The 47,673-nt window shown below is 58.3% G+C and carries 40 protein-coding genes, 4 tRNA genes and 1 pseudogene; 6 read left to right on the top strand and 39 right to left on the bottom strand.

Annotated elements, in window-relative coordinates:
- Window positions 1-194: 194 nt before the first annotated feature.
- Window positions 195-923 carry a dienelactone hydrolase family protein gene (locus AO277_RS15390; protein ID WP_044318296.1) on the bottom strand — a complete coding sequence of 243 codons (729 nt, stop codon included), beginning with the start codon at window positions 921-923 and terminating at the stop codon, window positions 195-197.
- A gap of 90 nt (window positions 924-1,013) precedes the next feature.
- Entirely contained in the window at window positions 1,014-2,921 is a 1,908-nt protein-coding gene (gene htpG / locus AO277_RS15385; protein ID WP_044318295.1) for a molecular chaperone HtpG, read from the bottom strand.
- Between the two features lie 313 nt (window positions 2,922-3,234).
- On the opposite strand from htpG, the gene AO277_RS15380 reads away from it, so the two are divergent.
- Window positions 3,235-3,495 (top strand): lipoprotein, encoded by a 261-nt coding sequence (locus AO277_RS15380; protein ID WP_002552985.1) that lies wholly within the window; start codon window positions 3,235-3,237, stop codon window positions 3,493-3,495.
- Window positions 3,496-3,602: 107 nt separating this feature from the next.
- On the opposite strand, the gene brnQ is transcribed toward AO277_RS15380, so the two are convergent.
- The 10 genes from brnQ to sdhC form a co-directional block, all read right to left on the bottom strand.
- Window positions 3,603-4,916 (bottom strand): branched-chain amino acid transport system II carrier protein, encoded by a 1,314-nt coding sequence (gene brnQ / locus AO277_RS15375; RefSeq protein WP_044318294.1) that lies wholly within the window; start codon window positions 4,914-4,916, stop codon window positions 3,603-3,605.
- Between the two features lie 371 nt (window positions 4,917-5,287).
- Window positions 5,288-6,169 (bottom strand): succinate--CoA ligase subunit alpha, encoded by an 882-nt coding sequence (sucD, locus tag AO277_RS15370; RefSeq protein WP_004664700.1) that lies wholly within the window; start codon window positions 6,167-6,169, stop codon window positions 5,288-5,290.
- A complete protein-coding gene (gene sucC / locus AO277_RS15365; RefSeq protein WP_002552981.1) occupies window positions 6,169-7,335 on the bottom strand; it encodes an ADP-forming succinate--CoA ligase subunit beta in 1,167 nt (388 codons plus the stop codon). Before sucC ends, sucD begins: the two co-directional genes overlap by 1 nt.
- A gap of 208 nt (window positions 7,336-7,543) precedes the next feature.
- Entirely contained in the window at window positions 7,544-8,980 is a 1,437-nt protein-coding gene (lpdA, locus tag AO277_RS15360; RefSeq protein ID WP_002552980.1) for a dihydrolipoyl dehydrogenase, read from the bottom strand.
- Window positions 8,981-9,150: 170 nt separating this feature from the next.
- Window positions 9,151-10,401 carry a 2-oxoglutarate dehydrogenase complex dihydrolipoyllysine-residue succinyltransferase gene (gene odhB, locus AO277_RS15355; protein WP_044318293.1) on the bottom strand — a complete coding sequence of 417 codons (1,251 nt, stop codon included), beginning with the start codon at window positions 10,399-10,401 and terminating at the stop codon, window positions 9,151-9,153.
- Between the two features lie 41 nt (window positions 10,402-10,442).
- Window positions 10,443-13,274 carry a 2-oxoglutarate dehydrogenase E1 component gene (locus tag AO277_RS15350; RefSeq protein WP_044318292.1) on the bottom strand — a complete coding sequence of 944 codons (2,832 nt, stop codon included), beginning with the start codon at window positions 13,272-13,274 and terminating at the stop codon, window positions 10,443-10,445.
- Window positions 13,275-13,533: 259 nt separating this feature from the next.
- A complete protein-coding gene (locus tag AO277_RS15345; RefSeq protein ID WP_044318291.1) occupies window positions 13,534-14,238 on the bottom strand; it encodes a succinate dehydrogenase iron-sulfur subunit in 705 nt (234 codons plus the stop codon).
- A gap of 12 nt (window positions 14,239-14,250) precedes the next feature.
- Complete coding sequence (gene sdhA, locus AO277_RS15340; RefSeq protein ID WP_002552976.1) at window positions 14,251-16,023, bottom strand: succinate dehydrogenase flavoprotein subunit; 1,773 nt, start codon at window positions 16,021-16,023, stop codon at window positions 14,251-14,253.
- A gap of 3 nt (window positions 16,024-16,026) precedes the next feature.
- On the bottom strand, window positions 16,027-16,395 hold the full coding sequence (sdhD, locus tag AO277_RS15335; protein ID WP_044318290.1) for a succinate dehydrogenase, hydrophobic membrane anchor protein: 369 nt from the start codon (window positions 16,393-16,395) through the stop codon (window positions 16,027-16,029).
- Window positions 16,389-16,763, bottom strand: a complete 375-nt coding sequence (sdhC, locus tag AO277_RS15330; protein WP_044318289.1) for a succinate dehydrogenase, cytochrome b556 subunit — start codon at window positions 16,761-16,763, stop codon at window positions 16,389-16,391. Before sdhC ends, sdhD begins: the two co-directional genes overlap by 7 nt.
- A 362-nt stretch (window positions 16,764-17,125) precedes the next feature.
- On the opposite strand from sdhC, the gene gltA reads away from it, so the two are divergent.
- Window positions 17,126-18,415 (top strand): citrate synthase, encoded by a 1,290-nt coding sequence (gene gltA, locus AO277_RS15325; protein ID WP_002552974.1) that lies wholly within the window; start codon window positions 17,126-17,128, stop codon window positions 18,413-18,415.
- A 78-nt stretch (window positions 18,416-18,493) separates the two neighbouring features.
- Here gltA and AO277_RS15320 read toward each other — a convergent pair.
- The 9 genes and pseudogenes from AO277_RS15320 to AO277_RS15280 all read right to left on the bottom strand — a co-directional run.
- A pseudogene (locus AO277_RS15320) lies at window positions 18,494-18,694 on the bottom strand (START domain-containing protein); the annotation flags it as partial.
- A 57-nt stretch (window positions 18,695-18,751) separates the two neighbouring features.
- Entirely contained in the window at window positions 18,752-19,009 is a 258-nt protein-coding gene (locus tag AO277_RS15315; RefSeq protein ID WP_004664678.1) for a YkgJ family cysteine cluster protein, read from the bottom strand.
- Window positions 19,010-19,103: 94 nt separating this feature from the next.
- Window positions 19,104-19,745 (bottom strand): translation initiation factor 2, encoded by a 642-nt coding sequence (locus tag AO277_RS15310; protein ID WP_080544340.1) that lies wholly within the window; start codon window positions 19,743-19,745, stop codon window positions 19,104-19,106.
- Window positions 19,746-19,861: 116 nt separating this feature from the next.
- Entirely contained in the window at window positions 19,862-21,301 is a 1,440-nt protein-coding gene (locus AO277_RS15305; RefSeq protein ID WP_002552970.1) for an aminotransferase-like domain-containing protein, read from the bottom strand.
- 217 nt (window positions 21,302-21,518) lie between these two features.
- A complete protein-coding gene (locus AO277_RS15300; RefSeq protein ID WP_044318288.1) occupies window positions 21,519-22,334 on the bottom strand; it encodes an OmpA family protein in 816 nt (271 codons plus the stop codon).
- Window positions 22,331-22,684: a DUF4398 domain-containing protein gene (locus AO277_RS15295; RefSeq protein ID WP_004658957.1), complete on the bottom strand. Its 354-nt coding sequence runs from the start codon at window positions 22,682-22,684 to the stop codon at window positions 22,331-22,333. Before AO277_RS15295 ends, AO277_RS15300 begins: the two co-directional genes overlap by 4 nt.
- 10 nt (window positions 22,685-22,694) lie before the next feature.
- Window positions 22,695-23,522, bottom strand: coding sequence for a substrate-binding periplasmic protein (locus AO277_RS15290; RefSeq protein ID WP_031594912.1), 828 nt, complete (start codon window positions 23,520-23,522; stop codon window positions 22,695-22,697).
- A gap of 119 nt (window positions 23,523-23,641) precedes the next feature.
- On the bottom strand, window positions 23,642-24,571 hold the full coding sequence (locus tag AO277_RS15285; RefSeq protein WP_002552967.1) for an electron transfer flavoprotein subunit alpha/FixB family protein: 930 nt from the start codon (window positions 24,569-24,571) through the stop codon (window positions 23,642-23,644).
- Window positions 24,572-25,321, bottom strand: coding sequence for an electron transfer flavoprotein subunit beta/FixA family protein (locus AO277_RS15280; protein ID WP_005617248.1), 750 nt, complete (start codon window positions 25,319-25,321; stop codon window positions 24,572-24,574).
- Between the two features lie 523 nt (window positions 25,322-25,844).
- On the opposite strand from AO277_RS15280, the gene AO277_RS15275 reads away from it, so the two are divergent.
- Window positions 25,845-27,500: an electron transfer flavoprotein-ubiquinone oxidoreductase gene (locus AO277_RS15275; RefSeq protein WP_044318287.1), complete on the top strand. Its 1,656-nt coding sequence runs from the start codon at window positions 25,845-25,847 to the stop codon at window positions 27,498-27,500.
- 47 nt (window positions 27,501-27,547) lie between these two features.
- On the opposite strand, the gene AO277_RS15270 is transcribed toward AO277_RS15275, so the two are convergent.
- On the bottom strand, window positions 27,548-28,441 hold the full coding sequence (locus AO277_RS15270) for an AraC family transcriptional regulator (protein WP_044318286.1): 894 nt from the start codon (window positions 28,439-28,441) through the stop codon (window positions 27,548-27,550).
- 179 nt (window positions 28,442-28,620) lie between these two features.
- Between AO277_RS15270 and AO277_RS15265 the strand changes: the two genes are divergently transcribed.
- Window positions 28,621-29,673 (top strand): NAD(P)-dependent alcohol dehydrogenase, encoded by a 1,053-nt coding sequence (locus AO277_RS15265; RefSeq protein WP_005732388.1) that lies wholly within the window; start codon window positions 28,621-28,623, stop codon window positions 29,671-29,673.
- Window positions 29,674-29,684: 11 nt separating this feature from the next.
- Here AO277_RS15265 and AO277_RS15260 read toward each other — a convergent pair whose 3' ends face one another.
- The 9 genes from AO277_RS15260 to leuC all read right to left on the bottom strand — a co-directional run bounded on the left by AO277_RS15260 (window position 29,685) and on the right by leuC (window position 39,697).
- On the bottom strand, window positions 29,685-30,494 hold the full coding sequence (locus AO277_RS15260) for an IclR family transcriptional regulator (protein ID WP_044318285.1): 810 nt from the start codon (window positions 30,492-30,494) through the stop codon (window positions 29,685-29,687).
- Window positions 30,495-30,570: 76 nt separating this feature from the next.
- Window positions 30,571-31,881 carry an MFS transporter gene (locus tag AO277_RS15255; protein WP_044318284.1) on the bottom strand — a complete coding sequence of 437 codons (1,311 nt, stop codon included), beginning with the start codon at window positions 31,879-31,881 and terminating at the stop codon, window positions 30,571-30,573.
- Window positions 31,882-32,184: 303 nt separating this feature from the next.
- Window positions 32,185-33,363 carry a galactonate dehydratase gene (gene dgoD / locus AO277_RS15250; RefSeq protein ID WP_257214233.1) on the bottom strand — a complete coding sequence of 393 codons (1,179 nt, stop codon included), beginning with the start codon at window positions 33,361-33,363 and terminating at the stop codon, window positions 32,185-32,187.
- Between the two features lie 23 nt (window positions 33,364-33,386).
- On the bottom strand, window positions 33,387-34,022 hold the full coding sequence (locus AO277_RS15245) for a 2-dehydro-3-deoxy-6-phosphogalactonate aldolase (protein WP_002552959.1): 636 nt from the start codon (window positions 34,020-34,022) through the stop codon (window positions 33,387-33,389).
- 1 nt (window position 34,023) lies between these two features.
- Window positions 34,024-35,028, bottom strand: a complete 1,005-nt coding sequence (locus AO277_RS15240) for a 2-dehydro-3-deoxygalactonokinase (protein ID WP_044318282.1) — start codon at window positions 35,026-35,028, stop codon at window positions 34,024-34,026.
- A 179-nt stretch (window positions 35,029-35,207) separates the two neighbouring features.
- Window positions 35,208-36,320 (bottom strand): aspartate-semialdehyde dehydrogenase, encoded by a 1,113-nt coding sequence (gene asd, locus AO277_RS15235; protein ID WP_044318281.1) that lies wholly within the window; start codon window positions 36,318-36,320, stop codon window positions 35,208-35,210.
- A gap of 70 nt (window positions 36,321-36,390) precedes the next feature.
- Window positions 36,391-37,473: a 3-isopropylmalate dehydrogenase gene (leuB, locus tag AO277_RS15230; RefSeq protein WP_004658980.1), complete on the bottom strand. Its 1,083-nt coding sequence runs from the start codon at window positions 37,471-37,473 to the stop codon at window positions 36,391-36,393.
- Window positions 37,474-37,620: 147 nt separating this feature from the next.
- On the bottom strand, window positions 37,621-38,262 hold the full coding sequence (gene leuD / locus AO277_RS15225; protein ID WP_005732380.1) for a 3-isopropylmalate dehydratase small subunit: 642 nt from the start codon (window positions 38,260-38,262) through the stop codon (window positions 37,621-37,623).
- 10 nt (window positions 38,263-38,272) lie between these two features.
- On the bottom strand, window positions 38,273-39,697 hold the full coding sequence (gene leuC, locus AO277_RS15220; protein WP_002552954.1) for a 3-isopropylmalate dehydratase large subunit: 1,425 nt from the start codon (window positions 39,695-39,697) through the stop codon (window positions 38,273-38,275).
- Between the two features lie 145 nt (window positions 39,698-39,842).
- Here leuC and AO277_RS15215 point away from each other — a divergent pair, with 145 nt between their 5' ends.
- Both AO277_RS15215 and AO277_RS15210 read left to right on the top strand, forming a co-directional pair.
- A complete protein-coding gene (locus tag AO277_RS15215) occupies window positions 39,843-40,712 on the top strand; it encodes a LysR family transcriptional regulator (protein WP_044318280.1) in 870 nt (289 codons plus the stop codon).
- A 70-nt stretch (window positions 40,713-40,782) separates the two neighbouring features.
- Entirely contained in the window at window positions 40,783-42,972 is a 2,190-nt protein-coding gene (locus tag AO277_RS15210) for a putative bifunctional diguanylate cyclase/phosphodiesterase (protein ID WP_044318279.1), read from the top strand.
- Window positions 42,973-43,017: 45 nt separating this feature from the next.
- Here the strand turns inward: AO277_RS15210 and AO277_RS15205 are convergent, their stop codons facing one another.
- The 8 genes from AO277_RS15205 to gltX all read right to left on the bottom strand — a co-directional run bounded on the left by AO277_RS15205 (window position 43,018) and on the right by gltX (window position 47,485).
- Window positions 43,018-43,461, bottom strand: coding sequence for an Hsp20 family protein (locus AO277_RS15205; protein WP_002552950.1), 444 nt, complete (start codon window positions 43,459-43,461; stop codon window positions 43,018-43,020).
- Between the two features lie 129 nt (window positions 43,462-43,590).
- The gene (locus AO277_RS15200; RefSeq protein WP_005734389.1) at window positions 43,591-44,556 is read right to left on the bottom strand and encodes a tRNA dihydrouridine synthase; all 966 of its coding nucleotides are present in this window, start codon (window positions 44,554-44,556) and stop codon (window positions 43,591-43,593) included.
- Between the two features lie 29 nt (window positions 44,557-44,585).
- A complete protein-coding gene (locus tag AO277_RS15195) occupies window positions 44,586-45,047 on the bottom strand; it encodes an acyl-CoA thioesterase (protein ID WP_004658990.1) in 462 nt (153 codons plus the stop codon).
- Between the two features lie 318 nt (window positions 45,048-45,365).
- Window positions 45,366-45,441: transfer RNA gene (locus tag AO277_RS15190), tRNA-Glu, on the bottom strand.
- 46 nt (window positions 45,442-45,487) lie between these two features.
- Window positions 45,488-45,563 (bottom strand) — tRNA-Ala (locus AO277_RS15185).
- 52 nt (window positions 45,564-45,615) lie between these two features.
- A tRNA-Glu gene (locus AO277_RS15180) sits at window positions 45,616-45,691 on the bottom strand.
- 88 nt (window positions 45,692-45,779) lie between these two features.
- Window positions 45,780-45,855: transfer RNA gene (locus tag AO277_RS15175), tRNA-Ala, on the bottom strand.
- Between the two features lie 148 nt (window positions 45,856-46,003).
- Entirely contained in the window at window positions 46,004-47,485 is a 1,482-nt protein-coding gene (gltX, locus tag AO277_RS15170; RefSeq protein ID WP_044318278.1) for a glutamate--tRNA ligase, read from the bottom strand.
- Between the last annotated feature and the right edge of the window lie 188 nt (window positions 47,486-47,673).

Below are 47,673 nucleotides of genomic sequence, written 5' to 3'. Positions count from 1 at the left end.
CAGGATGCAGGCCGCCAAGGCAGCGTAAGTGGATAATTGTCCAACCTTCGGGGGGCATACCACTCCAGCGTGGGAATGCAGTTCACGACGCTCTGCGTCGAAAGAGGACGCAGAGCGCCCAGACCGGCATGCCCACGCGGAGCATGGGCACGATAGTGTTCCCCTGCACGCCCTAGGGGACGATAGGCGTTCCTTCAGCCGAACACTTCGCTCAACAAATCATGCATCGACTTGAACGCACGGCTCGACACTTTGGCGTCGTACATCATCATGCCGGGAACATTGGCGTGCGGGTCGGTGAAGGAATGGAATGCCCCACCGTAACTGTGCAGCTGCCAGTCCACACCAGCGGCGTTCATTTCCTCTTCAAAAGCAGTTAACTGCTCTTTCGGCACCAGCGGGTCCGACGCGCCGTGGAGAACCAGCACCGAGCCCTTGACGTTCTTCGCATCAGCCGGGTTGGGCGTGTCCAGGGTACCGTGAAACGAAATGGCAGCCTTCAGCTCGGCCCCGGTACGTGCGAGCTCCAGCGAGCAGCAGCCACCGAAGCAGAAACCGAATGTTGCGATCTTGCTTGAGTCCAGAGACACATCCGCCTGGCTCAACAACTGGTCGAGGCCTGCCTGCATACGCTTGCGCAGAAGACCGCGATCATTCTTGAGCGGCGTCATGGCAGCGCCCGCCTCGTCATTGTTACTCGGGCGAATCTGCTGACCGTAAAGATCAGCCAGCAGCACTACATAACCCTTCGCAGCGACCGCTTTGGCGATGTCTTCAGCACCCTGGCTGACACCCATCCAGTTAGGCGCCATCAACAGGCCTGGCTGTGCAGCGCTAGCTTTCGGGTCGTAGGCAAGACGGCTTTCATAAGTCTGGCCATCGATCTGATAGACCACAGAACGAATTTCGATATTGCTGCTCATTACTGACTCCTGATCGTTAGGGAGATGAAAAACGTGTCGCGGGAACTGAAACAAAAAACCCGCCGAGGCGGGTTTCTTGTCAACCGGCTATCAAACCGACAGTTCTACCAACAGCTTGTTCAGACGACGCACATACGCGACTGGATCCTTGAGGCTGTCACCGGCGGCCAACGCCGCCTGATCGAACAGGATGTGCGACAGATCGCCGAAGCGCTCTTCGCTCTGCTCGGCATCCAGCTTGCCGATCAGCGGGTGGGCCGGGTTGAATTCGAAGATTGGCTTGGAGTCCGGAACCTTCTGACCGCTGGCTTCCAGAATCTGACGCATCTGCAGCCCCATGTCCTGCTCGCCAATGGCCAGAATCGCAGGCGAATCGGTCAGACGATGGGAAACACGCACCTCACTCACAGACTCACCCAGCGCAGCTTTCAGGCGCTCGATCAGGCCCTCTTTGTCCTTGGCGATCTCTTCCTGTGCCTTCTTGTCCTCTTCGGAGTCAAGATTGCCCAGATCAAGGTCGCCACGCGCCACATCCACAAAGCCCTTGCCATCGAAATCGCTCAGGTAGCTCATCAGCCACTCGTCGATACGGTCGGTCAGCAGCAGCACTTCGATGCCTTTCTTGCGGAAGACCTCAAGGTGCGGGCTGTTCTTGACCTGTGCGTAGGATTCGCCAGTGAGGTAGTAAATCTTGTCCTGACCTTCCTTGGCCCGCGCGAGGTACTCGGCCAGAGAAACGCTCTGTTCACCGCTGTCGTCGGACGTCGATGCGAAACGCAGCAGACCGGCGATTTTTTCCTTATTGGCGAAGTCTTCTGCCGGACCTTCCTTGAGGACCTGGCCGAAGTTTTTCCAGAAACCCTTGTACTGCTCGGGTTCGTTTTTCGCCAGCTTCTCCAGCATGTCCAGCACGCGCTTGGTCAACGCCGACTTCATCGAGTCGATGATCGGGTCCTTCTGCAGGATTTCGCGGGAAACGTTCAGCGACAGGTCATTGGAGTCGACCACGCCCTTGACGAAGCGCATGTACAGCGGCAGGAACGACTCGGCCTGATCCATGACGAAGACGCGCTGCACATAGAGCTTCAGGCCGCGCGGTGCTTCGCGCTGATACAAATCAAACGGAGCACGCGCAGGCACGTACAGCAGCGAAGTGTATTCCAGCTTGCCTTCAACCTTGTTATGGCTCCAGCTCAGCGGGTTCTCGTAGTCGTGCGCGACATGCTTGTAGAACTCCTGATACTCCTCATCCTTCACCTCGGTGCGCGGACGGGTCCAGAGGGCGCTGGCGCGGTTGACGGTTTCCCACTCCAGCGCCGGTGCCTGCTCGCCTTCGGCTGCCGGAGCCTGCTCTTTGGGCAGCTCGATCGGCAAGGCGATATGGTCGGAGTATTTTTTGATGATGTTACGCAGACGGTAGCCGTCAGCGAATTCCTCTTCACCGTTTTTCAGGTGCAGAACAATACGGGTGCCACGATCAGCCTTGTCGACGGTGGCAACTTCGAACTCGCCTTCGCCCTTGGAGGACCAGTGCACGCCTTCATTCGCTGGCGTGCCGGCACGACGGCTGAACACTTCGACCTGATCGGCAACGATGAATGCCGAATAGAAACCCACGCCGAACTGACCGATCAGGTGCGAGTCCTTCTTCTGGTCGCCCGACAGGTTTTTCATGAAATCAGCGGTGCTGGACTTGGCGATGGTCCCAAGATGGGTGATCACATCTTCACGGCTCATACCGATGCCGTTGTCTTCAAGGGTAACGGTCTTCGCGTCCTTGTCGAAGCTCACGCGGATCTTCAGCTCGGCGCCGCCTTCCAGCAACTCCGGCTTGGACAACGCTTCAAAACGCAATTTGTCGACCGCGTCAGACGCGTTCGAGATCAATTCGCGAAGGAAAATTTCCTTGTTGGAATACAGCGAATGGATCATGAGGTGCAGCAGTTGCTTTACCTCGGTCTGGAAGCCCAGGGTTTCCTTTTGAGTTTCCACACTCATAATCATCAAACTCCGATCTGGATGGTATAAGCCGTCACGATCAGGCATAAGCCCGTGTGACAGCGGGTAGTCATCAAGGTGGGGGCTGGGTCGGGGATTTCAAGAGCCAATGATGCGCGGAGCGTGTTTCATGCGCCGGATACCGCACGCATTGCGTTGGTGGGTGCTCGCCAGAACTGTCCGCAATCGGCACGGCGCTATCGGCCTGTAACGACCGCGAAACAACGGCCTCCGATATTGTCATCACGGGTGGAACTTAACTCATGACGGCAGGCTCTTAGCCTCGTGAACACTCAATAAGGAGAAACACCCCATGCGTAAATCTTTAGCCTATGCCTTGATGCTTTCTGCCACCCTGGGCCTTGCCGCCTGTGACAAAAAGTCCGAAAACACTCAGCAAGATGCCAACAAGGCAGCTCAGCAGTCCCAGGAGTCGATGGAAAAGGCTCAGGAAAAAGTGAATGACGCGGCCAAGGAAAGCCAGGAAGCCGCTCAGAAGAACGCTGAAGCCGCTCAGCAGCGTACCAATGAGAACGCCAACAAAGCGCCAGAAGCAGCGCCAGCCACCAAGTAAGGCTGAAACGCTTACAGAACTAAAAAAGCCCGCTTAAAGCGGGCTTTTTCATTTAACTCGTTTCACTTGGCACGTAACGTCAGTTCGACATTCATCGTGTACCGACTTCAAGCCAGCGCCTCGCTGCGCTTGCCCATGAGCCTGTCAACGGCTACAGCGCCCGCCAGCGTGATTACCGAGGGCACCAGCCATGCCAGGCCTTGATCACTCAGCGGCAGACTGGTCAGCACACCCGGCAGATAGTCAGTAAAACCGGCACCCTTCAGCGCGTCGATCAGGCCAAAGATGAGCGATACCAGCATTACCGGTGCAACAACCCGTCCCTGGCTCTGCCAAAAGCCTTTGCAGAAGCTCAGCGCCACCAGCACGATACACGGTGGATAGATAGCGGTGAGTACCGGAATCGAAAACTGGATCAGCTTGGTCAGCCCCAGATTGGATACCAGCAGCGAGAACACCGCCAGGATGATCACTAGCGTCCGGTAGGACAGCGGCAGCACCTTGGCAAAGTATTCAGCACAGGCACAGGTCAGGCCTACCGCAGTCACCAGACACGCCAATGAAATCAGCACGGCGAGAAAACCGCTGCCCAATGAACCAAAGGTGTGCTGCACGTAGGCATGCAGAACCGCCGCGCCGTTGCTTGCGCCTGCCGCGACCGCATGGCTGCCGGAACCCAGGCGAAACAGGCTGACATACACCAGCGCCAGCCCGACACCGGCAATGAGCCCGGCAATGATCGCGTAGCGCGTGATCAGACGTGGTGACTCGACACCACGAGAGCGAATGGCATTGACGATGACAATCCCAAAGACCAGCGCCCCGAGGGTGTCCATAGTCAGATAACCATTGATGAAACCCTGGGAAAACGGCGCAGCGGCATAGGCGGGCTCAGCCTCGCCTATTCCGCCTGCGGGTAATGCGAATGCCGCGACCCCCAATACTGCCAGGGCGATAATCTTGAGCGGTGCCAAAAAGCGCCCGACCGTGTCGAGCAAGCGCCCCGGATACAATGAAACCCAGAACACCACCAGAAAATACGCCAGGCTGTAGAGGAACAACGCGACTGGAGTGTCACCGGTCAGAGGTGCCAGGCCGACTTCAAACGAGACGGTCGCGGTACGCGGGGTCGCGAACAGCGGGCCGACCGCCAGATAGCAGACGGCTGCGAGCGCCCCGCCGGCAATCTTGCCGATCGGGCTGCTCAGGGCATCCATTGCCCCCCCTACCCTGGCCAGAGCAATCACCGTAACGACCGGCAGCCCGACCGCCGTGACCAGAAAGCCCAGCGCCGCCATCCAGACATGTGGTCCGGCCTGCAGGCCCACGATGGGCGGAAAGATAATGTTGCCAGCCCCGACAAACAGGGCAAATGTCATAAAACTGAGTGCCAGGATGTCCTGGCCTTTCAACACTTTCATTACGAGGGACCACACGGAATCGAAATAAGGGATGGGACGTCACCCATGAATGGGGCAGACGCAGCCCGTCGGCGTAAGACGTGGCAGTACCTTGCGAGACGCCCCTCGTGAGGGCAACGCAAAAACGGCGGACAGGGTAGCCAACTTCGACCGAAAATGCACTGTCTCAGGGCGCGCCAGCCGACGACGCACCGTTTGTTGGCGGATGTAAAGCCCCAGACAGTTGGAAATGCCGGCAATGAGAGGTCCAGGTGAACCAGACCGGGTAAGGCGAACCTTTTCAGGCGCCCAAACAAAAGCCACCCGAAGGTGGCTTTTGTCGATTGCTCGAATCAGGCAAGCGAGCTTACCTGATCAGCAAACAGTGAAGCTTACTTGGTTGGCCAGCCAGTCAGCTCGGCCAGGGCCTTACCGATGTCTGCCAGGGAGCGCACGGTTTTTACACCAGCGTCCTGCAGTGCAGCGAATTTCTCGTCTGCAGTACCTTTACCACCCGAGATGATTGCACCGGCATGGCCCATGCGCTTGCCCGGAGGAGCAGTAACACCAGCGATGTAGGAAACAACAGGCTTGGTCACGTGTGCCTTGATGTAGGCAGCCGCTTCTTCTTCAGCCGAACCGCCGATCTCGCCGATCATGACGATCGCTTCGGTCTTCGGGTCTTCCTGGAACAGCTTCAGGATGTCGATGAAGTTCGAACCAGGGATCGGGTCACCACCGATACCTACACAGGTGGACTGACCGAAACCGGCGTCAGTGGTCTGCTTCACAGCTTCGTAGGTCAGGGTGCCGGAACGCGACACGATGCCTACCTTGCCTGGCAAGTGAATATGACCTGGCATGATGCCGATCTTGCACTCGCCCGGAGTGATGACGCCTGGGCAGTTAGGACCGATCAGAATCACACCCAGCTCGTCGCACTTGACCTTGGCTTCCAGCATGTCGATGGTCGGGATGCCTTCGGTGATGCAGACGATCAGCTTGATGCCGCCGAACGCTGCTTCAAGGATGGAATCCTTGCAGAAAGGAGCCGGAACATAGATGACGCTGGCAGTAGCGCCAGTGGTGTCTACGGCTTCTTTCACAGTGTTGAACACTGGCAGGTTCAGGTGCGTGGTGCCGCCCTTGCCTGGAGTCACGCCGCCAACCATTTTGGTGCCGTAGGCAATGGCTTGCTCGGAGTGGAAGGTACCTTGCGAACCAGTGAAACCCTGGCAGATAACCTTGGTGTCTTTATTGATCAGGACGCTCATTACTTGCCCTCCGCGGCTTTGACAACTTGTTGAGCAGCGTCGGTCAGGCTGGTCGCAGCGATGATGTTCAAACCGCTTTCTGCCAGTACTTTAGCGCCCAGTTCAGCGTTGTTACCTTCAAGGCGAACAACAACCGGGATTTTCACGCCGACTTCTTTCACTGCACCGATGATGCCTTCGGCAATCATGTCGCAACGAACGATGCCGCCGAAGATGTTGACCAGTACTGCGGCGACGTTGGTGTCGGACAGGATGATCTTGAACGCTTCGGTAACGCGTTCCTTGGTGGCACCACCGCCAACGTCAAGGAAGTTTGCAGGCTTGCCGCCATGCAGGTTGACGATGTCCATGGTACCCATGGCCAGGCCAGCACCGTTGACCATGCAGCCGATGTTGCCTTCCAGCGCTACGTAGTTCAGTTCGAACTTGGCGGCGTGAGCTTCGCGAGGGTCGTCCTGCGAAGGATCGTGGAAGCCCTTCAGCTTGGGCTGACGGTACATGGCGTTGGCGTCGATGTTGATCTTCGCGTCCAGGCAGTGCAGATCGCCGTCAGCCTTGATCACCAGCGGGTTCACTTCCAGCAGGGCCAGGTCATGGTCCTGGAACAGCTTGGCCAGACCGGTGAAGATCTTGGCGAACTGAGTGACCTGCTTGCCTTCCAGACCCAGCTGGAATGCCAGATCGCGGCCCTGGAACGGCTGAGCGCCGACCAGTGGGTCGATCGTGGCCTTGAGAATCTTTTCAGGAGTGTCGTGAGCGATCTTCTCGATGTCCACGCCACCTTCGGTGGAAGCCATGAACACGATACGACGGCTGGAACGATCGACCACAGCGCCCAGATACAGCTCTTTGGCGATGTCGGTGCACGATTCGACCAGGATCTTGGTCACCGGCTGACCGTTGGCGTCAGTCTGGTAAGTCACCAGGCGCTTGCCCAACCACTGTTGAGCGAACGCTGCAGCGTCTTCCTTGCTGCGAACCAGCTTTACGCCGCCCGCTTTACCGCGACCACCTGCGTGAACCTGGGCTTTGACGACCCACTCGGTTCCGCCGATCTTGTCGCAGGCTTCTGCTGCTGCTTCCGGGGTGTCTACCGCGTAACCCTTGGATACTGGCAGGCCGTACTCAGCGAACAGCTGCTTACCCTGATACTCGTGAAGATTCATGCTTATTACCGTCTTCGTTTAGGTACTGCGCATTCGGTGCTGCACGTCAGCGTGCCGCACCACCTGTGACCGCTACTCCGGGTGGACTCCGCAAGTGCCGTGGGACACTCGTGAAGCCGCCTGAGAGGTCGAGTCCGGCGCAGATTCCGCGGTAAGCCCTGCTTGCAAGGCCAACGACGGGCACTGCGCCGTGGTTTCTCTTGTTGTCTCAGCGTTTCTTGCGATTCTGGATATGGATGGCGCCGCCATTCACAGCCAGTGCAGCTTCATGCAGCGCTTCGGACAGGGTCGGGTGCGAGAAGACCATCATGCCGATGTCTTCTGCGCTGCTGCCGAATTCCATCGCGATTGCGCCCTGCTGTACCAGCTCGGCAGCGCTTGGACCAATAACGTGAACACCCAGTACGCGGTCAGTCTTGGCGTCGGCAATGATCTTGACGAAGCCGCCGGTGTCGTTGGCTGCCATGGCACGGCCGCTGGCCGCGAACGGGAACGTACCGACATTGACTTCAACGCCTTCGGCCTTGAGCGTCTGCTCGGTCTTGCCGACCCAGGCGATTTCCGGGTGGGTGTAGATAACCGACGGGATCAGGTTGTAGTTCATCTGAGCCTTGTGGCCCTTGATGCGCTCGACAACCATGATGCCTTCTTCCGACGCCTTGTGTGCCAGCATCAGGCCACGCACCACGTCACCGATGGCGTATACGCCAGGAACGCTGGTGGTGCAGTAGTCGTCAACGTAGATGAAACCGCGCTCGTCCAGATCAACGCCGCTGTCCGATGCCAGCAGGTCAGTGGTCACGGGACGACGGCCAACGGCAACGATCAGACGATCAAAGGTAATCGACTGCTCGCCAGCGGCGTCGGTGTAGCTGACCACCACTTCTTCGCCATCGACCTTGGAACCGGTCACGCGAGCGCCCAGCTTGATGTCCAGACCTTGCTTGGTGAAGGTTTTCAGCGCTTCCTTGGAAACTGCTTCGTCGGCCGCCGGAATGAACTTGTCCAGTGCTTCCAGAACAGTGACCTGAGCGCCAAGGCGAGCCCATACAGAGCCCAGCTCCAGGCCGATCACGCCAGCGCCGATGACGCCCAGACGCTGTGGAACCTGTTGGAATTCCAGAGCGCCGGTCGAATCGACGATGACTTTCTGGTCAACCGGAGCTGGCGGGATGTCGATAGGACGCGAGCCCGAAGCCAGAATCACATGGTCAGCTTCGATGATTTCAACGGTGCCGTCGGCAGCCGTCAGCTCGACCTTCTTTCCAGCCAGCAGTTTGCCGTGGCCTTGCAGAGTGGTCACGCCATTGGCTTTGAACAGGCTGGCAACGCCGCCGGTCAGGCCTTTGACGATAGTCGACTTGCGACCGATCATGGCCGGCACATCGATGTTCACTTCAGATGTCGAGATGCCGTGCACGCTGAAGCCGTTCTTGGCTTCATAGAACTTCCAGGAGCTGTCGAGCAGCGCCTTGGAAGGAATGCAACCAACGTTGAGGCAGGTACCACCGAGGGCCAGTTTGCCCTCCTTGTCCTGGTACTTCTCGATGCAGGCAGTCTTGAGACCAAGTTGCGCAGCCTTGATGGCGGCAACATAACCGCCAGGGCCTGCGCCAATCACTACCACGTCGAATTTCTGGGACATAACAAAGAGTTCCTCTTTAGCTGCGAGCTTTTAGCTGCAAGCTGCAAGCTGCAAGTCGATCCGCGATCAGGCAAAAACGACTTGCGACCTATTAATCAGGTGAAACACACCAGCCCCGGCTGCACGCTTTATCGCTTCTGACTTGAAGCTTGCAACCACGGGCTGCCTCATCAGATATCCAGCAACAGACGAGCCGGATCTTCCAGCAGGTTCTTGATGGTCACGAGGAAGGTTACCGCTTCCTTGCCGTCAATCAAACGGTGATCGTACGACAGTGCCAGATACATCATCGGACGAATCACTACCTGACCGTTGACTGCCATCGGGCGCTGAAGAATGTTGTGCATGCCCAGAATTGCAGCCTGTGGCGGGTTGACGATCGGCGTCGACATCATCGAACCGAAAGTACCACCATTAGTGATCGTGAAGGTGCCACCGGTCATCTCGTCGATGGACAGTTTGCCATCACGGGCTTTCTTGCCGAAGGTGGCGATGCCGCCTTCGATTTCAGCCAGGCTCATGTGCTCGGCGTTACGCAGAACCGGTACAACCAGACCACGGTCGCTGGACACTGCAACACCGACGTCAGCGTAGCCGTGGTAGACGATGTCGGAGCCGTCGATCGACGCGTTGACAGCCGGGAAGCGTTTCAGCGCCTCGGTAGCAGCCTTGACGGAGAACGACATAAAGCCCAGACGCACGCCGTTGTGCGACTTCTCGAACAGGTCCTTGTACTTCGAACGCAGTGCCATGACTTCGGTCATGTCGACTTCGTTGAACGTGGTCAGCATGGCCATGTTCGACTGGGCTTCGACCAGACGCTTGGCAACGGTTGCACGTACACGAGTCATCGGCACGCGCTTCTCGGTGCGGTCGCCAGCAGCGACAACCGGAGCGGCAGCGGCAGCAGGTTTGGCAGCAGGAGCGGCGGCTGGAGCGGATTTCTTCGCCTCAACGGCAGCGACCACGTCTTCCTTGGTGATACGGCCGTCTTTACCAGTGCCTTTGACGCTGGCCAGGTTAATACCGTTTTCTTCAGCGAGTTGACGCGCAGCAGGCGCGGCAATCGGGTCTTCTTCGCCAGCGGCAGCCGGTGCAGCGGCGGGTGCCGAGGCAGGCGCAGCAGAGGCAGGCGCAGCAGAGGCAGGGGCAGCAGCAGGTGCTGGAGCAGCAGATGCCGTGGCACCATCATTCAAAGTGCCAAGCACTTCGTTGGAGAGGACGATAGCGCCCTCTTCCTTGGTGATCGAGCCCATCACGCCGTCAGCTTCGGCCAATACTTCCAGAACAACCTTGTCAGTCTCGATATCGACCAGCATCTCGTCCCGTTTTACCGCATCACCCTCTTTTTTGTACCACTTGGAAATGGTGCCATCGGCAACGGATTCCGGGAAAGAGGGGGCTTTGATCTCGATAGCCATTATCTGTAATTCCTTAATTCGGTTTCTAATGCTCGAAGGCGTTAAACAGTGAAGGCATCTTGCAACAGTTTTTCCTGCTGCTCGGCGTGCATCGAAGCGTAACCACAAGCTGGAGCGGCAGAGGCGTCACGACCGGCGTACTCAAGAACGAGTTCACGTTTGTGGTTGCCCATGCTGCGGCGCAGGTGGTGCTGACTGCTGTACCAGGCACCCTGGTTCATCGGCTCTTCCTGACACCAGACCACATGCTGCAGGTTGGTGTACGGCGCGATGGTTTCCATCAGGTCGTCTTCAGGGAACGGGTACAGCTGCTCGATACGAACGATGGCAATGTCTTCACGCCCTTCGGCACGGCGTTTTTCCAGCAGGTCGTAGTAAACCTTGCCGCTGCACAGCACCAGACGCGTGACCTTGGCCGGATCGAGGGCATCGATTTCCGGAATGACGGTCTGGAACGAGCCTTCGGCCAGATCTTCCAGGGTCGAAACAGCCAGTTTGTGACGCAGCAATGACTTGGGAGTCAGCACGATCAGCGGCTTGCGCAGCGGACGGATGACCTGACGACGCAGCAAATGGTAGATCTGCGCCGGAGTCGTTGGCACGCAAACCTGAATGTTGTGCTCGGCACACAATTGCAGGTAACGCTCAAGACGTGCCGACGAGTGCTCTGGCCCCTGCCCTTCGTAGCCGTGAGGCAACAGCATGGTCAGACCGCACAGACGGCCCCACTTGTGTTCACCGCTGGTGATGAACTGGTCGACAACCACCTGGGCACCGTTGGCGAAGTCGCCGAACTGCGCTTCCCAGATAACCAGTGCATCCGGCTGGGTGGTCGAGTAACCGTATTCGAATGCCAGCACGGCCTCTTCCGAAAGGAACGAGTCGTACAGGTCGAAACGCGGCTGACCGGAGTACAGATTCTGCAGCGGGATATAGGTCCCTGCGTCTTTCTGGTTGTGCAGTACGGCGTGGCGGTGCGAGAACGTACCGCGACCGATGTCCTGCCCTGTCATACGGATCGGGTGACCTTCAAACGCCAGCGTGGCGTATGCCATGGTTTCGGCGTAACCCCAGTTGATCGGCAAGCCACCGGCCTGCATCTTCTGACGGTCTTCGTAGATCTTCTGAACCTGACGCTGCACGACGAAGCCTTCAGGCAGTTCCATCAGCTTGGCGGACAGTTCCTGCAGGGTCTTGAGGTCGAAGCGAGTGTCGTGACGCGCAGTCCAGGCGTGGCCCAGATAAGGACGCCAGTCGACGAACAATTCCTTGTTCGGCTCCTTGACCAGGCTTTTCACTACGTGCAGACCATTGTCCAGCGCGCTGCGGTAATCATCGACCTTGGCCTGAACACGGGCCTCATCGAGAATGCCGGTCTTGATCAGATGCTCGGCATACAGCTCACGGGTGGTGCGCTGCTTGGTGATCTGCTGATACATCAGAGGCTGAGTGCCGCTAGGCTCGTCAGCTTCGTTGTGACCGCGGCGACGGTAGCAGACGAGATCGATCACGATATCGCGCTTGAACTGCATGCGGTAATCGATCGCCAGCTGGGTCACGAACATCACGGCTTCCGGATCATCACCATTCACATGGAGGATCGGCGCCTGGATCATCTTGGCAACGTCGGTGGCGTACTCGGTCGAACGCGAGTCCAGCGGGTTGCTGATGGTGAAGCCCACCTGGTTGTTGATGACGATGTGGATCGTGCCGCCCGTCTTGAAGCCGCGAGTCTGCGACATCTGGAAGGTTTCCATGACCACGCCCTGACCTGCAAAGGCCGCGTCGCCGTGGAGGGAAATCGGCAGAACCTTGTCGCCATTCGGATCGTTGCGACGATCCTGACGCGCACGCACCGACCCCTCGACCACCGGAGAAACGATCTCCAGGTGAGACGGGTTGAATGCCATGGCAAGGTGAACCTCACCGCCTGCGGTCATGACGTTGGAAGAGAAGCCCTGGTGGTATTTGACGTCACCGGAACCCAGCTCCACTTTTTTCTTGCCTTCGAACTCGTCGAACAGGTCGCGAGGGTTCTTGCCGAAGGTGTTGACCAGTACGTTCAGACGGCCGCGGTGGGCCATACCGATCACGACTTCCTTGGTGCCATAGGACCCGGAACGCTGAATCAGCTCGTCGAGCATCGGGATCAGGCTTTCGCCACCTTCCAGACCGAAGCGCTTGGTACCCGGATATTTGGTACCCAGGTACTTCTCGAGACCTTCGGCTGCGGTGACACGCTCGAGCAGATGGCTCTGGATATCAGCCGAGAACGCTGGACGACCGCGAACACTCTCAAGACGCTGCATAAACCAGTTGCGCTGCTCGGAATCCACGATGTGGGTGAACTCGGAGCCGATGGTGCGACAATATGTCTGCTGCAACGCTTCATGAATTTCGCGTAGGCTCGCTTCCTCTTTGCCGATGAACAGGTCGCCGGCACGGAAGGTCGTATCAAGATCGGCATTGGTCAAGCCGTAATGATTGATCGACAGATCCGCAGGCGCAGGGCGCTGCAAAAGGCCCAACGGATCGAGCTGAGCAGCCTGGTGGCCACGCATCCGATACGCCTGGATCAGTCGCAGCACTTCAACCTGCTTCTTCTCGTGTTCGCTGCTCACACTGCCGGCGGACACCGGTTGAGCGCGGCGCTGGTTTTTGGCCAGCAACACGAAATGATCGCGAATAGTCGAGTGCGATACATCAGTGGCAGAGCTGCCGTCTGCTGGCAACTTCTGAAAGTAGGTGCGCCATTCTTCTGGCACAGCGTTAGGGTCGTGCAGGTAAAGCTCATAGAGCTCTTCCACATAGGCAGCGTTACCACCGGATAGGTGGGCACTGTTCCACATGCGCTGCATCACGCTTTCTTGCATGCTTGGTCACCCTCGGTAAGGGGACACCACCGGCGAAGACACCAGAGCAATCCTGAAATAGTCGTGTGCAGCGACTGTATCAAGTCACCAGGGATCACGCAGATAGTCCGGGTACCAGCCCGGATGCCCCTGCTGGTCTCATTTCTTCAAAATAAGAGCGGCAGCTTTGCGAGCTACTGCTCAGGTTAAAACTACGGCGCCGGTTGAAGCCTGCGCCGCAGCCACTTCAGTGCAACGGTGTAACAGATAAAACGATGAATCAGACGCCGTTTTGCAACAACATGTTGCGCACGTGACCGATAGCCTTGGTTGGGTTAAGGCCTTTCGGGCACACATTGACGCAGTTCATGATGCCGCGGCAGCGGAATACGCTGAACGGGTCATCAAGCGAAGCCAGACGCTCACTGGTGCGGGTGTCACGGCTGTCAGCCAGAAAACGGTAGGCTTGCAGCAGCGCAGCAGGACCCAGGAACTTGTTGGGGTTCCACCAGAAGGACGGGCAGGAAGTCGAGCAGCAAGCGCACAGAATGCACTCGTACAGGCCATCAAGCTTTTCGCGCTCTTCCGGAGTTTGCAGACGTTCGATGGCCGGAGCCGGCGTGTCATTCTGCAGGAACGGCTTCACCTTCTCGTACTGCTTGTAGAAGATGCTCATATCGACGACCAGGTCACGAATGACCGGCAAACCAGGCAGCGGACGTACGATCAGCTTGTTCTTGGCAACAACGGCAGACAGCGGCGTGATGCAGGCCAGACCGTTCTTGCCATTGATGTTCATGCCATCGGAACCGCACACGCCTTCGCGGCACGAACGACGGTAAGAGAAGCCTTGATCCTGTTCTTTGACCAGGGCGAGCACGTCCAGCACCATCAGGTCCTTGCCACCGGTATCGACCTGAAACTCCTGCATGAACGGCGCAGCGTCCTGCTCAGGGTTGTAACGATAAACACTGACTTGCAACATATCGGTCACCCCTTAATAAGTCCGAATCTTAGGTTCAAAAGTCGGAACAGTCTTCGGCGAGAAGTTCACGGCACGCTTGGTCACGCGCTTGTCACCCGGGAAATACAGGGTGTGGCACAACCAGTTCTCGTCATCGCGATCTTCAAAGTCTTCACGGGCGTGAGCGCCGCGGGACTCTTTACGATGCTCTGCGGCGATCGCCGTGGCTTCGGCAACTTCCAGCAGGTTTTGCAGTTCAAGCGCTTCGATACGGGCGGTATTGAATGCCTGGCTCTTGTCATTGATCTTGACGTTGGCGATACGCACGCGCAGGTCAGCCAGCTGAGCAATACCCTTCTGCATGTATTCGCCGGTGCGGAACACACCGAAGTAGTTCTGCATGCAGCTTTGCAGCTCTTTACGCAGCGTGGCGACGTCTTCGCCGGTAGTGCGCTCGTTCAGGCCGGCAACGCGTGCCAGCGCAGCATCGATGTCGGACTCGGAAGCACGGGCGTAGTCGATACCTTCGCTCAGCGCTTTCTCCAGGTGGATACCCGCAGCGCGACCGAACACAACCAGATCGAGCAACGAGTTGCCGCCCAGACGGTTGGCACCGTGAACCGATACGCAAGCCACTTCACCTACCGCGAACAGACCCGGAATGATCTGATCGACACCGGCGGCGTCCTGAGTGATCGCCTGACCATGAATGTTGGTGGCAACGCCGCCCATCATGTAATGGCAGGTAGGAACTACCGGAATCGGCGCTGTTGCAGGGTCGACGTGAGCGAAGGTCTTGGACAATTCCATAATGCCTGGCAGACGGCTGTGCAACACTTCTTCGCCCAGGTGATCGAGCTTGAGCATTACATGGTCGCCATCCGGACCACAGCCGTTGCCGGCAATGATTTCCTTGACCATAGAGCGCGCAACCACGTCACGACCTGCAAGGTCCTTGGCGTTCGGAGCATAACGCTCCATGAAACGCTCGCCGTGCTTGTTGATCAGGTAGCCGCCTTCGCCGCGGCAGCCTTCGGTGACCAGTACACCTGCACCGGCAATGCCGGTCGGGTGGAACTGCCACATTTCGATGTCCTGAACCGGGACACCAGCACGCAGCGCCATGCCGATACCGTCACCGGTATTGATCAGGGCGTTGGTGGTGGAGGAGTAGATACGCCCTGCACCGCCGGTTGCCAGCACGGTGGCGTTGGCACGGATGTAGGAGGTTTCGCCGGTTTCAATGCAGATGGCGATGATGCCGACAAAGGCACCGTCCTGATTCTTGACCAGATCCACGCCGTAGTATTCGTTGAGGAATACAGTGCCGGCCTTGAGGTTGGCCTGATACAGGGTGTGCAGCAGTGCGTGACCGGTACGGTCGGCAGCAGCACAGGTACGTGCAGCCTGACCGCCCTTGCCGAAGTCCTTGGACTGACCGCCGAATGGACGCTGATAGATGCGGCCCTGTTCGGTACGGGAGAACGGCAGGCCCATGTGCTCGAGTTCGAAAACGGCTTCAGGACCTACGGAACACATGTATTCGATAGCGTCCTGGTCACCGATGTAGTCGGAACCCTTGACGGTATCGTACATGTGCCAGCGCCAGTCATCGTTCGGATCGGCAGAGGCGATTGCGCAGGTGATGCCACCCTGGGCAGAAACGGTGTGCGAGCGCGTCGGGAACACCTTGGTGACCACGGCAGTCTTGTGACCGCCCTGAGCGAGCTGCAGAGCAGCGCGCATGCCGGCACCGCCACCACCAATGATGATGGCGTCGAAGGAAAGCGAATTTATGTTAGCCATGAATCAGATACCCCAAAGAATCTGCACGCCCCAGACGAAGTAGGCGAACATCAGAACGCCGCATACCGCCTGAAACAGAAAACGTACTGCAGTGGCGGACTTGCCCAGCGCCATTGGCGTCAGGTAGTCGGTCGCAATGGTCCACATGCCGACCCAGGCGTGAGCGCCAAGGGCAACGAGGGCGAGCAGACTGAAGATACGCATCCCGCTGTGTGCGAACAGATCATGCCATTGGGCGTAGCTCAGACCCGGATGAAAGACCATGTATCCGATCAGGAATATGAAATAAGCCGCGAGCACGACCGCAGAAACACGCTGGGCCATCCAGTCATAGAGGCCCGAACGCGAAAGGTTGGTGACGTTGGTTACCATATCCATACTCCTGCCAGAAGAATCAGTATCACGGAAACCGCGATAACGATTTTGGAGCCCAGCTTGCCGCCTTCGAGCGTCTCGCCTACCCCGGAGTCCATGATGAGGTGACGGATACCGGCCACCATGTGATACAGCAGGGCAGACAAAAGCCCCCAGATGATCAGCTTGGCCAGCGGGCTGGTCAGACACGCCTTGACTTCACCGAACCCTTCTTCGGACGCCAGCGACTTGTCCATTGCATACAGCATGATTGCAATACCGACAAAGAGGATGACACCGGAGATGCGGTGAAGGATGGACGTGTAAGCGGTGACTGGGAGCTTGATGGTCCTTAGGTCTAGATTTACAGGTCGTTGGCTATTCACGGCTTTTTTTCACACTGAAGAGCCCCTAGCAATCAGGGCAAGTTGTTGGGAAGTGCACTGGTCAGGTACCCACCACCCAGGAAGTGACGACCCCCTTGAAACAGGCCAAAAAGCCTTTGGCGGTCGGACGCCGAGTATAGACAGTTAGGTTACTAATGACAACGCGCAGACTTACCGCCAATGGCGCATTGCGTTGCCGGGACAAAAGGCGTAAACGGCAGGAAACAGCTTGAAAAAATCCACAGCGAGCCCTTGCGGAACACGACTTTAGGCAAATTGACTTTAGAATTTATCTCACTATAGTGATGCGGGCCCTGCGTGGGGGGCCTGTCTGATGATTTGAAGCATAAATAGGAGGCCACATGGCTGACAAAAAAGCGCAGTTGATCATCGAGGGCGCTGCTCCCGTCGAGCTGCCAATTCTGACCGGTACAGTGGGTCCGGACGTGATCGACGTACGCGGCCTGACCGCCACCGGCCGCTTCACATTTGACCCTGGCTTCATGTCCACGGCCTCTTGCGATTCGAAGATCACCTACATTGATGGTGACAATGGCATTCTGCTGCACCGCGGCTACCCGATCGAACAACTGGCCGAGCAGTCCGATTACCTCGAAACCTGCTACCTGCTGCTCAACGGCGAACTGCCGACCGCCGAACAGAAAGCCCAGTTCGTGGCCGTGGTCAAGAACCACACGATGGTTCACGAGCAACTCAAGACCTTCTTCAACGGCTTTCGTCGCGACGCCCACCCGATGGCCGTCATGTGCGGCGTAGTCGGTGCCCTGTCAGCGTTCTACCACGACTCGCTGGACATCAATAACCCGCAGCACCGCGAGATTTCCGCTGTACGCCTGGTGGCCAAGATGCCGACCCTGGCAGCGATGGTCTACAAGTACTCCATGGGCCAGCCCATGATGTACCCGCGCAACGACCTCAGCTACGCCGAAAACTTCCTGCACATGATGTTCAACACCCCGTGCGAGATCAAACCGATCAGCCCGGTGCTGGCCAAGGCGATGGACAAGATCTTCATCCTTCACGCCGATCACGAGCAGAACGCCTCGACATCCACCGTCCGCATGGCAGGCTCTTCGGGCGCCAACCCGTTTGCCTGTATCGCTGCCGGCATCGCCGCGCTATGGGGCCCGGCCCACGGCGGCGCCAACGAAGCGGTACTGACCATGCTGGATGAAATCGGTGACGTGTCGAACATCGACAAGTTCATCGCCAAGGCCAAGGACAAGAACGACCCGTTCAAGCTCATGGGCTTCGGCCACCGCGTCTACAAGAACCGTGACCCGCGTGCCACCGTGATGAAGCAGACCTGCGACGAAGTGCTCAAGGAACTGGGTATCACCAACGATCCTCAGCTCGAACTGGCCATGCGCCTCGAAGAGATCGCCCTGACCGACCCGTACTTCATCGAGCGCTCGCTGTACCCGAACGTCGACTTCTACTCAGGCATCATCCTCAAGGCCATCGGCATTCCGACCAGCATGTTCACCGTAATCTTCGCTCTGGCGCGGACCGTCGGCTGGATTTCGCACTGGAAAGAAATGCTCTCCAGCCCTTACAAGATCGGTCGCCCTCGCCAGCTCTACACCGGCAACGTGCAACGCGATATCGTCGCCCTGCAAGACCGCAAGTAAGCGTTACACGCAAAAACAAAGGGCTGCCACTGGCAGCCCTTTTTTGTGCGTACTGCGTACTGCAGATTATTGCGTCTGCGCAGCCCGCTCTCTGAGCGCTTTCAGCGTATTGAACGGCGCAATGCCCTGATAGGCCTTGTAATCGGACCCAGGCACATCACTCAACGAAACCTTGATGCCATCCTCGTTCTTGACCACTTTCCAGTCGTCAGCCTGCGCCGTTCCGGCAAGCATTACAGTCAAACCACAAGCAACAGCGATGCGATACAGCGGACTCATTGTTTTATTCCTTGTTTTGAAGTTCCGACAAAGCACTAGCGCCCAAAAACCGCCCTTTCATGCAACTGCTGTAGCTTTTTCCCACCAGCCAATAAGGCGAATGGCATCCGCCTGATCGACTCCGCAGACATCTTCCGCCGCCTTGAACTGACTGCATACCGCAGGGCGCTCGGGCCTGCCGAACAAGGCGCACAGAAGCTCGACCGACAAGTGCAGGCATCGCTCACCTGCCGGTTTTCCATCGGGCATGCCGGGTATGGGAGACGTGATGGAAGGCGCTATGCAGCACGCACCACAATCGGAACGGCAGTCCATGGCCAGACACCCTTACTGAAAAATAGAAAAAGAGGAAGAATATTAACCGTCAAAACGTCTGTTTGAAAACGCCGTATCGGACGATAGGCAGGGCTTACTGCTTGAATTTGAAATCCAGCGCAGCACCTTCGACATCGCGACGGTTTTCGTTGCGCATCTGCAATTGCATTTCGTTGGTCAGCAATCGACCTTCAAGCTCAAAGGGGCCGGGGTTGGCCGAAGCCCCCTTGTCGCTGAACATCTGCGGCAATATCGGCTTGCGCTTGCTGGTAATCACATTGGCGGGCGGGTCCAGCTCCTTGACAAGCTCGGGCGGCAAACTCAGGTCGAGCTTTGGCGACTTGATGCGCACATCCTTGGCACTGGCCGTTTTGGCGTCTTTGGCGTTCTTGCGCTTGCTGACAGGCGCCTTGGCCGCCGCTACTTTCGAAGGCGACTTTTCAGAAACTGCCGCCTTGGCCACCGGAGGCGCTGATGGTTGTGATTTTTCCTTGCCCACCACTACCGGCACCACCGGGACACCTGGCATCAACTGATGCATGGTATCGGGTGCCTTTATCTGTTTTGCATCCGTCGCCACCGCCTCCACAGGAGCCTCGGTCTTCAAGTGCACTTCAGGCGAGACCGGAGCCGTAATAACCGCCTCGGTTTTAGGCTTGGGCACAGGAGGATCCTGAGCATCACAACCACTCAGAAGCACGACGACAAGCAATCCCAGACAGCGAAAAACATTCATAGGCAAAAAGTCAGGCAAGACAGTGGCAAATAGCCGGAAAAGAAACACATGCTGTGCTTTTGAGGCCAACCTGACAAGCCAAGAGTTCAAAACAATTGACAAAAAATCTTTACAACTCAGTACACATGTACCGCCTCCTGACACAACTGCTTGGCCAGAATACCCAGCGTCATCAGTGCCCGCTCAGCCTCTTTGTTCCAAGGCATCCCGCAGTTGAGGCGAATGCAATGATTGAACTGCTCGGTATTACTGAAGATCAACCCCGGCGCGATACTGATACCCTGCTCCAGCGCACGAACATGCAGCTCCTGAGTATTGACCCGGCCCGGCAGGCTAACCCACAGAATGAACCCACCCGCAGGGCGACTCATCTGAGTGCCCTCAGGAAAGAACTGCTGCACCGCCAATTGGAAGGCGCTGAGATTCTTGCGGTATTCCAGGCGAATGAAACGTAAGTGCCGATCGTAACCGCCGTTTTCGAGGTATGCGGCGACCGCCATCTGCGTAACACTGCATGCAGAATGCGTGCTGAAAGTCTGCAGACGTTGAATTTCTGCCTGGTATTTGCCAGCGATGATCCAGCCGATGCGTACACCGGGCGACAGCGTCTTGGAAAAGCTGGAACAGTAAATCACCCTCCCCAGCCGATCGAACGCCTTGAGCGCCTTGGTCCTCCCGACTTCGAACATCAACTCACCGTAGACATCGTCTTCAACCACTTGAATATCGAAGTCCGAGGCCAGACGCAGCAGGTTCTTCTGCCGCTCCTCCGGCATGGTGCCGCCCAGTGGGTTGCTCAGGCGTGAAGTCAGTACCAATGCTTTGATTGACCATTGATTGGCCGCCAGTTGCAAGGCCTCCAGACTGATGCCGGTGGCCGGGTCGCTGGGGATTTCGATGACTTTCAAGCCCAATAGGTCGGCAAGTTGCAACAACCCGTAATAAGCAGGCGACTCGGCAGCAATCAGGTCACCCGGCCGGGTCAGCACGCGAAGAGTCATCTGCAGTGCATCCACGCACCCGTGAGTGATCACCACCTCGGACGGATCGACCACCACGCCGGCGTCGCGCATACGGATGGCGACCTGCCTGCGCAGCGGCTCGAAACCCGGGCTGAACATATAGCTGAAGGCCCGCGGGCTGTGAAAACGCGTCACTTTCGCTAATTGCTGATGCAGCGCGCGCACCGGCAGGTAGTCCACATGAGGCACAGCGGCGCCCAGAGCAAACACGCCCTCGCGTCGGGATTCCTCGAGCACTTGCTGGATGATACTGCTGCGCGTGACCAGACCAGGCCGCTCGACCCGCGCGATATCCGGGGTCGAAGCCGTAAGTGCCGGGGTTTGATGAACATAGTAGCCGGACTGAGGACGCGCCCGGATCAACCCTTGATCTTCAAGGTTCGCATAAGCCTGCAATACCGTCGCATGGCTGACATTGAGCTGCGAACTCATCTTGCGAACCGAAGGCACACGCTCACCGGGTTGATACACCCCACGACGAATATCTTCGGCAAGCTGCTGGGCGATACGCTGATAGAGCAAAAGATTGGTCATGACACAGCCTCGAAAAGACCGGTGATTTATTGTTTTTAAAAATACAGATACGGAATAACCGGCACAGTCCAGAAGTGTACGGGAACAGTTTACGTTCAAGCCAGCGGTCACGACCGCTGCACGAAAATAAACGCGGCTGAAAACGCCATGTGCAAAGCCTTTAAAGCCAAAAAAGCCCGAGGCCGTTTCCGGCGTCGGGCTTTTTGAAAAGTTTTTATCAGCGCGCTGCGCCTAACTGACCTTTTTCATCGGAAAAAACAATTTCCACACGGCGATTTTGCGCGCGCCCGCGCTCGGAGGCGTTAGCGTTCACCGGGAACTGCTGACCATAGCCCTCGACATGTATACGTTTTTCATCGACACCCAGGTCCATCAGAACGTCTGCGACTGCTTGTGCACGATCCTTCGACAGCTTCAGATTCTCCTGATGATCACCTGTGCTGTCGGTGTAGCCCTCGATCCGGACCACTCGACGCGGATTGATCTGCAAAAACTGCACAACCTTGAGAATGGTGCGACTGGCCGAGCTTTTCAGCTCGGCGTGGCCGGCGTCGAACAGCACATCTCCCAACGTCATGACCAGCCCGCGATCGGTCTCGGTGGTTGCCAGACTGAGGATCTGATCTTCCAGCCAACGCCCCTGCTGCTGGGCGCTGGCCAGCTTGGCCTCACGCAGCGCCAATTGCAGACGCTGGCGCTCCATGTCCATTTTCGCCAGGCGCTCCTGGCTCAGCATCAAATTGCTGTGCTCACGCGCGATCTCGCTGTAGCGGCTGCTGAGGTAGGCATAGTGAGCGACATCGGCACCGCTCCCCAAGTAACTGGACAGACGCTCGGCGCGAGCCAGAGATTCGCCAGCGCGAATGACATCCTTGGGCGCGCTGCGCAACACATCGGTATCTTCCTTGACCTTCTGGAAGTCGGCACTGGCCTGCTGCAAGGCCTGCCCGCTGTCCTGATGACCGGCACACCCGTAAAGGCCAGCCGAACCCAGCAACAGGCACAAACTCAATACACGCGGAAGACGGTTCATTGTGCCTCTCCCAGTTGCTTGCGTAACCGGTTGAGGCGGGTATTCAACTGATTGACCTGCTCCTGACTCTTGAGGGTGAGCACTCGGGCCTCTGCCAGCCGGGCATCCAGCTCGGCCTGCTCGGCTTTCATGCGTGCGTCCTTGTAGGCGTGGGTCGCCATGGAGGCGCGAGCTTCGGCAAAGCGGGCCAGAGCGACTTCCATCTCGGGCTGATCATCACCCGCACCAACAGCTTTGGCCTGTTCCAGCGCCTGCTCGGTCAGCTTGAACTGCTCGGTCGGTAGCGGGTCGCTGGCACAGCCAGCCAGCGTGGCGATGGCCATGACGGCGATTGAAAAACGAATACTCACAAAAACATCCCTACTTGTCTGGTGCGCTGGCGCTGGCAGGTTGCAACAGTTGGGCTTTCCACAACTCCAGGTTGTGCCTGATGACATCACCCGCAAGGCCGGAGGCGGCCGATTCTGTCATCTTTTTCGCCAGTTGTCCGCGCAACCATGGTTCGTTGCAGGCCGAATTGAACGACAACGCCAGATAAAACCCGGGTGTATCGACCGGCAAGGGTTGCGCAGCCAGGTCTGCAGAAAGACCCAGCGTCTGCACCATGACCATCCCGGCGTAACGACCGGCAAGCACGTAATCCACCTCACCCAGCGCCAGCTTCTGAAAAGCCGGGGTCAGGCCTGGCAGGCGTGTCAGGCTCAAATGCTGCTTGGCCGCAGCCTCGAATGAAGGCGTCAATCGGGTCTTTTCCGACATGGCGCCAGGATGGTCGTGCAGCTCATCCAGGGTATTGAACGGTACGCTGTGATCGTGGCGCGTCCACACCATGATGTCGTTCTGCACGATCGGCGGGTGAATGTAATCAAGCGACTCAAGTTGCGCTGCATTGAACGGCGCGTCCGCCAACAGATCCATGCGTCCGGTGCGCACCTCTTCAAGTGCCTGACTGCGTTTGCCGCCGTACAGGAACTCGACCTTGATACCCAGCTCACCTGCTGCCTGTGTGAGCAGATCGGCATTGGCACCCATCAGATGGCGTGGATCCTGAGGGTCACGCCATAAATAAGGCGGCGCGTCCGGACTGCCGGTCACAATCAGACGCTCGCACTTGCCTGCCGCGAATGAAAGCGTCGGCAGCATGACCAGCCCGAGAAAAAGCGAAGACAGCAGCCGGGGATGCACCATGAAAAGTCCTTTGATACCCGATAAAAAACCCGCTCGATCCGGGGCTATGTACCGCAAACAATCTGCCGGCACACAAACCCCGAACGGAACGGGTTCTCTTTATAGTGGAAGCGCGTGGCTTAAACCAGCTTCTCCAGCTCGGGAATGGCTTCGAACAAATCAGCCACCAGCCCGTAATCGGCCACCTGGAAGATCGGAGCTTCCTCATCCTTGTTGATCGCAACGATCACCTTGGAGTCTTTCATGCCGGCCAGATGCTGAATGGCACCGGAAATACCGACAGCAATATACAGCTGAGGCGCAACGATCTTGCCGGTCTGGCCGACCTGCATGTCGTTGGGCACAAAACCGGCATCGACCGCAGCACGGGAAGCACCCACTGCAGCACCGAGTTTGTCGGCCAGCGTGTACAGGTGCTTGAAGTTGTCGCCGTTCTGCATGCCACGACCGCCGGATACGACGATCTTGGCCGCTGTCAGTTCTGGACGATCGGATTTGGCCAGTTCTTCGCCAACGAAGCTGGACTTGCCCGCATCGTGAGCAGCCGAAACCGCTTCGATAGAAGCCGAACCACCCTCGGCAGCGACCGGATCGAAACCGGTGGCACGCACGGTGATGACCTTGATCGCGGCAGTGGACTGCACGGTGGCAATGGCGTTACCGGCGTAGATCGGGCGGGTGAAGGTGTCGGCCGAGACCACCGAAACGATCTCGGATATCTGGTCGACATCCAGCTGCGCAGCAACGCGAGGCAGGACGTTCTTGCCGTTGGAGGTTGCAGCGGCCAGAACGTGACTATGGCCCGCAACCAGCTCTACGACCAGGGGCGCAACGTTTTCAGGCAATTGATGTGCATAGGCAGCGTTGTCGGCCACCAGCACTTTCGCCACGCCGGCAATTTTGGCGGCGGCGTCGGCAACGGCACTTACGCCTGAACCGGCAACCAGCAAGTGGATGTCACCGCCGATCTTCTGCGCGGCAGCCAGGGTATTGAGCGTAGCCGGGGCTACGGTCGCATTGTCGTGTTCAGCGATAACCAGGATCGTCATTTAGATTACCTTCGCTTCGTTTTTCAGTTTCTCGACCAGTTCAGCCACCGATTTGACCTTGATGCCCGCGCTGCGTGCAGCCGGTGCTTCAACCTTGAGGGTCTTGTTGGTCGATGCCGTGGAAACGCCCAGTGCATCCGGGGTCAGCACTTCAAGCGGCTTTTTCTTGGCTTTCATGATGTTGGGCAGCGAAGCGTAGCGTGGCTCGTTCAGACGCAGGTCCGTGGTCACGATGGCTGGCAGGCTCAGGGAAACAGTCTGCAGACCGCCGTCGATCTCACGGGTCACGGCAACCTTGTCACCGGAGACTTCAACCTTGGAGGCGAACGTACCTTGCGGGTAGCCGCTCAGTGCGGCCAGCATCTGGCCAGTCTGGTTGTTGTCACTGTCGATAGCCTGTTTACCAAGGATAACCAGTTGTGGCTGCTCCTTGTCGACCACTGCCTTGAGCAGCTTGGCCACGGCCAGAGAGGTCAGTTCTTCGGCAGACTCGACCAGCACGGCACGGTCTGCACCCAGCGCCAGCGCAGTACGCAGTTGCTCCTGAGCAGTGGTCGGACCAATGGTGACGACCACGATTTCCGTTGCCACGCCCTTCTCTTTCAAGCGCACCGCTTCTTCAACAGCGATTTCGCAGAACGGGTTCATGGACATTTTGACGTTGGCAAGATCGACGCCGGAGTTGTCCGCCTTGACGCGAACCTTGACGTTGTAGTCGACCACTCGTTTGACAGCTACAAGAACCTTCATGGATTCCTCACTCTCCGGTGAAAAGAAGTCGCCTGGCGATGCCAGACGATCGATATGTGTCCTCAACAAGCAATCGCAATGCGTGCAGGCCGTCCGGGCGACTTTAAAAAGCCATATAAAAGCCGGGAGTCACCCGTCAAGCAGCGGCAGGGTGTGTAAAATGCGCCGTGCGACGTTGACCTGTTGCCTGCACCGCGTCCGCCTGATGCCTTTTGAGAGACTTCCTGCAACGCAGGTGCCTCGTTTCAGCCTACGGCAAACGCAAAACCGCCCGTATATTGACCGCAACGCCTTTTCCGGTCAATACGCCAAATCGGCCAGTTCCGAGTCTGGTGTCTTTGATTTATCTGGGCTGCGGGCAATTCAAACAAACGTTTGTATTGGACCCATGCAGTGGTGTAGATATAATGCGTGCCATTAATTAAAAGACGGGTGGTGCCCAACACCTCCTGCGTCGGCCTGCAGCGACTCATAAAGCAGCGCCCATAAAAATACCGTGAGCATTGAACGTAGGAGATAGCCTGTGGAACGCGAATACATGGAATTCGACGTCGTCATCGTCGGAGCCGGCCCTTCCGGGCTTTCTGCCGCTTGCCGCCTTAAACAGAAGGCCGCTGAAGCCGGGCAGGAAATCAGCGTCTGCGTGGTGGAAAAAGGCTCCGAAGTCGGCGCACACATTCTGTCCGGTGCCGTGTTTGAACCGCGCGCACTGAACGAGCTGTTTCCAAACTGGCAGGAATTGGGCGCTCCGCTCAATACACCCGTCAAGCGTGATGACATCTACGTCCTGCGCGACGCCGAAAAGGCACAGAAAATTCCGGACTTTTTCGTCCCCAAGACCATGCACAACCAGGGCAACTACATCATATCCCTGGGCAATCTGTGCCGCTGGCTCGCCCAGCAGGCTGAAAACCTTGGTGTGGAAATCTACCCGGGCTTTGCCGCTCAGGAAGCACTGTTCGACGAAAACGGCGTGGTGCGCGGTATCGTCACCGGCGATCTGGGTGTCGACCGCGAAGGCAACCCCAAGGAAGGCCTGTACACCCCCGGCATGGAACTGCGCGCCAAGTACACGCTGTTCGCCGAAGGCTGCCGCGGTCACATCGGCAAGCAATTGCTCAAGCGCTTCAATCTCGATGACGAAGCCGATGTACAGCATTACGCCATCGGCCTGAAGGAAATCTGGGAAGTCGACCCGGCCAAACATGAACAGGGCCTGGTGGTGCACACCGCAGGCTGGCCGCTGGACGATGCCAATCCGGGCGGCTCGTTCCTGTACCACCTGGAGAACAATCAGGTGGTAGTCGGCCTGATCGTCGACCTGTCATACAGCAACCCGTACCTGTCGCCGTTCGACGAATTCCAGCGCTACAAGCACCACCCGGTCATCAAGCAGTACCTTGAAGGCGGCAAACGCATCAGCTACGGCGCACGCGCCATTGCCAAGGGCGGCCTGAACTCGCTGCCGAAGGTGGTATTCCCTGGCGGCGCGTTGATCGGTTGCGACCTGGGCACCCTGAACTTCGCCAAGATCAAGGGCAGCCACACGGCAATGAAGTCCGGCATGCTCGCAGCCGATTCGGTGGCAGATGCCCTGTTCGCCGGCAAGGAAGGCGGCGACGTGCTGACCTCCTACGTCGATGCCTTCAAGGCCAGCTGGCTGCATGCAGAGCTATTCGCCAGCCGCAACTTTGGCGTGGCGATCCACAAATACGGCGCGATCAAGGGTGGCGCCTTCAACTTCATCGATCAGAACATTTTCGGTGGCAAGCTGCCGTTCACGCTGCACGACACTACGCCGGACTACGCCTGCCTCAAGCTGGCAGCGGACTCAAAGAAAATCGATTACCCGAAACCCGACGGCAAGCTCAGCTTCGACAAGCTCAGTTCGGTATTCCTCTCCAGCACCAACCATGAAGAGGAACAACCCTGCCATCTGAAGCTGACCGACCCGAGCATCCCGATCAGCAAGAACCTGCCGCTGTACGACGAACCGGCACAGCGCTATTGCCCGGCTGGCGTGTATGAAGTCATCACTAAAGAAGATGGCGAAAAGCGCTTTCAGATCAACGCGCAGAACTGCGTGCACTGCAAGACCTGCGACATCAAGGACCCTTCGCAGAACATTACCTGGGTTGCACCGGAAGGCGCTGGCGGGCCGACATACCCGAACATGTAAGGCGGCGGCAAGCTACAGGCTCTGATCTTGCCGCTTGTAGCTTGCCGCTAAACCCTACAGCCCTCTTCTCCCGGACTGCGTTCAAAGTAGCGCTTGTATTCACGGCTGAACTGCGACGCACTTTGATAGCCGACCCTGAGCGCGACCTGCGACACATTCAGCCCGTCGGCCACCAGCAGTTGCTGAGCCTTGAGCAGCCGCAGACGTTTCAGGTACTGCACCGGTGACAAAAGGGTGCTGCGTTTGAAGTGCTCGTGAAAGGTCGAGGTACTCATGTTTGCGCAACTGGCCAGCGTGTCGACATTCAGCGCGTGATCATAGTGCTCATGCAGATAGGTCACCGCCGAGGCAATCCGTGCGAATTGCCCCTGCTGCTCGACCAGCGCACGCAATACACCTGATTGCGGTCCACGCAGCGCGGTGTATAACACCTCGCGAATCCTTGATTGCCCCATCGCCTGACACTCCAACGGATCGTGCAGGCAACGCAGCAGGCGTTCGACGCTGTCACGCATCGCAGAGTCGATGCGTACCGAGGTCATCGACTCCGGGGTCTGCTCCTGGCTTTCCTGGCCGCTGGCCGGGCCCATCGCTTGCACCAACTCGCCAAGCAGTACGCGGTCAATGGCTACCGATACGCCATACAGCGGCTTGTCCGGGGTGGCGAAGGTCTCGCATTTGAACGGCACAGAAAGCGCCTGAATCAGGTAATGCCCGGTGCCATACTCAAACGTACGCGGCCCCAGGCAGGCGACCTTGCTGCCTTGCACGACAATCATCAGGCTCGGCTCGTAAATCTGCGGGCTGCTGGCGACATAGCCGAACGCCGAAAGCACGCGAACCTCGGGCAAATGCGTCGCCACAAAGCCGGGACGCACTGCCAGCGGCTGGATCAAGGAGACAAGCGTGGCATTGCCATCAATAACAACAGGTAACGTCATGGGAACAGCCTGACAGAGAAACAGACAGCTCTATCATCGCAGATTTGCGCTTCATAGCCGACCCTGAAACGCCAGGTCGGAGGAATAGGCATGAAACACGTAGGATTCACCATAGCCGTGAGGGACGCATATCAGGACAATTGACCGCCTCTATTCCGTAACACCTTGCGAGGTCAAACATGTACAAAGCTATCGGTTATGCTGCACAGTCCGCTACCGCCCCCCTCGCCCCGATGACCTTCGAACGTCGCGCTCCGCGTGCCGACGACGTTGCCATCGAAATCCTCTACTGCGGCGTCTGCCACTCTGACATTCACCAGGCGCGCAACGAATGGGGCATCGCCGTCTACCCGCTGATGCCTGGCCATGAAATTGTCGGTCGCGTCACCGCCACTGGCACCAACGCCAGCAAATACAAGGTTGGCGATCTGGTCGGTGTTGGCTGCATGGTCGATTCGTGCCGCGAATGCTCGGCCTGTAAATCGGATCTCGAACAGTATTGCCTGGAAGGTCCGACCATGACCTACGCCACGCCTGACCGAGTGGACGGCAGCAACACCATGGGTGGCTACTCCAACAGCATCGTGGTCGCCGAGCATTTCGTTGTGCGCATTCCAGAGAAACTCGACCCGGCTGCTGCTGCGCCAATCCTTTGCGCAGGCATCACCACTTATTCGCCACTCAAGCACTACGGTGTGAAGGCTGGCGACAAGGTCGGTATTCTGGGCATGGGTGGTCTGGGCCACATGGGCATCAAGTTCGCCAAGGCAATGGGCGCTGAAGTGACCCTGTTCACTCGCTCCGCAGCCAAGGCTCAGGAAGCACGTCGTCAGGGTGCAGATCATGTGATCGTGTCCACCGACGCTGAACAGATGAAAGCCGCTGCCGGTCATTTCGACTTCCTGCTCGACACCATTCCGGTCCAGCATGACCTGAACCCCTACCTGGAAACACTGCGCTTTGACGGCGTGCACATTCTGGTCGGTCTGATCGAACCGGTCGAGCCGCCAGTCCATGCAGCCCATCTGGTGATGAGCCGTCGCGTATTGGCCGGATCGCTGATCGGCGGCATCGCTGAAACCCAGGAAGTACTGGATTTCTGCGCCGAGAACGACATCACCTGCGACATCGAAATGCTTGATATCCGCAATATCAACGAGGCCTACGAGCGCATGCTGGCCGGTGACGTGAAATACCGATTCGTGATCGACATGGCCACGCTGCAGGCCTGATTCACTACGAATCAGCCGCCGAGATCGGCCGAGAGTTCCGCTGCTATCTGCTTGATCAGCGGGACCAGCTCGGCCATCTTCTCCAGCGGCATGTAGGGCACGGTACTGGCGACACTGATGCCGGCAACGATCTGTTTGCTGGCATCACGTACCGGCGCTGCAACGCAACGGATCGACGGTTCGTTGTCCTCCAGATCGAACGCATATCCTCCCTGCACGTATTCTTCCCTTCGCGCCTGCAACTGCTCCCAGGTTTGCTGCTCATGAGCAGGCCACAGCGCACTCCTGCCAGTGCTCGGCATGCTGGCGTCATACAACCGCTGCCACTCCGGCAACCCGCTGTCCAGCAGCAACGCCTTGCCGATACCGGTTCGCACCAGCGGCATGCGATGCCCGACCCGTGAGCGCATTTCCGGGCCATTGCGACCAGGGTTCTTGTGCAGATAAAGCACGTCGTCCCCTTCCCGCACCGCCAGATGCACCGTATCGCCCGTCAGCTCCGACAGTCGATCCAGATATGGCCGGGCGAGAATTGCCAGTGGCACTTCTTCGCGCGCCTGAAACCCCAGCTCAATCAGTTTCGGCCCAAGCAGATAACCCACTTGAGGCACCACCCGAAGGTAGCGCTCCTCGACCAGACAACTGGCCAGCCGGTGCGTGGTACTGCGTGTGATGCCGATCAGCCGGGCGATTTCCTTCAGGTCGCGTGCGCCACCGGCCACCGCCTGCACAACGCCAAGCCCGCGCGACAGAGTCTGGGTCCCTGTCGTCGCCGGTTCTTTGCCGGTAATTTTTTCAGGGATGATCGAATCGTTGTGCATGACAGGCCATTTTCATAAAAGGGGCGGATCGAAAAGCTGACGGCATTATCGCCGCCAGCGTCCAGATACGTCGGCATCAGAGCTCGATACGCTCTACTTTGCCTACCAGCAGGATGTAAGACAGCGCGCCCAGCAATGCCAGCACTGAAATGTAAGTGATGGCAGGCGCAAACGAGTCACCGGTTGCCAGAAAGCCGATCACGATCGGCGTGGCGATGGCGGCGAGGTTGCCGATGAAGTTGAACGTGCCGCCAGTCAGGCCCAGCAAGCGCGCAGGGGCCAGGGTCGACACCAGCGACCAGGTGATCGACGCCAGACCGTTGCCGAAGAATGCCAGCGCCAGAAAAGTGATAACCAACGGTGTGGAGTCAACGAAGTTGGCACCGATGATCGAGGTCGAGATCAGCAGCCCGGCAATGATTGGCAACTTGCGCGCAAAGCCCACGCTATGCCCGCGACGGATCAGCCAGTCGGAGAAGAACCCTGAACACAGCACGCCGACAAATGCCGCGAGAAACGGCAACGACGCCAGTAGCCCGGACTTGATGAAATCCATGCCGCGGTATTTCACCAGATAGGTCGGGAACCAGGTCAGGAAGAACCACAGCGTGGAGTTCAGGCAGAACTGGCCCAGATAGATCCCCCACAGCTTGCGCTTGCTCAACACAATGCCCAGGTCCAGCCAGCTGAAACCCTGCTTCTGTTTTTCGACATCCTTCTGGATGTCTACCAGACCGCCGCCCTCTTTGATCAGGTCGATTTCCTGCTGATTGACGCCTTTGAAGTCACGCGGCTCGCGATACACCGTGTACCAGATCAACGCCCACAGCACACCGACACCACCTGTAGCGACAAACACCATGTGCCAGCCATAGTGCGCCTGTAACCAGGCCAGCACCGGGGTCAGAAACGCCAGACCGACGAACTGCCCCGAGGTATAGACGCCAATGGCAGTAGCCCGCTCGCGCTCGGGGAACCAGGTGGTCACGACACGGCTGTTGATCGGATAGGCAGGTGCTTCCAGCGCACCGACCGCCATGCGCAGTACGAACAGCGCAATAAAGCTGGTCGCAAAACCAAGCATGATGGTCGCAATGGACCACAGCAGCAGCGCCGCGGTGTAAAGGATACGCGGCGGCACACGGTCCACCAGCCAGCCACCTGGCAATTGCATGGCGGCATAGGTCCAGCCGAACGCGGAGAAGATCAGCCCGATGTGAACCGTATCAAGGCCCAGCTCGGCGGTCAGCGCCGGAGCGGCAATCGACAGGTTGCTGCGGTCCAGGTAGTTGATCACCACCGTAATGAACAGCAGCACCATGATGAAGAAACGTTTGCGGGACGGCGTCACCAGGGATGCCGCACCCTCAAGAGTTCGAGTGCGCATGGAATGTAGCCTCTTGTTGGATTTATTGAGGTCTGTGTTTCGATTGGCGAGCTCTCGTTCCCACGCTCCCGCGCTCAGTGCTATACAAATCCGCTTTTGATTCTGGCTGAAGGCCGTGGGAGCGAACTTGTTCGCGAAAGGGCCAGTGCATTCCCCAAAAACGCATCGGCTGAACTACCTTCTTCGCGAACAGGTTCGCTCCCACGCCCTCCGGGCAGAAGCCCGATCTACGGGCTTCTCAGGACTTATGTATAACGCTGAGTGCAGAGCGTGGGAACGATGGTTATGGGGATTTACTGTGCTCTACCACTCGGCAAAACTGCCATCGGCATGGCGCCAGATCGGGTTGCGCCAGCGGTGGCCGATGGCCGCGCGTTCGATGACATATTCTTCGTTGATCTCGATGCCCAGGCCCGGCCCGTTGGGAATCTTGACCATGCCCTTGTCGTAATCGAAGACTTCCGGGTGCTTCACGTAATCGAGCAGATCGTTGCTTTCGTTGTAGTGAATGCCCAGGCTTTGTTCCTGAATGAAGGCGTTGTAACAAACCGCGTCCAGTTGCAGGCATGCCGCTAGCGCGATAGGCCCGAGCGGACAATGCAGCGCCAGCGCGACGTCATACGCTTCGGCCATATTGGCGATCTTGCGGGTTTCAGTGATGCCACCGGCGTGGGACGCATCAGGCTGGATAATGTCGACATAACCTTCGCTCAACACGCGCTTGAAGTCCCAGCGTGAGAACAGCCGTTCACCCAGGGCAATCGGCGTGATGGTCAGCGGTGCCAGCTCCTTCAGTGCTTCATAGTTCTCGCTGAGCACCGGCTCCTCGATGAACATCAGCTTGTAGGCGTCCAGCTCCTTCATCAGCACCTTGGCCATGGGCTTGTGCACCCGGCCATGGAAATCCACACCGATGCCGACATTCGGCCCGACCGCATCGCGCACGGCAGCCACGTTGGCCAGCGCCAGGTCGACCTTGTCGAAGGTGTCGAGAAATTGCAGCTCTTCGGTGCCGTTCATTTTCACCGCAGTAAAACCACGTCCGACCGCTTCTTTCGCAGCCCGCGCCGTGTCGGCAGGACGATCACCACCGATCCACGAATAGACACGAATCTTGTCACGCACCTGACCACCGAGCAGGTCACTGACGGAAACGCCCAGAGCCTTGCCCTTGATGTCCCACAACGCCTGATCGATGCCTGCCAGAGCGCTCATGTGGATCGCCCCACCCCGGTAGAAGCCGCCGCGGTACAGCACCGTCCAGATGTCTTCGATGTTGCGCGGGTCCTTGCCGATCAGGTAATCGGAGAGTTCTTCCACAGCAGCGGCCACGGTGTGCGCGCGGCCTTCGACCACTGGCTCGCCCCAGCCGACAACGCCCTCGTCGGTCTCGACCTTGAGGAAGCACCAGCGCGGCGGAACGATGAACGTGGTGAGTTTGGTGATTTTCATGGGTGCGGTTTCTCTTGTTGATTCTCTTATTGGATAACGACTACCGGAGCCGGTCAGTCTGCAAGCGCTGCGCTGTGCTGCTTCCAGGCAGCCACATAGGCTTGGGCGCGCTCAGTAACGTCGGCGACGCTCATGCCTGGCTTGAACAGCCCGGAGCCCAGGCCGAAGCCTTTCACACCTGCGTCAAGGAACACCTTCATGTTGTCCGGCGAGATCCCCCCGACCGGCAGCAGAATCGTGCCCTTGGGCAATACCGCCAGCCACGCCTTGACCACCGCGGGCGACATCTGCTCGGCAGGAAACAGCTTCAGCACATCAGCCCCTTCGGCCAGCGCGGCAAAGGCTTCGGTCGGCGTCGCCACGCCCGGTGAGAGGAACAGCCCGGCAGCCTTGGCTGCACGCAACACCTTCGCATCGCTGTGCGGCATGACAATCACTTGGCCTCCGGCATCCTTGACCTGAGTCACCTGCTCCGGGGTCAGCACCGTTCCCGCACCGATCAGGCAATCGGCTGGCAGTTGCTGGCGCAACAAGCGGATGCTGTCGAACGGCTGTGGAGAGTTGAGCGGCACTTCAATGACCCGAAAACCGGCCTCGTACAACACATCGCCAATCGCAGGCGCTTCTTCGGGACGCAGGCCGCGCAGGATTGCGACCAGACCGTTTTCCTTCAATGCTTGCTTGAGCATGTCAAACCTCTCGAATGTGTTGGGACGAGCGGCGCGCGATCAGACCGGCTTGAACGGCGACCTGCCAGAGGCCGCGCTCGGTCGCCTGCTCGGCCAATGTCACGCCGGGAAAGCCACAAACGGCCAGCCCGCGTGCATAGCGCGTGCACAGCGAATCGCTGCCGATGAGGATCACCGCAGGCAATTGTTCGTGGTTGTGCAGATGCAGCCTGGCGATGGCGCCCAGTTCATGGCCAATCAACAGGCCGGAAAGATAGTCAGGTTGCGCACTGGCAGCCAATTGCCCGGTAAGGCCGAGCGTTCGTGTGCTGAAAATCGTCGACAGCGGCCCCGCAGAGCCCGCGTCGGACAGGGCAATCGACAAGCCGCGGTCAAACGCCTGCTCGTCGAACGCCTCCGAAGGCTGCATGGTGCGTCCCAGAATAGTGTGCGCGCAGAGCGCGGCGTAGACCTCGCCGGTCATGAAGGTGTCGAAGTGAACAATGCGACCCCGTTCTACCTGCACCCATTTGGAGTGGCTGCCGGGCAGACCGATCAGCAGCTGCTGGCTGCTCTGCCCGGCGTCGAGGCCGGCCAGCACACCCAGCACCTGGGTTTCTTCGCCACGCATGACGTTGGGCAGGGTCGAGCGCTGCAGGACGCCGGGGATGATGTGCACCGTCACGCCGCGCACGCTGCGCACCGTCTGCAACGCTGCGCTCAGCTCATTGACGCTGGCCGGCGTTTCCCGGTAGGCCGCCTCGCGCCAGCCCTGTGCGCTGCCGACCATGCCACAGGCAATCACCTGCAGGTCCGGCTGGGCATCGAGCCAGTCGCCGCACGCCTGGTCAAAGGCCAACTCGAAACCGTCACTGCAGAACTGCCCCGCGATCAGCCGCGGCGTGGTCGGCAACTGCATGATGCCCGCGCTCAATGCGCGCTGTTCCAGTACCTGGCCATGTTCGCCAAGTCGATAAGCACGAAGTGAGGTTGTCCCCCAATCGAGCGCGATCAATTGCGCCTGCATTGCGTCACCTGTTGTTTTTTTGGAAGTGAGTGCAGGACGACTATAAACCTGTTGTTACAATTATCTCAATATGTAAATTTCAATCCCATATATAGGGATGAAAGGCGATCAATCAAAAGTATCAGGCATTAAAAAACCCGCCTTCCTTTCGGAAAGCGGGTTTGCTGTAAAACCGAGCCTCAACGCTCCAGCAGGATTCTCAGCATGCGACGCAGCGGCTCTGCCGCGCCCCACAACAGCTGGTCACCCACGGTAAAGGCACCCAGGTACTGCGAACCCATGTTCAGTTTGCGCAAACGGCCTACCGGAATACTCATGGTGCCGGTTACGGCAGTCGGGCTCAGCTCGTGCATGCTGGCTTCACGGTTGTTCGGCACCAGCTTGACCCACGGGTTGTGCTGGCTGATCAAGCCTTCGATGTCCGCAATCGGCACATCCTTGTTAAGCTTGATGGTCAACGCCTGGCTGTGGCAACGCATGGCACCGATGCGTACGCAAATGCCGTCGACCGGGATCGGGCTCTTGAAGCGACCGAGAATCTTGTTGGTCTCGGCCTGGCCTTTCCACTCTTCGCGGCTCTGGCCGTTCGGCAACGCCTTGTCGATCCACGGGATCAGACTGCCTGCCAGTGGCACGCCGAAATTCTCGGTCGGGAACGACTCGCTGCGCATGGCCTCGGCCACCTTGCGGTCGATATCCAGAATGGCGCTGGCCGGGTTGGCCAGATCATCAGCCACGGAAGCGTGCACCGCACCCATCTGTTTGATCAGCTCGCGCATGTTCTGCGCGCCGGCTCCGGAGGCCGCCTGGTAGGTCATGACGTTCATCCACTCGACCAGCCCGGCGTCGAACAGACCGCCAAGGCCCATCAGCATCAGACTGACCGTGCAGTTACCGCCGATATAGTTTTTGGTGCCCGCGTCCAGCTGCTGGTCGATGACCTTGCGGTTCACAGGGTCGAGCACGATAACGGCGTCATCCTGCATGCGCAGACTGGAAGCGGCATCGATCCAGTAACCCTGCCAGCCGGCTTCGCGCAGCTTGGGGAACACCTCATTGGTGTAGTCGCCACCCTGACAGGTCAGCACTACGTCCAGGGTTTTCAGCTCGTCGATGCTGTAGGCGTCTTTCAGTGGCGCAACATCCTTGCCCACCGAAGGCGCCTGGCCACCGACATTGGAAGTAGTGAAAAACACCGGCTCAATGAGATCGAAGTCCTGCTCTTCCCGCATCCGCTGCATGAGCACGGAACCGACCATGCCGCGCCAACCGATCAGACCTACACGTTTCATCGCAACTACACCTTGAATAAAAGTGGGACCACCGCTCTGCGCATGCGCAGCAGGCGGCGGGCCAGAGAGATTACAGATTCCGCAGCGCGGCGACTACTGCATCGCCCATTTCCTGCGTACCAACTTTGACTTTGCCTTCCGACCAGATGTCGCCGGTGCGAATACCCTGATCCAGTACCACGCTGACCGCCTTCTCGATGGCGTCAGCCGCGTCGGTCAGGTTGAAGCTGTAACGCAGCATCATCGATACCGACAGAATGGTCGCCAGCGGGTTGGCAATGCCTTTGCCGGCGATGTCCGGCGCCGAACCATGACAAGGCTCGTACATGCCCTTGTTGGCGGTGTCCAGCGAAGCCGACGGCAGCATGCCGATGGAACCGGTGAGCATCGACGCCTGATCGGACAGAATGTCGCCGAACAGGTTGTCGGTTACGATTACATCGAACTGCTTGGGCGCACGAACCAGCTGCATGGCGGCGTTATCGACATACATGTGGCTGAGTTCGACTTCAGGGTAATCCTTGGCCACCTGCTCGACGATTTCGCGCCACAGCTGGCTGGACGCCAGCACGTTGGCCTTGTCTACCGAGCAGAGCTTTTTGCCACGCACCATGGCCATGTCGAAACCGACCTTGGCGATGCGGCGGATCTCGCTTTCGCTGTACGGCAGCGTGTCGTAGGCCTGACGCTCGCCATTATCCAATACGCGAGTGCCGCGTGGCGCGCCGAAGTAGATGCCACCGGTCAGTTCGCGGACGATAAGGATATCCAGACCGGCAACGATTTCCGGCTTGAGGCTCGACGCATCCGCCAGTTGTGGGTAGAGGATCGCCGGACGCAGGTTGCCGAACAGGCCCAGTTGCGAACGAATTTTCAGCAGACCGCGTTCAGGACGGATGTCGCGCTCAATGGTGTCCCATTTCGGGCCGCCGACTGCGCCCAACAGTACGGCATCGGCCGCACGGGCGCGATCCAGGGTCTCGTCTGCCAGCGGCACGCCGTGTTTGTCGATGGCTGCGCCGCCGATCACGTCGTGGGTCAATTCAAAGCCCAACTGATACTTTTCGTTGGCCAGCTCCAGCACCTTGACCGCTTCGGTCATGATTTCCGGACCAATACCATCACCTGGGAGAATCAGAATCTGCTTGCTCATAACATCCTCGATTTTGTGCATCGGCGTCGCGAACAACGCCTGTTTATAACGCTCGCAGCGGCGAAAAATTTATCACCTGTCTTAAACACTTTTGCCAGCAAGGCGCAGGGCCCCTTGCTGGCAAACAGACAGGTTGCGATGAATCAATCAGTCGCGGAACAGCCACGGCTGACTGGCGCGATGCCTGCTTTCGAAACTGGCAATGGCGTCAGCGTCCATCAGCGTCAGGCCGATGTCGTCCAGGCCGTTGAGCAGGCAATGTTTGCGGAACGCATCGATTTCAAAGCTCAGCACCTTGCCGTCGGGACGGGTCACGGTCTGCGCCTGCAGATCAATGCTCAACTGGTAGCCGGGGCTGGCCTCGACCTGCTTGAACAGCTCGTCCACCTCGGCTTCAGACAGAATGATCGGCAACAGGCCGTTCTTGAAGCTGTTGTTGAAGAAAATGTCCGCGTAGCTCGGCGCAATAATCGCGCAGAAACCATACTCTTCCAGTGCCCACGGCGCATGCTCGCGACTGGAGCCACAACCGAAGTTTTCCCGGGCCAGCAGCACGCTTGCCCCCTGATAACGCTCGTGGTTGAGCACGAAGTCATGGTTCAGCGGACGCTTGGAGTTGTCCTGATACGGCTGCCCCACATCCAGATAACGCCACTCATCGAACAGGTTCGGGCCAAAACCCGTACGCTTGATCGACTTGAGAAACTGCTTGGGGATGATCTGGTCGGTGTCGACATTGGCACGATCCAGAGGAGCAACCAGGCCATTGTGTTGGGTAAAGGCTTTCATGCTGGATTCCTCAGAGCTGGATCAAGTCGCGAACGTCAATGAAACGGCCATTGACCGCCGCCGCGGCAGCCATCGCAGGGCTTACCAGATGCGTGCGGCCGCCAGCGCCCTGACGGCCTTCGAAGTTGCGGTTGGACGTGGATGCGCAATGCTCGCCAGAACCCAGGCGGTCCGGGTTCATCGCCAGGCACATCGAACAGCCCGGCTCACGCCATTCGAAACCGGCTTCGATGAACACTTTGTCCAGCCCTTCCTTCTCGGCCTGCTCCTTGATCAGGCCCGAACCCGGCACTACGATGGCCTGCTTGATGGTCGCAGCCACCTTGCGGCCCTTGGCAACATCGGCAGCAGCGCGCAGGTCTTCGATCCGCGAGTTGGTGCAGGAACCGATGAATACTCGGTCCAGCTGGATATCGGTGATCGGCTGATTGGCTTTCAGGCCCATGTACTTCAAGGCGCGCTCGATGGAGCCACGCTTGACCAGATCCGGCTCTTGCGCTGGGTCCGGCACGTTTTGATCGACGGCAAGCACCATTTCCGGCGAAGTGCCCCAGCTGACCTGTGGCTTGATCTGCGCGGCGTCAAGCCTGACCACGGTATCGAATACAGCGTCAGCGTCGGAAACCAGATCCTTCCAGGCCTCGACTGCCAGGTCCCATTCCGCACCTTTAGGGGCAAACGGACGACCCTTGACGTACTCGACGGTCTTTTCGTCGGTGGCAACCATGCCGACCCGGGCACCGGCTTCGATGGACATGTTGCAGATGGTCATGCGGCCTTCGATCGACAGGTCACGAATTGCGCTGCCGGCGAACTCGATGGCGTAACCGTTACCGCCTGCCGTACCGATCTTGCCAATCACGGCCAGCACGATGTCTTTAGCCGTCACGCCGAACGGCAGTTGCCCTTCGACCGAGACCAGCATGTTCTTCATTTTCTTGGCAACCAGGCACTGAGTGGCAAGCACGTGCTCGACCTCGGAAGTGCCGATACCGTGCGCCAGCGCACCAAATGCGCCGTGGGTCGAGGTGTGCGAGTCGCCGCAGACCACGCTCATGCCTGGCAGGGTTGCGCCCTGCTCCGGGCCGATCACGTGAACGATGCCCTGACGAGGATCGTTCATCTTGAATTCGGTAATGCCGTACTCGTCGCAGTTGTCGTCGAGAGTCTGCACCTGCAGGCGCGACACCTGATCTTCAATGGCGTCGATACCCCCCTTGCGTTCCGACGTGGTCGGCACGTTATGGTCAGGCGTGGCGATGATCGAGTCGATCCGCCATGGCTTGCGCTTCGCCAGCCGCAGGCCTTCGAACGCTTGCGGCGAGGTCACTTCGTGGATGATATGGCGGTCAATGTAGATCAGCGCCGAACCGTCGTCGCGCTGCTTGACCAAATGCGAATCCCAGAGCTTGTCGTAGAGCGTTTTCCCGGCCATCGGACGTACTTCCTCATCAGCTTGTTTCTATGCCTTGGGCAATCGTGACGATGACCCCTTGGCTTGTGCGGTCATCGTATGGAATATGCTTAAATAACTCAAATTCATAATTTTCATACTTTGGATAACCAAATGGAATCCGACCATGGATCTCGCCAACCTTAATGCTTTTATTGCCATCGCCGAGACCGGCAGCTTTTCCGGGGCAGGCGAACGCCTCTACCTGACTCAACCGGCCATCAGCAAGCGCATTGCCGGTCTGGAGCAGCAATTGAATGTGCGCCTGTTCGACCGCCTGGGTCGGGAAGTCAGCCTCACCGAGGCCGGGCGCGCCCTGCTGCCACGTGCCTATCAGATTCTGAACGTTCTGGATGACACTCGCCGCGCGCTGACCAACCTGACCGGCGAAGTCACCGGGCGGCTGACTCTGGCGACCAGTCACCATATTGGCCTGCATCGCCTGCCCCCGGTATTACGGGCGTTTACCCGGACTTATCCAAAGGTCGCACTGGACATTCAGTTCCTGGACTCGGAAATTGCCTATGAGGAAATTCTTCACGGGCGCGCCGAACTGGCAGTCATTACACTCGCACCCGAACCGCATACGCTGATCCGCGCCGTGCCCGTGTGGGACGACCCGCTGGACTTCGTCGCGGCACCGGAACGTCCGCTGGCCAACAGCGGCCCCATGAAACTGGAGGATGTCGTGCGCTATCCGGCAGTATTTCCGGGCGGTAACACGTTTACCCATCACATTGTCAGCGGCTTGTGCGAAGCCCAGGGCCTCAAGCCCAACATCGCGATGAGTACCAACTATATGGAGACAATCAAGATGATGGTCTCCATTGGCCTTGCCTGGAGCGTTCTGCCACGCACCATGCTCGACGAACAAGTGGCGCGCATTCCATTGCCGGGCGTGCAACTCAATCGCCAGCTAGGCTACATCCTGCATACCGAACGCACGCTATCGAATGCAGCAAGAGCATTCATGAAACTGCTCGATGCGCAGACATAGTAGGTAGACCATGCTGCAAACCGCAGACTGATCGCCCTATCGGTTCTTTCGATTAAAGGCTCGTGATCAAATGTCCAACCCACCGGATAACTCCGTGCTGAAAGTCCCTGCACAGGCAGCCACCCCCAGCCTGCCGCCGACAGGCGCGGAGCGCGTCCTCCAGCAAACCCGGGACCGTCTGGAACTGGCGCTGGAACTGGCGCAGATGGGCACCTGGGATCTGGACATCACCGGCAACCGGCTGCAAGCCTCGGCGCGTGCGTCTGCGCTGCACGGCATGGCGGCACTGCCCTTCGACGAGGATGGCCGGCAGTTCTTCGGCAGCCTGCCCGCTGAAGAGCGACGGCGCATGCGCGCAGTTTATGCGGCGGCACTGGAAAACCGGCAGGATTGCCTGCAGGTGACCTACCGTTTCCAGTTGCAAGACGGCACATCGCGCCTGCTTGAAAGCCGTGCACGAATCTATCGCAATGAACATGGCCAGGCCGTGAAGCTGTCCGGAACCGTGCTGGACATCACTCAACAGTGCGTCCAGTCAGCGCTGGAGGCCAGCGAGGAGAAGTTTGCCAAGGCATTTCACTCAAGCCCGGACTCGATCACCATCACTGAAATTGAGTCCGGCCGCTATGTAGAGGTCAATGACGGCTTCTGTCGCCTGACCGGCTTCAGCGCTCAGGAAGTCCTGGGCCGCACAGCCCACGAAATCGGTATCTGGTCCGACACTGTGCAGCGCGAATACATGATTGACGAACTACGCCAGAAAGGCCGCGTGCATCATCGCGAAATGAATTGCCAGGACAAGCACGGCGCGCCCCTGGTGCTGGACATCTCGGTCGAGTTCATCACCCTGAACAATACCGCCTGCCTGCTGATGAACGCCCGAGACATCGGCCAGCTGAAAACCGCCCAGGCACAGGTTCAGCATCTGGCTTATCACGACCCGCTCACCGGGCTGCCCAACCGCGCGCTGTTGATGGACCGCCTCAGCCAGCAAGTCTCGCTGCTCCAGCACCAGAACCTGCGCGGTGCCCTGCTGTTTCTCGACCTGGACCATTTCAAGCACATCAATGACTCACTTGGCCACCCGGTGGGCGACAGCGTGCTGAGCATCATCGCCGCGCGCCTGGAGGCCAGCGTACGTCAGGAGGACACAGTGGCCCGCCTGGGCGGTGACGAGTTCGTGGTGCTGATCTGCGGGCTGGACGGCACCCGTGATGAAGTCACTCAGCAGGTCCGCGTGCTGGCAGACAACCTTCGCGAGCTGCTGGCCGAACCGATGTTCCTCGACGGTCATCGCCTGCAGGTTACGCCGAGCATCGGCATCGTTCTGATTCCGGACGATGGCCTGGCCCCTGCCGATTTGCTCAAACGGGCCGATATTGCGCTGTATCGCGCCAAGGATTCCGGACGCAATGCGTCACAGTTTTTCCATGTATCCATGCAGCAGGCCGTCAGCCAGCGCCTGCGTCTTGAAAACGACTTGCGACTGGCGCTGACCCGCAACGAATTCCAGCTGCACTTCCAGGCCCAGATCGATTGCCGGGACCAGTACATTACCGGTGCAGAGGCACTGCTGCGCTGGGAGCACCCTGAATACGGGTTGCTGTCACCTGATCAGTTTGTCCAGATACTTGAAGAAAGCGGGATGATTCTGGAGGTCGGCAGCCATATTCTGGACGAGGCCTGCAAAACCGGAGGCCTGCTTTTAAAGCAGGGGCTGATCTCGAAAAACAAATTCCTGATGGGCGTCAATATAAGTCCGCGTCAGTTCCGCCAGAACGACTTTATCGAGCGCGTGCAACACAGCCTCAAGCAGCATCAATTACCTGCCTCCATGCTCAAGCTGGAAATCACTGAAGGCATCGTCATCCAGAACCTTGACGACACCATCCTCAAAATGCTCAGCCTGAAGGAATTGGGCGTGAGTTTTGCGATGGATGACTTCGGCACCGGCTATTCCTCACTGACTTACCTCAAGCGCTTGCCGGTGGATACGCTGAAGATTGACCAGTCCTTCGTTCAGGACGCCACCAGCGACCCCAACGACGCAGAAATCATCCGCGCCATCGTGGCCATGGCTCAGAGCCTGAACCTTAACGTCATCGCTGAAGGCGTCGAAACGCCGGAGCAACTGGCGTTCCTGGAAAGAGTGGGCTGTTACAACTATCAAGGCTACCTGTTCAGCGAACCACTGCCGGGTCCGCAGTTCGAGAACCTGCTGCTAAAACGGCAGTTTCAGCAAACTGCGTCTCTGGAGTGAAGACAGAAAAGGCGCCCGAAGGCGCCTCTTCTATAGAACAACTGATTAGCTGCCCAGTACTTTCTGGGTATTGAGCGGAATGCGCTTTGGTTTTGCCTCTTCCGGCACGTTGCGCACCAGGTCGATGCTCAACAGACCGTGAGACAGGTCGGCACCCTTGACCTCGATATTGTCGGCCAGCCTGAACGACAGCTTGAATTCACGCCGGGCAATACCCTGATGCAGATAGGTCACGTTGTCGGCTTCCTGCTCGCGCTTGTTGCCGATCACGGTCAATACGCCCTTCTCGACCTGTAGCTCAAGGTCCTGCTCTTGCATGCCTGCCGCAGCGATCACGATCCGGTAATGATCATCGGTATGCCGCTCCACGTTGTAGGGAGGGTAGCCGCTGGTTGTCTCATTTCGTGCCGCCGACTCGAACAGGTCGTTGAAGCGGTCGAAACCCACTGAGTTGCGAAACAGTGGAGCCAGAGAAAATGCAGTAGCCATAACAATTCTCCTTTTTATCAGCGAGTGGTGTACGCGACCCGTTTTCGGCATCGCTTGATCAGCAAAATAGGGATACCCATTCACTTTTCAAGAGACTTTTTTCAGGTTTTTTTCGACCGTTCGTCGGGGTTAGCTTTCGGGTAAGCAGCCAGGCAGACAGCCCAGCATCACGCCGATGCGATCACAGTCGGTTTCGCGGCGTAGCGCATTGAACATCAGGGTCGCCTCAGGGTAGCTCTTGGTCAGTAGCACCAACCATTGTTTGAGACGACCCGGCGCCTGAATGAGCGTCATCTTGATCAGACAGGCCTGCCAGAAAGCGCGCAGCATGGGCTGCAACTCATCCCAGGTCATCGGCACGACCTCTTCACCCTTCTGTGCCGCAGCTATCTGCCGGGCCAGATCAGGGCGCGCCACCAGCCCGCGACCAATCATGATGTCGCGTGCGCCGCATATTTCCCGGCAACGACGCCAATCGTCAACGGTCCAGATTTCACCGTTGGCCACCACGGGGACCTTCACCACCTCCTGAATGCGTGCAATCCACTCCCAGTGCGCGGGCGGCTTGTAACCGTCGACCTTGGTGCGTGCGTGAACGACTATTTGCTCTGCTCCGCCGTCGGCCAACGCCCGCGCGCAATCCAGCGCGCCATCGGTGTTTTCGTAACCCAGACGCATCTTGGCTGTTACAGGAATATGTCTGGGCACGGCACGGCGTACCTGGCTGACGATCGAGTGCAGCAGTTCCGGCTCTTTGAGCAGGATTGCGCCACCACGGGAGCGATTGACAGTCTTGGCCGGACAACCGAAGTTCAGGTCCAATACCGGTGCGCCCAACTCACAGGCGAACGCGGCGTTCTCGGCCAGACACACTGGGTCGGAGCCCAACAGCTGGAGCCGCAAAGGCGTACCTGCGTCGGTCTTCGCGCCTTTGTGGAATTCCGAAGCGTATTTGTAAAAGTAGTGCGCAGGCATCAAACGCTCGGACACCCGGATGAATTCGGTCACGCACCAGTCGATACCACCTACTTTCGTCAGGGCATCGCGCAGGATGTCGTCGACCAGCCCCTCCATGGGCGCCAGAGCAATTTGCATGGGTCACACTCGAAAAAAAGTCCGGCAGTTTACTGTCCGGCGTGCGGATTGGGAACGGTGCCGTCAGGGATGGCTGCGCCATAGCCCTCGATGAACTCGGCGGGCATGCGCTTGGGCCGACCGCTGGACAGTTCGATGCAGACAAAGGTGGTTTGCGCGCGCAGCAACGTCAGGTTGTCGGCGGGTCGCTTGAGCTGAAAGCAACGGGTCATTTTCAGGCGGCGATCCCAATCGACGATCCAGGTCGCCAGTTGCAGTTCATCGTTCTCATAGGCACTGGCCAGGTAGTCGATCTCGTGTCTGACCACCGCCATGGCCCGGTCCAGACGCCGGTATTCGGTCAGGTCCAGGCCCAGATACTGCGAATGCCGCCAGGCACAGCGCTCCAGCCAGGAGACGTACACGGCATTATTGGCATGCCCCAGCCCGTCGATGTCTTCAGCGCCGACGTTCAGATCAATGACGAAAGGCGTTGCCCGGTCCCAGACCATGCGTGCTCCTGCTTGAGTGAATGTGATGAGCGGGAGTGTAGCGAAGTCAGGATAGTGGCGCGTCTGCTTTTGATTCTGGCCGAAGTCCGTGGGAGCGAACTTGTTCGCGAAAGGACCTGTACATTCCTCACGCTCCAGCGCTCAGTGTTATACACACGCCTGAATAAGCCCGGATAAAAGAGCTGAAACCGCAATTGCAGGCTGAACACATACCTGTGGGAATAAATAGAGGCAGGAAGGGCGATTTTTCAAACCCTGAAAAAACAAAAGTGCCATTCAATAATCGAATGACCCTTGGTCCCGCAGAGCGGGAAATCGTGGTGTCCCCTAGGGGACTCGAACCCCTGTTACCGCCGTGAAAGGGCGGTGTCCTAGGCCACTAGACGAAGGGGACGCAAAACCTTCAGTCAGGTTCATCGAACGATGAACCCTGGCGAATTTGGTGGAGCTTAGCGGGATCGAACCGCTGACCTCCTGCATGCCATGCAGGCGCTCTCCCAGCTGAGCTAAAGCCCCGGATTTATCGCCTCGCGGCGGAGATCAACGTTGAAGTATCACTCGGTGAAACTGGCGTCCCCTAGGGGACTCGAACCCCTGTTACCGCCGTGAAAGGGCGGTGTCCTAGGCCACTAGACGAAGGGGACAAAACCTTCTTACAAAACAAACGATCGCTGGATCCGCTTGTTTCACATCGTTCCAGAGCAGTGTAGCAGCGCTCTGAAACGCTAAATTTGGTAGAGCTTAGCGGGATCGAACCGCTGACCTCCTGCATGCCATGCAGGCGCTCTCCCAGCTGAGCTAAAGCCCCACATCAGTGGACGGGGCGCATATTAAGCGTGAGTGACAGGGCTGTCAAATTTATTTTTTACATTTTTCAAACTTTTTTGTCGGTAATACAACCACTTACCTTTAAACCCCCGGAAAACCGGGGGCGACTGACAGGAACAGGGAACGCCTCAGGCAATGGAGCCCAGCAGCTTTTCCCATTCCTTGTTTTCTTTCTTCGAAACGCCACCCAGCAAATCCAGGGCCTGACGCAGGCGGAAGCGGGTCAGGTCCGGACCGAGGATTTCCATCGCATCGATCACCGAGACCGAATTGGCCTGGCCGGTAATCGCCGCAAACATAAGGGGCATGGCGTCACGCAGCTTAAGCTCGAGGTGCTCAACGACGGCCTGGATGCAACCCATGATCCGGTCTTTCTCCCACTGACGCAGCGACTCCAGCTTCCACAGGATCAACTGCATCACCTGACGGACCTGCTCCGGGGACAGCTTCTTGTGCTCGAACAGCTTCACATCGGGCGTAACGCCACCGGCGAAGAAGAACCCGGCCAGCGGAGCGACCTGACTGAAGGTCTCTACCCTGCCCTGCACGTGCGGTGCGATCCTCATCATGTAGTCTGGGTTCAGTGCCCACGTTTTCAACCGGCTGGCAAACTCCTCGACCGGCAGATCACGCAGCCACTGACCATTGAGCCAGGACAGTTTTTCGATATCGAAGATCGGCCCGCCCAGCGAGACACGCGACAGGTCGAAGTTGTCGACCATTTCCCGCAACGAGAACTTCTCGCGCTCGTCCGGCATCGACCAGCCCATACGGCCCAGGTAGTTGAGCATGGCTTCAGGCATGAAGCCCATGCGCTCGTAGAAGGTCACGGAGGTCGGGTTCTTGCGCTTGGACAGCTTGCTCTTGTCAGGGTTACGCAGCAGCGGCATGTAGCACAGCTGCGGCTTGTCCCAGCCGAAGTACTCGTAAAGCAGGATCAGTTTGGGTGCCGATGGCAGCCATTCTTCGCCGCGCAGTACGTGGGTGATGCCCATCAGGTGGTCATCGACCACGTTGGCGAGAAAGTAGGTCGGCAGACCGTCGGTCTTCATCAGGACCTGCATGTCCATGCGGTCCCACGGGATTTCGACTTCGCCGCGCAGCATGTCCGGCACGACGCAGACGCCTTGGGTCGGCACTTTCATGCGAATCACATGGGGCTCGCCAGCGTCCAGACGGCGTTGTACTTCTTCCTTGGAGAGCAGCAAGGCGCGACCGTCATAGCGCGGGGTTTCACCCTTGGCCTGTTGCTCGGCGCGCATCTCGTCCAGCTCTTCGGCGGTGCAGAAACACGGGAAGGCGTGACCCAGCTCGACCAGTTGCTGCGCGTATTTCTGGTAGATATCGCCCCGCTCGCTTTGACGATACGGGCCGTGTGGACCACCGACATCCGGCCCTTCGCTCCATTCGATACCCAGCCAGCGCAGTGCGTCGAAGATCTGCTGTTCGGACTCGCGGGTCGAGCGCAGTTGATCGGTGTCTTCAATGCGCAGAATGAACTCGCCGCCATGCTGTTTGGCAAAGCAGTAGTTGAACAGCGCAATGTAGGCCGTGCCGACGTGAGGGTCGCCCGTGGGCGATGGCGCGATGCGGGTACGAACGGTGGTCATGGAAAATCCCGAAATAGGTCAATCAAGCGCGGAATGTTAACAGGCTGGGGGCATGCGGCTCCAGCGTGAAAGGTAATCGCCGGAACACCTATCGTTCCGCACGCTCTGGTATGACCCCCGAAGGTTGGACGCAACCTTTGGAGGCGTCATGGGTAAATATACAGTGCAGGCAAAACTCGCAGCCGTGA

Source organism: Pseudomonas amygdali (assembly GCF_002699855.1).
Lineage (GTDB): Bacteria > Pseudomonadota > Gammaproteobacteria > Pseudomonadales > Pseudomonadaceae > Aquipseudomonas > Aquipseudomonas amygdali.
This window is presented reverse-complemented; position numbering and strand designations above follow the sequence as displayed.

Excerpts from the sequence above, each read along its gene's own strand:
- AO277_RS15390 (WP_044318296.1), bottom strand. The coding sequence starts at position 923 with ATGAGCAGCAATATCGAAATTCGTTCTGTGGTCTATCAGATCGATGGC.
- htpG (WP_044318295.1), bottom strand. The coding sequence starts at position 2,921 with ATGAGTGTGGAAACTCAAAAGGAAACCCTGGGCTTCCAGACCGAGGTA.
- AO277_RS15380 (WP_002552985.1), top strand. The coding sequence starts at position 3,235 with ATGCGTAAATCTTTAGCCTATGCCTTGATGCTTTCTGCCACCCTGGGC.
- brnQ (WP_044318294.1), bottom strand. The coding sequence starts at position 4,916 with ATGAAAGTGTTGAAAGGCCAGGACATCCTGGCACTCAGTTTTATGACA.
- sucD (WP_004664700.1), bottom strand. The coding sequence starts at position 6,169 with ATGAGCGTCCTGATCAATAAAGACACCAAGGTTATCTGCCAGGGTTTC.
- sucC (WP_002552981.1), bottom strand. The coding sequence starts at position 7,335 with ATGAATCTTCACGAGTATCAGGGTAAGCAGCTGTTCGCTGAGTACGGC.
- lpdA (WP_002552980.1), bottom strand. The coding sequence starts at position 8,980 with ATGTCCCAGAAATTCGACGTGGTAGTGATTGGCGCAGGCCCTGGCGGT.
- odhB (WP_044318293.1), bottom strand. The coding sequence starts at position 10,401 with ATGGCTATCGAGATCAAAGCCCCCTCTTTCCCGGAATCCGTTGCCGAT.
- AO277_RS15350 (WP_044318292.1), bottom strand. The coding sequence starts at position 13,274 with ATGCAAGAAAGCGTGATGCAGCGCATGTGGAACAGTGCCCACCTATCC.
- AO277_RS15345 (WP_044318291.1), bottom strand. The coding sequence starts at position 14,238 with ATGTTGCAAGTCAGTGTTTATCGTTACAACCCTGAGCAGGACGCTGCG.
- sdhA (WP_002552976.1), bottom strand. The coding sequence starts at position 16,023 with ATGGCTAACATAAATTCGCTTTCCTTCGACGCCATCATCATTGGTGGT.
- sdhD (WP_044318290.1), bottom strand. The coding sequence starts at position 16,395 with ATGGTAACCAACGTCACCAACCTTTCGCGTTCGGGCCTCTATGACTGG.
- gltA (WP_002552974.1), top strand. The coding sequence starts at position 17,126 with ATGGCTGACAAAAAAGCGCAGTTGATCATCGAGGGCGCTGCTCCCGTC.
- AO277_RS15315 (WP_004664678.1), bottom strand. The coding sequence starts at position 19,009 with ATGGACTGCCGTTCCGATTGTGGTGCGTGCTGCATAGCGCCTTCCATC.
- AO277_RS15310 (WP_080544340.1), bottom strand. The coding sequence starts at position 19,745 with ATGAATGTTTTTCGCTGTCTGGGATTGCTTGTCGTCGTGCTTCTGAGT.
- AO277_RS15305 (WP_002552970.1), bottom strand. The coding sequence starts at position 21,301 with ATGACCAATCTTTTGCTCTATCAGCGTATCGCCCAGCAGCTTGCCGAA.
- AO277_RS15300 (WP_044318288.1), bottom strand. The coding sequence starts at position 22,334 with ATGAACCGTCTTCCGCGTGTATTGAGTTTGTGCCTGTTGCTGGGTTCG.
- AO277_RS15290 (WP_031594912.1), bottom strand. The coding sequence starts at position 23,522 with ATGGTGCATCCCCGGCTGCTGTCTTCGCTTTTTCTCGGGCTGGTCATG.
- AO277_RS15285 (WP_002552967.1), bottom strand. The coding sequence starts at position 24,571 with ATGACGATCCTGGTTATCGCTGAACACGACAATGCGACCGTAGCCCCG.
- AO277_RS15280 (WP_005617248.1), bottom strand. The coding sequence starts at position 25,321 with ATGAAGGTTCTTGTAGCTGTCAAACGAGTGGTCGACTACAACGTCAAG.
- AO277_RS15270 (WP_044318286.1), bottom strand. The coding sequence starts at position 28,441 with ATGACGTTACCTGTTGTTATTGATGGCAATGCCACGCTTGTCTCCTTG.
- AO277_RS15265 (WP_005732388.1), top strand. The coding sequence starts at position 28,621 with ATGTACAAAGCTATCGGTTATGCTGCACAGTCCGCTACCGCCCCCCTC.
- AO277_RS15260 (WP_044318285.1), bottom strand. The coding sequence starts at position 30,494 with ATGCACAACGATTCGATCATCCCTGAAAAAATTACCGGCAAAGAACCG.
- AO277_RS15255 (WP_044318284.1), bottom strand. The coding sequence starts at position 31,881 with ATGCGCACTCGAACTCTTGAGGGTGCGGCATCCCTGGTGACGCCGTCC.
- AO277_RS15245 (WP_002552959.1), bottom strand. The coding sequence starts at position 34,022 with ATGCTCAAGCAAGCATTGAAGGAAAACGGTCTGGTCGCAATCCTGCGC.
- AO277_RS15240 (WP_044318282.1), bottom strand. The coding sequence starts at position 35,028 with ATGCAGGCGCAATTGATCGCGCTCGATTGGGGGACAACCTCACTTCGT.
- asd (WP_044318281.1), bottom strand. The coding sequence starts at position 36,320 with ATGAAACGTGTAGGTCTGATCGGTTGGCGCGGCATGGTCGGTTCCGTG.
- leuB (WP_004658980.1), bottom strand. The coding sequence starts at position 37,473 with ATGAGCAAGCAGATTCTGATTCTCCCAGGTGATGGTATTGGTCCGGAA.
- leuD (WP_005732380.1), bottom strand. The coding sequence starts at position 38,262 with ATGAAAGCCTTTACCCAACACAATGGCCTGGTTGCTCCTCTGGATCGT.
- leuC (WP_002552954.1), bottom strand. The coding sequence starts at position 39,697 with ATGGCCGGGAAAACGCTCTACGACAAGCTCTGGGATTCGCATTTGGTC.
- AO277_RS15215 (WP_044318280.1), top strand. The coding sequence starts at position 39,843 with ATGGATCTCGCCAACCTTAATGCTTTTATTGCCATCGCCGAGACCGGC.
- AO277_RS15210 (WP_044318279.1), top strand. The coding sequence starts at position 40,783 with ATGTCCAACCCACCGGATAACTCCGTGCTGAAAGTCCCTGCACAGGCA.
- AO277_RS15205 (WP_002552950.1), bottom strand. The coding sequence starts at position 43,461 with ATGGCTACTGCATTTTCTCTGGCTCCACTGTTTCGCAACTCAGTGGGT.
- AO277_RS15200 (WP_005734389.1), bottom strand. The coding sequence starts at position 44,556 with ATGCAAATTGCTCTGGCGCCCATGGAGGGGCTGGTCGACGACATCCTG.
- AO277_RS15195 (WP_004658990.1), bottom strand. The coding sequence starts at position 45,047 with ATGGTCTGGGACCGGGCAACGCCTTTCGTCATTGATCTGAACGTCGGC.
- gltX (WP_044318278.1), bottom strand. The coding sequence starts at position 47,485 with ATGACCACCGTTCGTACCCGCATCGCGCCATCGCCCACGGGCGACCCT.